Here is a 57,671-nt window from a genome sequence, read left to right on the forward strand (position 1 = left end):
TGACCGGAGCCGATTCTCCCGTAATTGCAGATTCATCCACCGAAGCCAAACCTTCAATGACCTCACCATCGCTTGGAATCATTTCACCCTGGGAGACAATAACTACGTCCCCCTTACGCAACTCGGTTGAGCTAACCACCTGAATGTCATTTCCGACGAGCTTGTTAGCTTGCGTGTCCTGCTTGGATTTTTTTAAAGAGGCAGCTTGTGCCTTACCCCGCCCCTCCGCGAGCGCTTCGGCAAAGTTGGCAAAAAGCAACGTAAACAACAGAATAACAAACACGGCCAGGTTAAAGCCTATTTCCTTGTCAGTTCCAAAATAACCGGGAAACAGTAACATTAGCAGCACGACCAATGTACCGATCTCCACGACGAACATGACAGGATTTTTCATCATCATCATCGGATTTAATTTTATAAAGCTATCCTTGATCGCATGCTTCAAGATGCTTCTGTCCAGCATGTGTTTGCGTTGTTCCTTCATGGTCAAACACCCCGTTCATCCATTCTCATTTTCTTCTTCACATGGTCAAAAATTCAGCAACAGGTCCCAATACGATGACAGGTAAAAAGGTCAACGCACCAATCAGCAGCACGACCCCGATCAGAATGGCTCCAAATAACTTGTTGTCCGTGCGCAGTGTCCCCGTCGTCACCGGAGTCGGCGCTTTGGCATTCAACGAAGCCGCCACAGCCAACAATGCAATCATAGATACATATCGCCCGAAGAACATAACCATCCCCGTTGTTACATTCCAGAATACGTTGTTATCTGAAAGACCTTCAAACCCCGAACCATTATTTGCGGCAGATGACGCATATTCATAGAGCACCTGAGTCAACCCGTGATAGCCAGGGTTAGTGACCGCATCATATCCCCAATGACTCATAAACGCAAGCGCAGTTGGGGCGAGAATGAGAAACGGATGTACCAAAATGGCAATGGCGATCAGCTTCATTTCCTTGCCTTCAATTTTCCTTCCCATAAATTCCGGAGTTCTCCCGACCATCAGTCCGCATATAAACACACCCAGAATCGCATACATCAGCATATTCATCAGCCCGACACCCTTGCCGCCAAAAATGACGTTTAGCATCATTTCTCCCAAAGCAGCCATGCCACCTAGCGGGGTTAGTGTATCATGCATATTATTGACCGAACCTGTCGTTGCCGCTGTTGTGACCGCAGTGAATAAAGCCGATTGTCCAATACCGAAACGAACCTCTTTCCCTTCCATGCTTCCCTGAGAAGCATCCACACCCAGTGTCTGGATTAACGGATTACCTGTCTTCTCAGACACATACGTAATGGATAGAAAAATTAGAAACAATACCATCATGGAGCTAAAAATAATCCAGCCCTGCTTACGATTACGGGCAAACAATCCAAAGGTATACGGCAACGAAGCCGGCATTACCCACATTGCCAAAATTTCCAGCACGTTCGTCCAAGGACTTGGATTTTCAAAAGGATGCGCAGAGTTAGCTCCCGCATAACCGCCCCCGTTCGTCCCCAAATGCTTGATGGACTCCAGAGAAGCAATGGGTCCCATAGAAATTTGCTGTTGTGTTCCGCTCAGCGTCGTAAGATCCGCCGTAGGCTGTAGCGTCTGTGGTATCTTCAATCCCACCAGCACCAGCGTAAGCACAAAGGCCAGTGGCAGGAAAATCCTTATAATAGCTTTAATAAAATCTTGAAAGAAATTGCCCATCCCTTCACCGCGCCGCGTCAATCCTCTCATAAAAGCCGCAGCAACCGAAAAACCGGAAGCAGCCGAAGTGAACATCATCATCGTGACGAACGCCATCTGTGTCAGATACGTAAGCCCGCTTTCTCCGCTATAATGTTGGAGATTCGTATTCGTCATAAAGCTGATTACCGTATTAAAAGCTAGTGATGCTTCCATATTACTGTTTCCAGCCGGATTACCGGGAAGCATTCCCTGTAAACGCAACAGCAAGTAGCTGATTGCCACAAGCACGACGTTCGTAGCAATGAAACTCATAACATACGTAGTCCAACGCATGCTCTCCACTTTCTTCAAGCCTACTACCTTATAAATCAGCTTTTCTGTTCTGCCAAAAATCCGATCCGTTCGATTCGGTTCATTCGAGAATACATGATACATATATGTACCCATTGGCTTTACCAAGAGCAGCAATATAACGATCACAATTCCAATTTGAAGCAGCTCCATCCTCTATTCCTCCTTCAAAATGCTCCTGCGTTTGGAACAACAGACCCGATTAGACCATCTATGAAGTGCACACGTTTGCGAAAACCTGCTACCAATGATGCTTTAATGCTCAGATCTGTTGTTCCCGCCCGCTCTATCCCTACAAGTGACTAGAACTTTTCAGGGTTCAGGAGTGCGTAGATTAAATACATAAACACAATAGCCGTAAGCCCGAGTATAACGATCATCCTCTTCGTCCTCCTTTAGAGGTCTGCGCATCACACCAGCGTACAAACAGCAGTATCACTCCATAACTCACAGCCATGACGAGCAGCATGTATATATCCATCATGTTTATACCCTCCGTATCGATCCTCAGATCGCCATTCTTATTCCATCATAAAATCATAAAACAACTATGTCATAAGTGCTTATCCGTTCAGCAGAAAACCCACCTCTCCGTTCAATGTGTAGATCACATGGTCCGCTCCCAATCCCCGATAAATTCCTTGTGGATTACAGCCGTGTGTAATAACATAGATCGATTCCGATGTTAGTGGTCGACATATTTGCAGGAAACGGCAAGTCAGATTCAAGCTGTTCTCGAACAAATACACACTACCAATTTCTTTTTTTGGAAAATTCCATTTTCCCGCTTGCATGGTATTGATGCGGACAATGTGCTCCACACCCATTTTTTTGAGCTGTCGTTCCTCCTGGGCGCTATTCGTGAGAACTGCAAACGCCAATTTTTTGAAAATAAGCAATTTCACAAAACTTCTGCCCGCTTCATTCGGTGCAGTGACAATAATTAACCGACCTTCCATCAGTAGCTCCTCTCCCGGTATAAAAAGACAACAAAAAGAAGCCGAAGGAAAAAGGCTTTCCTCCGGCTTCTGACATATCCATGATAAAATAAACCATGGCTGCACACGGCGGTTTGTTGCCTCTCCCTGTACGCTTACGAGGTTAGCTGTCGGATTCGGACGTGAGAGTCGCCCTATTTCTGGCACTTGACCGGAAAATTCACCCCATGAGACACACGGCTTCCGAAGCCGTACAGTCTCGATTGGTTCCCCCGCTTTTGCAACTGCAAAATTCAGCGCTATAGACATTTCGTTGTTGCTTCATTCAAGTTAATTTGAAATTACGTCTTGAATCATACACCCGCGCATGGAAGACTGTAAAGCTCAACTGCAGGGTTATAAATCGGGCTTTAGAGCATAGAAGATTAATAATAACGCTTACAATGCAACTATGCTTCTCACATCTCCTTTAATCTCTGTTTTTCATCCCTTTTTGAAAATGACAAGCATGTCAATATTGGCGTAGGGTAAAGCGTTATTGGCCTTTTTTTGTAAAAAGAGAAGAAAATACGCTATATGTACCAGCTAAACACCGATTTAACCCGCTTTTATAAGAAGAAACAACTTAATTCGCTCCATTTGCGGTGCGATTTACTGTTTTGAGCAAAATACGATTTTACAGCGCCTGAAGGCTTTATACAGCTTTTCCAGGCTTGCAACCCTTCTTTAAATTGTCTAAAATTTAATTGCTGAATATTGAATGAGGAGAGATGCTATGACCGTTTATGAATATGATGCGCAAACCCTGCAAGGGAAACAAATTCCGTTATCCACATTTGAAGGGAACGTTCTGCTTATCGTGAACACTGCCAGCAAATGTGGGTTAACCCCCCAATACAAAGCGCTACAAGAGCTATATGACCAGTATCATGAACAGGGGCTCGAAATTTTGGGATTTCCCAGCAACCAGTTTGCCAAACAAGAGCCAGGTTCCAGTGAGGAGATCTCCGAGTTTTGCCAGATCAATTATGGTGTCACCTTTCCGATGTTCGCCAAGACAGATGTCAATGGCGATCAAGCACACCCCTTATTTCGCTACCTGACCCAAACAGCTCCGGGGGTATTAGGGTCCAAAGCGATCAAATGGAATTTTACTAAATTCTTAATTACAAGAGAAGGTAACGTGTTTAAGCGCTATGCACCGCAAACCACTCCAGATAAACTGGCGGGAGATATAGAGAAGCTTTTGCAGCAAAACTGACATTCTTCATTATCACAGTTAATAAACGACCTGTTGCAACCGTGGCTTCCGTGGCTAAAGAATATAACGAAAATGCTTAACAAAAAAAGCACCCTTTCACGTAAACCGTGTCAGGATGCTTTTTTAACTAGGTCTTGCATATAATGCGGTCGAGAGGACTCGAACCTCCACGGGCGTACGCCCACTACCCCCTCAAGATAGCGTGTCTGCCATTCCACCACGACCGCAAATCATAATGTATTGAGGCAACAGATTTATTATACTCTCTCATCAACTATTTGTAAACAAAAATATTATAATTATTTTAACTTACATATATGAGCGATAATAATACCGTCCTGCATAAAGATAACCGCTTGCTGAACTATGCATTAATGTTGCCCCCTTACGGATTATCAGAACCACCTAGCACTTAACTAAGTAATTAATTTGACGAAATAACGTATTTACGATTGTAAAAACACGTATAAAAGTGTATCATAGTTTCAGATGGTTAATTCTAACATGTTTACTGATGATTATTATAACACACCAATTATTCCGTAAGAATCCGTAAGGGGCGATTTCTTTTGAACAACAAAATGCCTGTCACCTCCTTCGGGTGGGCCATCAAACAACGGCTTGTCGAACTTCGACTGGATCAGAAAACATTTTGTGAGACACACAATATTCCGCCTTCACGCTTGTCCAATCTGATTCACGGCACCCGCAAAGCACAAAGGTACAGAAAACAAGTTGCTGCAATTCTGAACATCGACGATAACGATTATAAGGAGGCATCGCCACTCTAAATCCAACAAGCATTCCAGTTACATACAGGTCATTCCATATCACCAAGAAACCAAATAAACCCGTAAAGCGAACCCCTCCAGTTCGTTTACGGGTTTTCAACCCAGACAATCTTTAGCCAAAAAAATCATTCCGGCTTTGTTTTATCCTTCTCACTTTTTTGCTTACGATATTTCGCAAATTCAACATATTCTAAAATAAAATTCTGTTCTTCCGTCTCAAGATCTTCTGCCTGGCAATTCAGTGGCCCCATCACTCCAAAAAAATAAGCAGCCTTCTGCTCCTGAAGTACGCCTTCTCCCGGCTTAATCCCTTTCATTAACCAATCGAGCGATACATTAAAAAAGTCCGAAATCTGAATTAAATGAGTGGTACCCGGCGTTGTTTTCCCCCTTCTCCAATCACCGAGATTCCCTGAACTGATTTTAAGCTTTTCACAAAATGCCTTCTTGGTCATTCCCCGATCTTTAATCAAAGCTTCAATCCGTTGATAAATAGTTTGATCTCCCAAAATGTTTCCCCTCCGAAACAGTAACTTTTTCTGAAATAATTTTCATTTTTCAGCCTTACTCATTAGTAATCCCCATTAAATCCTAAGCAACCATTACCCTATAGTAGAATTGCGCTGGTTTTTCTCTTTACGAAAGCGGGTAAATTCAATATACTCAAGTATAAAATTTCTTTCCGCCTCACTAAGCGGTTCCCCCTGGCAATTCAGTTGCCCTGAAGCGTCAAAAAAATAAGGGTCTTGCGACTCCTTTAGCACCTCACCCTGTATATCTCGACCCAGCATAATCCAGTCCAGACTCGCATCAAAAAAAGAAGCGATTTCAATGAGTTTATTCGTGCCCGGCGTCGTTTTTCCTCTTTTCCAATCCCCGAAGTTCCCTGTACTAATGCCTAACTGCTGGCAGAACGCCTTTTTCGTCATTCCCCGTTCCTTGATGAGTTCCTCGATGCGATGGTAAATAGATTGCATAGAAGTTCCTTCCTCCCTAGCAGGCTCTCAAATAACGATATCATGTTCTCTGTTCCCATTTCAAAGATCACGTATGCTAAAATTACCGAATTATGTATGTTGGTTTCCATTATACCACAACACGCAACAAAAACCGCCTGTTTTCCGAAGAAAGGGCGGTCTTTAAGCCAGTCCACTTACGCCAATCACGTAGCAGAGTTGTCGATTTTAAGTAAAATATGCTTCAATTCATTCAAAGTTTCACTCAGATGCAATAAATCTTCTTCTGGCAGATACACCAGTCTTTCTTGAATTTTATTGGAGAAGGTATGAAATACCTGTTCACAAAAAGCATCGCCTTCCTGTGTAATCGCCACATTCACGACTCTGCGATCCGAATCACACGACTGGCGGTCAGCCAACCCATGCTCCACCAGTTTGTCCAGAAGAGGAGTCATGTTCGGACGTGAGACATTGAGCTGTTTGGATAAATCAGATACCGTAGACGAACGTACTTCACGCAGGAGCATTAGCACCTGAAAGTTATTAGGCGACAAGTGTAATGGGAAATCGAGCGGACCGTAGGTGAAAAATTTCTTCTTCACAATCGGAAACAAGCCCAAAATATTTTCTGATATATTTCCTAACAGTTGAGTGTCCATATTTTTCACCGTCACTTCATAAGTTTATACTTATCATTCTATAACATTATGGCGTTATATTATACTATGGAATCATTATTTCATCATAATCATTACTTTATTACATCATTACACAAATAAAAAAAGCCTCTACCGCGAGAGACTTTTCCGTTCATTCCATTGATGCGGTCGAGAGGACTCGAACCTCCACGAGCGTACGCTCACTACCCCCTCAAGATAGCGTGTCTGCCATTCCACCACGACCGCATAACAAAATATAAATGGTGAGCCATGAAGGACTCGAACCTTCGACACCCTGATTAAAAGTCAGGTGCTCTACCAACTGAGCTAATGGCTCATGCTGTTCATCCAAGCTGTCCGCCATTAGACCAGACCTCAGGAATTTCCCTTAAGCATGCAACATGTAGTCTATAAAGACAACAATGACCCGTAGGGGATTCGAACCCCTGTTACCTCCGTGAAAGGGAGGTGTCTTAACCCCTTGACCAACGGGCCTTATTATTATGCGCCAACTTGGCGACAAGAAAGAGTATATCAAATAGAATAACAAATGGCAATACTTATTTTTGAAATTTTAAAAAAAGCAGTTTTTATCATTACAAAATGCATGTCCACTTACATTAACTTATCTAGAATCATTTAATCCCTGAAAAATCATGATAAATGATTGCAATATCACTTACATTTACTTATAATCACTTACGAGATACCGAAATCATTATATATCAGAGGAGCTTTCTATGTATCAGGAAGAACGAATGTTAAAAATCGTTGATTACTTACAGCTTCACAAGCGTATTTCGGTGGATGATATTTGTGAAATTTTTAATGTTTCACGGGATACGGCCCGTCGAGACCTGGTAAAACTTGAGGAGCATCAAAAAATTATTCGCACCCGCGGCGGCGCCCTTCTCCCTAAACTGCATCACGATCCAATTGGAAATTATAACGAAAGACTGCTTACTGTATCTGAGGAGAAACAAGTGATCGGACAATTGGCTGCCAACATGGTACGAGATAGGGATCGTATTATATTGGATTCCTCTACCACCGTACAGGCGTGTGCAGAAAGACTGAATGTGCAGGAATGTTCGGTTATCACCAATTCAATTAATCAGGCCGACGTACTATCTGGAAAAGACGGTGTCTCCATTCATCTGTTGGGAGGCCGCCTGCAAAAAGAGCACCGGTATGTATATGGCTCGTCCGTAATCGCCACTTTGTCTCACTATTTTGTAGACAAAGCTTTTATCGGGATTGGAGGCATATCATCTCACGGACTAAGCCTGATTCATGAAGAAGACGGTATGCTGAAGCATCAGATGATGAAACAGGCGGATCAGGTGATCATCCTTGCGGACCATTCGAAATTCGGAATTAATTTCCCGTATCGTTTTGCTGATTTATCTGAAGTTAATATCGTGATCACCGATCGCTTGCCAGAACCAGCAATGCTGGAAATTTTGCAACATCATGATATTGAAGTTGTTGTCCCCTCATAAAATATGAGACTGCTTAGCTAGAACTCAAGATTTATCACAGAGATATCGAAAGACAGGAGTTGGAGAGAAATGAAACTGTTTGCGATTGATATGGATGGAACACTGCTGAACGAGGAAGGAAAAATAAGCAAAGTGAACGCGGAGGCTATACGCCAAGCACAAAAGCAAGGCGTTCAGGTGACAATTGCCACTGGTAGAGCCGCTTATGACGCCTGGACAAAGCTAGAGGAAGCAGAACTTATAACTCCCGTCATTGGAGCAAACGGGGCAACCGTACACGATGTGCATCGTCGTCAGTTAACCTCTACTCCTATGGGCCGCAGTGAAACGTTTGAAGTGCTGAGCTGGCTGCACGATAACGACTTTTACTATGAGGTCATGACAGACCGCGCTATTTATTCTCCACAAAACGGACATCAGCTACTTGCTGTTGAAATGGATCGATTGCTGAGCGCCAACCCGGATATTTCGCTAGATACATTATTACACGCAGCCGAAAAACAATATGAACAGACCGGGCATACCCGCATCGCTTCATATGAGGACATTCCACTGGATGTGGAGATTTATAACGTGCTTTGTTTCTCCTTTGATCAAGCCAAATTGGATCGGGGCCGTGAGCGTTACCAAAGTTTTCAGGGCCTAAACATGGTCATCTCTTCAGACCGTAACTTTGAAGTCGAGCATAAGGACGCGTCTAAAGGTAATGCATTGCGTTATCTGGCGAATCATCTGAGCATTCCCATGCAGGAAGCTGTAGCGATTGGGGACAGTTACAACGATATCTCCATGCTGACAATGGCAGGAAGAGGCATTGCCATGGGCAATGCAAAAGACGACATTAAGGCCGTCTGCTCCGAAGTGACTCTGACTAATACGGAAGATGGCGTCGCTCATGCTCTGTTGAACATACTTAAGACAGTTGAGGCTGACACTGTGAAATAGAAGTCATTGGCTGCTTACAAGACAGGTTGACGTCGCTTCATGGCGTACGCAGCACGTTCGTCTCTCCATTTAAACGAATTTCAGTCCACCGTTATTTTCAAAGCAGATCTAGACAAAAAGGACGCTTGCAAGCATCATTACAATGCATACGAGCGTCCTTTTTCTACTTAAAATACCAACGGAGAGAGAGGGATTCGAACCCTCGCACCGCTTTCGCAGCCTAACCCCTTAGCAGAGGGTCCCCTTATAGCCACTTGGGTACCTCTCCATGGCTCCCCGAACAGGACTCGAACCTGTGACAACTCGATTAACAGTCGAGTGCTCTACCAACTGAGCTATCAGGGAACATTACTGTAAATTATCTTACAGTATGGTTAATTTACCATGATTCAGGGGGTGCCGTCAAGTGCCAACAGGCGAAGCTTACCTCCACATTTCCCACAGCGATATCGCTGTGTATTCATCTTACGCTTGCGCATATACTCCTGTTTACAGGAAACGCATACTAGCTTGTAACGATAAGGCTGAGGCTTACGTTCCGTTCTTCCCGGCAGAGTCTGACAATGCCTGCTTCCTCCTACACGGGCCAACCATGCTTTGAAGTCAGCATCTCGATGCTGATAGCCCATCCCGCGCAAATGTAAATGATAATGGCACAGCTCATGCTTAATAATTTTCTCCACCTCAGAACGTCCGTAAGCTGCGAGTTGATGTGGATTAATTTCAATATGATGACTTTTCATAAAATACCTACCGCCTGTGGAAGACAGACGTGCATTAAAGGTGGCTTGATGTCGAAACGGCACACCGAAGCTCTCCAGCGAAATGCGCTCTACCCATTCTTGAAGCTCTTCATTACTCATAGAATGGCTCATTGAATGGTTCATTGAATTGTTCAGGGACTTGGACTCCATCCTTACGGTCTCTCCTCCTTCGCTCCTTACTGACAAGCATATTATAAAATAACGACCGAAGTCTAACCCCCAATTCATAAGCACACTTTAGGTACCCACCCCATATGCTAAGCATACAGATGTAACGCAGAGGAGGAGATCGGCTTGCCTCAATGGCTCAGCAATCAGCTCATGCGGGCCTTTTACAAAAAGGACCGGCGCCAAATTAAACTGTTGAACGATTGTTGGTTTTTTTATCATAAAGCACCTGGCGTGGAGTTCGATGCCAACAACGGGTAAAAGCTAAATGCATCCAAAATGAAAGCCGGAATCTCCGATGCAGTTCGGAGATTCCGGCTTTTGTTAACCCTTCACAAGAAGGTTGCACAGTTTTATTTAAAGTATTATGCCTGCGATTGCGCCTCTGCAGGAGGTTTCATCGTCAGACCAACCCTGCCTTTTTTCAAATCAACATTTAACACCCACACCGTTACGTTATCACCGACAGATACGACATCCATCGGATGCTTTACGAAGCCACTGCGCAGCTGTGAAATATGAACCAACCCGTCACTTTTAATACCGATATCGACAAACGCGCCAAAATCAATGACATTGCGGACGGTTCCCTGAAGCTCCATACCCGGTGCCAGATCCTCGATCTTCAGCACATCCTTGCGGAATACCGGCAACGGCAGCTCGTCACGCGGGTCACGGCCCGGACGCTGGAGACTGTCCAGAATATCCTTCAGTGTCGGCACGCCGACTTCCAGCTTCGCAGCCAATTCGTCAATGTTGGACACGTTCAGTGCTTCCGTTGCAGCCTTGGTGCCCAGATCGTGGGCATTGATGGCCAGTTCCGCCAACAGGCGGTCTACGACAGCATAGGATTCAGGGTGAATCGGTGTGCGATCCAGCGGATTTTCTCCACCCGGTATACGGATAAAGCCAACAGATTGCTCGTAGGTTTTTGCACCAAGACGCGGCACCTTCTGCAACTGACGACGGTTGCTGAATTTACCGTTTTCCTCGCGGTACTTAACGATGTTTTTGGCAATCGTCGCATTGATCCCTGCTACATAGGATAACAGCGCAGAGGAAGCCGTGTTCACATCTACACCGACATGGTTAACGGCTGATTCGACAACGTCCTTTAAGCTTTCATCCAGATGTTTCTGCGACACATCATGCTGGTATTGGCCTACACCAATAGCCTTCGGCTCAATCTTGACCAACTCAGCCAGCGGGTCCTGCACACGACGTGCGATGGAAGCCGCACTGCGCTCGGCCACGTCCAAATCGGGAAATTCCTCCTGTGCCAGCTTGGAGGCAGAGTATACGCTTGCGCCCGCCTCATTGACGATCAGATACGCTAGACTGCTGTCACCAATGTCCGCGATGACTTCCGCTACGAATTGCTCTGTCTCGCGCGAAGCGGTTCCGTTACCAATGACAATCAATTCGATCCCGTATTGGGCAATCAGCTGCTTGAACTTTTCAGCAGCCTCGCGCTTCTTGTTGTTCGGTGGTGTCGGATACGTCACAGCCACTTCGAGCAGCTTGCCGGTGTCATCGACAACCGCCAGCTTGCAGCCTGTCCGATAGGCCGGATCGACACCGAGCACACGTCGGCCCTTGATCGGAGCCTGTAGCAACAGGCTGCGCAAGTTGCCTGCAAAAATGGAGATCGCCTGCTGCTCGCCCTTCTCCGTCATTTCAGCGCGCACTTCACGCTCGATAGACGGCGCGATAAGTCTTTTATACGCATCCTCAATGACACTGCGCAGCAGATCTTGCACGACAGACGATCCTTTAATCACTTGGCCTGCCATGTAATTGTAAATAGAATCTGGCACTACCTCCAGACCAACCTTAAGAATGCCTTCCCGCTCCCCGCGATTAATCGCCAGAATACGGTGAGGTGGCATTTTCTTAGCGAGTTCACGATAGCTGTAGTAGTTCTCATACACGGATTCTTGCTCTGCGTCCTTCGCTTCGGAGGTCAGCATACCATGGTCCAGCGTATATCGGCGTACCCATTGGCGAATAGCCGCATCATCCGCTATATTTTCAGCTAAAATGTCCAAGGCTCCTTGGATGGCCGCCTCAGCGCTGTCCACTCCCAGTTCCGCATTTACATAAGACTCGGCTTCTTTCAGAGCATCGCCCTGCTTCGGCTGGCTCCAGATCCAGATGGACAGCGGCTCCAGTCCCCGTTCCTTTGCTACACTGGCGCGGGTTTTGCGCTTTTGCCGATACGGACGGTACAGATCCTCCACTTCCTGAAGTTTAACCGCAGAGGTGATAGCCGCCTGCAGGTCTTCCGTCAGCTTGCCCTGCTCATCAATAATGCGGATGACCTCTACCTTACGATCCTCCAGATTACGCAAATACACTACACGATCTTCAATTTCACGTAGCTGATTTTCATCCAGCTCTCCTGTCATTTCCTTACGATAACGCGCGATAAAAGGAATTGTATTCCCTTCATCCAACAAACTGATCGTTGTCCGAATTTGCTTGAGTGCCAGCGACAGCTCTCTCGCCACTTGTTTGACAATCCGCTCTTGGCGTTCTGCTTCGTTCGGCTCCTGCCGGATTTCCGTCTTCGTTTCCTCGTTAGACAAACCTATCCCTTCTTCCTCACAACTCTTGTCATACAGCTTGTCTTTCATTATCACAAAAAATGATTCAAAGCGCCAGCAGGTGCCGTTAGAGCAAGCCCTACCTGCATTTTTCATCAGACACGCAAAAGGACAGCGCCCAAGCGCTGCCCTTTTCCCGTTTCACTCGTCGTTCCATCACGCTAAAAATCAATCAAACCGAGACTGATTTGTAGCGAATCGCTCACTTTGCGCATAGTTTCTTCATCTAAGTGGGTGATTTTGTCGGTAAGCCTTTGCTTGTCGATCGTCCGAATTTGCTCCAGAAGAACAACAGAATCACGATCAAAGCCATGCGTCGCCGCGTCGATTTCCACGTGTGTAGGCAGCTTTGCCTTCTGAATCTGAGCGGTGATAGCTGCCACGATCACGGTAGGACTAAACCGGTTGCCGATATCATTTTGAATGATCAGCACAGGTCTGACGCCACCTTGCTCGGAACCGACTACGGGTGAAAGGTCTGCAAAAAAAACGTCGCCGCGCTTTACGATCAATATGGATTACACCCCGCTAACTGTACGGCCCAAGGTGCTGTTTGCATCTTCCTCCGCGTGAAAGGCTTCGGATGCCATGGTCAAGTTAATTTTAGCCATTTCCATGTATCCACGCTGCATAGCTTCACGAATGTAACGTTTTTTACGTTCGCCTACATACAGCTTCATGGCCTGCCTGATAAATTCACTGCGGTTGGAATTTTCCATAGCTACGATCCCGTCCACTTCCTGCAAGAGATGATCTGGCAAACTGATCATTATTCTTTTGGTGTTCTGCAAATTGGCCAACTTCTCTTCCACCCCCAAAACCTTGTCGCCATTGTACCATTATAACGTTATTCCCGGTAATTTATTCAAACGGAATACAAGAATGTATATGATATTCGTATATCATCTATGCTGCATTCCATTATAAACTACGCAGTTCGTTTTCGTACAGGCGTTTGATCCCCGAAATACAAGTGTCAGCGGAGCCTGATGCGTCTTTTGACAGTTATAGCGCTCTTTTCTTTCCTTTGTACATATTTCGGGACGTTCTGCGAAAACTCCTGCTTTTATTCGGTAATTTGCGTTATGAAATTAATTCCAGTGGGTTGGAAGAAGCGAGTTCACTCGAATAACAGGAACATGGCCTCGTGTGTATACACGCGGTACCCTGTCTGCGATCATGCAGATCACCTCATAGTGGATCGTACCAAGCTTGGATGCCAGCTCATCCGCTGCGATAGTTTCGCCGGACTGCTGACCGATGAGAACAACCTCTTCGCCGGTTTGGATTTCTTCCGCATCTTTTGCGAAAGATTGTAAGGATACCATACACTGGTCCATGCAAATCGTGCCTAGTACCGGGACGCGGCGACCGCGTATCAATACTTCGATCTTCCCACTCAGCATGCGGGAGTATCCATCCGCATAGCCGATTGGCAGTGTACCGATCCGTTCTTCACTGGTAGTCACATACCGGGTGCCATAGCTAACTCCCCAGCCAGGAGGAAGCGTCTTGGTATAAACTACCGCCGTCTTCAATGACAATACAGGCAGCAGTTCAATCGCTCGCCGGTTAACCTCATCAGACGGATACAGACCGTATATACTGATACCAATCCGCACCATATTGGGGGAAAGAGAAGGGGTATCAATGGTAGCGGCGCTATTGGCCGTATGTATAATGGGAATGGTGATACCTTGTTCCCTTAGCGCTTCCGCCACGCCCCGAAACCGATCATATTGTAGCAGTGTATAGCTTTTGTCTTCTTCATCCGCGCGGGCAAAATGGGTGTACATGCCTTCCAGCAGCACCTGCTCTAATTCGTGAGCCTGCCGGACAAAAGCCATAGCCTCTTCTCCAGGCAGCAAACCCAGTCTTCCCATGCCGCTGTCTATTTTGATGTGCACCTTCAGCTTGCGTTCATTTCCTTGGCAGTCCAGTCTGCGGATACCCTCCAGCACTTCTTCACTGAACACAGTCAATGAGATATCATGCTCCCAAGCCGTTTGTACAGCTTCCGGTGGGGTATAGCCGAGTACAAGAATCGGTAGCTGAACCCCCGCATGACGAAGCTCCAACGCTTCATCCAGAAAAGCGACGCTCAAATAATCCGCACCAAGGCGTTCCAATTCCTTTGAAATTTCCACGGCACCGTGTCCGTAGGCATTCGCCTTGACACAGACCAGTATCAGCTTATCCGCTGGCAATGCCTTGCGAAAAGCTTCATAGTTGGCGCCAAGGTGATCCAGGTTGATTTCGGCCCGGGTCGATCTGTATTGTGCTTGCAAATCCAGTCACCTTCTTCAATTGTTAGCCTGTAACATAACCTTTTACCATTCGGAGTGTGGCAAAAGTGCTTGCTTCCAAAGGTTAATGGTAATGTTCAAAAACGTGGCTGTCAATGGCAGGGGGGCTTTACCAGCCTCCTCTACCATCTCTACAATAGAGCAGGATATACAAGCGATGCACATCTTAGACTGCGAATGAACAAAAGACGGATACGGGCGGCAGCAGAGCATTTTTACACTCTAGACCGTCTGCATCCGTCTATAAAATTTTATTTACCCGATTGATCCTGTATAGAAGCGGCAATTTGTATCATTTCGCTCACAGGCAGGTCAGCACTGGTGATTCTGAACTCGATTCCGTCATTCATCCAGGTCATCGTCTGCTGTTCGCTTCCGGTCAGCACGGCGAAGCTTCCTCCAATATCAACCAGTTCGCCTGCGGCCAGTGCGACCGCCCGATCTTTTGGACGTGCCTCCACAATGGTATAATTATATGTTCCACTATACCGTAGCATCACGGCATGTGTACCATTATCCTCCAGCTCCGGCGTATCCTTGATCTGTACTCCGGCTGGCGTGTAGGACGGTTCGATCAAGCCGAACTCACCCATCACAGCTTCTGCCGCATCTGTTCCCGCTGACGTTCCGTTTGCAGCATCCGATGTGCCCGGGGTTTGTTGCTGCCTCTCTGCGTTGGCTGCGTTGGCTGCTTTGTCCGGTTTGGACGTATCGTTTGTGGCAGTACCGTCCACCTTGGCTTGCCCTGACGGTTGCTGGACTGCATCCCCTGCGGTCCCCTGCTCTTGTCCGGGTTCGCCAGTCGTCACGCCAGTCGTCCCATCCATCGCACCGGAAGGATCAAGCTGACTGCTGGGATCTACTGCTCCGGAAGATGGCGCCCCTGCGCTACCTGTACTCGTCTTACCTGAAGCCATATTCCGCTCCATATCAAAAGAGTCCTTGTCAAACTTCGTATCAAAAACAAATTGATCGAATTTCAGATCAACAACTACCTTGGCATTCGCATCAGACACCTGTACCTGAGTGGGTGCATAGTCATTTTTGGACAGCCATATCTTTTGTCTCACCAGCGCATGGCTGTTGTAATTCGCTGCCACATCAAACACATAGGATTTATCGTCGGTAGCCAACTGACGGGAGGCATCGCCGATAATGCTGCGAACCAACGTTTCATATAAATATACTTGACCCTGATTGTTTGGCCAGTCGCTTTTGAAACGGAAGCTTTTGTTCAGGCTGGGTGTTAGCACAAATACACCCTCATCATTACGAAGCACAATTTGCGTAACATCCTTTTTCTCGTTCGTCATGGCAATTCGGTAATAGGACGGCTTGCGGTAGGAAATATCCACCTTGTATTCCTGCGGCGTGTCGCCGGTATGCAGCGTCATCAAAGCTGTACCGTGGTAGCTGTTCAGGTCGCTCACCACGTCACTCAAATCTTTAACCACATCGTCCGCGCTCTTCTTGCCGCACCCGGCCAGCAGCAGCGTTACACACATGACCATGGCGAGCATCCATGAAATCCGGCGCATGTCATCAACCCCTTCAGCACATGTTTTAAATGAATTAGTACATGTCTATGAAGGACTTGTTCGATTTATGCAGACTGGCATGACAAGCTTGAACGTATCCTTGCGTAATGCTATAAAATCTTTTGGAGAGTGATCATAAATTCATACAGAAAATAAATCGAAAAACCGATCAAAACCACGCCTGCACCGATCGTAACCCACTTGATAGCGGTTCGATTCATGGCTTTCCGTGTTGTGGCTACGAGGGTCATCAAGCCTAAATCATGGATAAGAATACCAAACAAAATACCTAAGCCAACAATCAAGAATTGACTTGTATTTGACCGATCAAATGAGCTTGCCAGCACAGTTCCAAAAACACTCACCCAGAACACTAAATTTCCTGGTGAAACAGCTACAAGCAGCCCATTTTTATAGGAAGAAAATAATGATTTCGTCTTTTTCTCTCCTTCTAGCGCAATATCATGATCTGCATTTTTAATGCTGTCGTACCCCACGTAGCACAAAAAAAGGGCTCCAACGAACCACATAATCACTTGTACCACAGGTAATGACAAGACTGAGGCCAGACCAAAATACAAGCCAGTAATTAATAACAAATCGATGGTCATCCCCCCAAGGCCCACAATCCAACCATGCATGAATCCATTCTTTAGCCCTTGCTTCGTCATTTCAACCGTAATTGTACCTACAGGTAGTGCTATAGAGAAACCTAGTAAAACATATGTAATAAACAATGCCATTTCAAAACCCCTTTCAAATGTATAAAAATGCTATTCTATACCATAAAAAATGACAAATCAATAAAATTTGAAGAATGAAATGAGCTAAGAACACATGAGACTTATTTTGTACAAAATCGGATTCATTGACCAAGTTTGTCCATTGAGTATTGAGGGTTCAGCGCTTATCATAGCTTTTATGATAATAATTCTCATTTGCAAAATTCTGAATCATTCTATTATACGGAGGTTACTATGACCAACAAGAGCTCGACAATCAACAAAAAATCTACTCGACCATACACTGCTCTCATCTGCCTATTCTTTCTTATGGGGGCATTGCTGCTGGGATGTGGCGCATCTGACAATCAGAGTGCAAACAGCAACACGATAGCATCTACAAAAACATCGGAAGCTGCCACAACTCGTGAATACACAGACTATAAGGGACATACAGTGAATATTCCCACGACTCCTCGGCGCATTGTTTACTTTGGAGAAAACTATGGGGATTTATTGGTTTTAGGCGTACAAGCTGTAGGTACATCAACTTCTATGATTGAAGGCAAGGTTTACGAAAAGCAGGTTCAGAACGTGGCTGATCTGGGGTTCCCGATTAATTTGGAAAAAGCCTTGGAACTACAGCCTGACCTGATCATTACCGCCGATACAGATGAAAAGCAATACGCAGCGTTAACAAAAATTGCACCTACAATTATGTTCGATACCTTTGCTCCGTTAAACGAACGTTTGCTGCATCTCGGAGACATTGTGAACAAGAAAAAGGACGCTGAAGATTGGCTTGCCCAATATAAAATAAAGGAAGCGGAGATGTGGACCAAACTTCACGCAGAAGGTGTTAAGGCGGGGGAAACTGCTTCAGTCTTTACCTACTATCCAGGTGACCGTTTATTCGCAATGGGACGGACAGGACTGTCACAAATACTGTATGAAAAGAATGGTTTCAAACCTACCCCTCCTATCCAGAAAGCACTGGATGAAGACAAAGGATTTGTACAAATATCTCAGGAAGTGATCGGACAATACGCTGGAGATCGGATTTTCATACTAAGAACACCAAGTTCAGAAGCCGAACAATCCACCGAACAGTTAATGAAAAGCAAGCTGTGGCTCCAGCTCCCTGCTGTCAAACAGGGTCGTGTGTACACTCAGGATATTGGCAAAACTGAAAGTGATGCTTCCACTCGAGAATGGCTGCTGAAGGAATTGCCCAAGCTCATCAGATAAAATTGGAGAAGCTTATCGACACTTGTTGATAGGCTTCTTTTTTGTTGAACCTAAAGGAGGTATACTCATATATACATGATAACCATTCTCAATAAAAGGAGCAATACTGTGAACCAGTCTTCGTCGTCCGTATATCCTCCTCCGTTCAGCTCACTGCTTTTTCATTTTAAAGAAATTGCGTTGATTGGTGAGCCTACCGATGAATTATTATCACGTCCCAGTTCATATCACTGTCTTCTTATGTTCATCAGTGGGACAGGGATGGTGGACATTGGCCCAGAGCAGTATCTATTCCATACAGGTCATGGGTATTGGCTAGCTCCAGGTGAATCCTATCAAATCGCTCCCCTGAATGGAACTGTACCTGAATACTACAAAATCACGTTTGAGGTCATCGCTTTGACGTCGGAACCACAAGCGGACATGGCCTTGGCTGAACACGCAGCGCGCATGCCGTCCATATATCATGGAGCTGTCCTGCCGGAACCGCGCGAATACATCGTCTCCTCTTCTTCCTCCAAACTTATTCAGTTGATTGAAGAGTTATTTTATAGTACCCAACAAACGGTACAGCCGCATAACCAAACATCCGTATTACGGCAGCAAATCATGTTTCAAGAGTTGCTCTTGCTGTGGCAGGAAGACCACACCGATATTGATCAAAACAATACCTCTAATCCGGCATTGCCAGCATCGGTAGAAGGCACTCTCTCATATATGGAAAACAACTATGAAAAGCCCATTACCGTCAAGCAGCTTGCCGAGCAGGCGAACGTTTCCATATGGCAATACTCGCAAATGTTTCGTAAAATTACAGGCAAAAAGCCGCTGCATTACCTCACTGAGCTGCGCTTGAATCATGCCAAGCGGCTGCTGCTGGATTGCAAACGGCCTTTACGTGAAATAGCCCGTCAGGTTGGTTTCTCTGACGAATATTATTTTAATCGACGGTTTAGGCAAATGACCGGGATTCCCCCTGGCAAGTACGCACTTTCTGTCTCCGGTTCTGTGCGCGTCAAGGATTGGACGGGCCACCATATTCATATTCCGCGCCGAGCAAGCCGCATCATCTATCATGGAGAAACGATGGGCGATCTATTGGCATTAGGGGCCAAAGCCATCGGCGGAAGTCTGCAACTCAGTGAATACAGCGTCTATAAACATCGTCTTGTGAATGTCGCCGATGTAGGCCTTCCACTGGACACCCGCTTGACCAGTGCTCTTGATCCTGATCTAATTATCATCGCCAATTCGGACGAACAGGAATATAAGCGCATTGCCAGCATCGCCCCCACCGTCACCTTCAACTCCTTCGCCACGCTGGAGGAACGGATGCGTACACTTGGCGCCTGGCTCGGTAAGGAGCGGGAGGCCGAACGCTGGTTGTCTACCTTCAAAGCCCGTAATCTGGCAATGTGGCAGCAGCTCGGTACGCAAATCACAGCCGGAGAAACGGCCTCCGTCTTCATCTTCGATCATGGTGATCGGCTCTTTGTCATGGGTATGTCCGGATTCTCATCGGCCCTCTACCACCCCCAGGGCTTTCAGCCCGTTGAGCCGATCCAAAAGGTGCTCGACGAGGGACACGGCTTCGCGGAAATAGATCCGAACGAATTGCCTGATTACGCCGGGGACCGCATTTTTATGCTTGTCCCGACAGCCCCAGAATCCAAACGTACGCTGGAACGCATGATCAGCAGCCCTCTCTGGCGCAGCCTTCCTGCTGTACGTCAAGGTCGGGTATATTTCGTAGAAGCTGACCGCTGGAACTGGAGCGATGCCATGACCCGGCAAAAACTGCTTACTGCACTGCCCAAACTGCTCGTCACTTCAACCTGATAAGCTGCCATTTTTCTAAAGATACTACATTAGACCATGAATGCTTCCATCTGCCTCCAGCGACATATGCTCAGCTGCTGGGGATTTGGGTAATCCTGGCATCGTCATAGTATTGCCTGTTTCCACGACCACAAAGCCTGCCCCTGCGGACAAAGAAACGCTGGACACGTGAATGGTAAAGCCCTCCGGTGCACCTAGCAGAGAAGGTTGATCTGAGAAAGAATACGGTGTTTTGGCCATGCATACAGGCAGTTGTCCAAAACCAAGCTGCTCCATACCGGCCAACGCCCGTTTGGCCGCAGGAGTGTAAGCTACCTCTGCCGCACCATAAAGCTCCTTCGCAATGACACTAATTTTCGCTTGCAAATCAAGTGTATGCTCATACAATGGTGCAAAATGGGCTTTGTCCTCCTGGAGCAGGTTGAGCAGGCTTTGGGCCAGCTTTTCTCCACCTTGGCTTCCCTGTGCCCACACCTGTGACAGCTCTACGGGTACACCCAGCTTGCGGCATTCCGAGAAAATCAGTTCCAACTCGGCTTCGCTATCTGTTACAAAATGGTTGAGCGCTACCAGTACTGGTACGCCAAATTTTTGCAAATTCCGAACATGCCGGTTCATGTTGACTAATCCAAGTTGCAATTGCTCCAGATTTTCTGCATCCAGCTCATTTTTAGCTACACCGCCGTTATATTTCAGCGCTTTGGCTGTTACGACCAACAGAGCCGCATCTGGCTGCAAACCGGATTGACGGCACTTGATGTCAAAAAACTTTTCCGCGCCCAGCTCGGCCCCGAATCCAGCCTCCGTGACGACCACCTCTCCCAGCTTCAGGGCCAGCTTCGTACCGATCAAACTACTGCATCCATGCGCAATATTCGCAAAAGGTCCACCATGCACAATAACTGGAGTTCCCTCCAACGTTTGCACCAGATTGGGTTTCAATGCTTCCCGCAGCAGCACAGCCATACCTTCCACCGCCTGGAGTTCCTCAGCTGTTACCGTTTCGCCATCTTCGTTATAACCAATCACCATCCGACCCAATCGCACTTTAAGATCGTCCATATCTTCACTTAAACATAATACTGCCATCACTTCTGAAGCCGAGGTAATCAGAAAGCCACTTTCTCTCACTGCTCCATTACCTGACCCCAATCCAGTCACAATATTTCGTAAACTCCGGTCGTTCATATCAACAGCGCGTTTCCACACGATCCGCTCCGGTTTCAATCGCAAAGCATTTCCATGAAATAAATGGTTATCGATCATCGCTGCCAGCAAATTATGCGCTGCCGAAATCGCGTGAATATCACCTGTAAAATGCAGGTTAATGTCTTCTGCCGGAACAATCTGGGCTTGTCCTCCCCCGGTTGCTCCTCCTTTCATACCGAAGCAAGGGCCAAGGGACGGCTCACGCAACGCAGCAACGGTTTTATGCCCCAGCGCATTCAGCGCCTGTGACAGCCCGATGGTTGTCAGCGTTTTTCCTTCTCCCGCCGGCGTGGGATTCATTGCCGTAACCAGCACCAGCTTTCCATTCGGGCGATCCTTTAACTGCTCCCACAGGGACGGATTCAGCTTCGCTTTATATTTTCCATACGTCTCCAGATGTTCTTCTTCAATGCCTGCTTCTTTGGCTATATCAATAATCCTCTTCATCTTTCGTTATGTACCCCCCGTTTTATAAGTCTGACCGATGGTGTCAAACCCTGTATCGTTTTATTTTACCAAAGTGTGCCGCTTATTGCGCTATGATTCATTTCATCGCAAGCGTTGCTATCATGTGAGTTATAAAAAAAAGAGCATTCCCCGCCCGCATGGACTTTGGTGGATGCTCTTTTGATACGTCTCGTTTAACAAACAGCTCTCAATTTAACCTGCAAAGTTAGCAGCGTAATTTTCAGCAATAAATCCCTTAGAAATCAGGATAGCTTGGGATTTCTTAGTAGCAGGACCATAGCCTTGGGACAGCAGATCATTAATATGTAAGCGGTTATAAATGAAGCAAAATACAAAGTTGGACGCCCCACTCGTAAGGATCGATACCAGAAAAATAATAACTGCCCACTTCCAATCCCCTCTAAACAACGCAGGGAAGAAACCGAAAAAGAGCGTAGTCCATGAAAAACCTACTTTGCGTTCCTTAATCATTCCAGTTTTATTTCTTAATTTAATCTTCATTTACCCCTTACCTCTCTTTATATAGTCTTTTAGAACTATATTAGATTATATAGGACAGAGGGAATAAATGGAACTAATTTCGGTAAAATCATAAATTTCTCAAATACTCTCTAGTTTATAATGCTTTTCTAGCATTTCTTTAAAAACATCAACAGGGTACTTGTATTCTACAGTTTTGAAAACAATCCGGTTATTCCACTGGTTTTTTTCCAGCTCGCACCCATGCTCCATATCCAGTTCCTTCATGATAAAAATAATCTCATCTAAGGTTCTCATTACACTATGACTATTCGTCGTAGTAGCCAGCATCTGCTCGCCTTCCTGTATGTAGGCCTTTACGATCTGTTCATCAAAGCCTTCGCTGATCATAAATTCCTTCAAGGCTTGCATAAAAAGAGCTGGCAAGCTTTTGTACTGCGATTTTTTAATCCCAAAAAGCGTGATGCTTAAGCGGGATATATCATGCATAAATACTATATTTTTTCTTCGATTAAGTAAAAACAAGCTGGCATGCCAACTATTCAAAGGCGGATAAATATCAACTTGAAGTGGTTCAGTCTCCCATTCCTTCAGCAGTTTTTGTGTTCCCCGTATGACAAACATCTTTGCTCTCCTTTATTGACGGTCCTGTGCCGTAGCTCGTGATTAGACATACCTGATTTCTAGTATAAAGCATGTCACGTATATCATAACATCGTATTCCAAACACCGGATTATAAACTCTTTCAGTATAATAGAGGAAAGATATATTACCAGACACTGCTGATTACGTAACTCCCTGGGACGATCCAGGGAGTTTTCATTTTTTCTTTGGATATTTTTTATGGAAATCCCCTCCACTGCTCTATATAATTCAGGTACAGTTCGTCACGCGAGCTTAATCTAAAAATTAGGGGTGTTCCACACCTATGTCACAGCATATTTTACTTATTGAAGACGATCTATCCATTGCCGAAATGCTACTCAAAGCACTCACTAAGGAAGGATACAGTCTAACCACTGCCTATGACGGGGAAGAGGGTCTTCTTGCCTTTGAACGTCATACCTATGATCTGGTACTGGTGGACTTGATGATGCCGAAGGTGGACGGTATGGAGGTGATCCGCCGGATCCGTACCCACAGCGCCGTACCTATTCTGATTATGTCAGCCAAGGACAGCGACGTGGATAAAGCGCTTGGACTGGGCTTTGGGGCAGACGATTATGTTGCCAAACCTTTTTCAATGCTGGAAATGACAGCTCGTATTCAGTCCGCGATCCGCAGATCTACTACATATGCCCGTCAGCAACAGCAGGAGGAACAGCCGCAAGCACAAGTTTTGACCTACGGCAGTCTGCGCATTGATTTTGATCATTTTACAGTCATACGCAATGAAAATGAAATTCAGCTAACAGCCAAAGAGTCCGATATTTTGAAGCTATTTGTAGCCAATCCGAACCGGGTATTTACAAAAGCACAATTATACGGATTTATTTGGAAAGACGATTATATGGGCGACGAGAACGTGATTAACGTCCATATTCGCCGCCTACGTGAGAAAATCGAAGAAGATCCCTCTCATCCTGTCCACATTAAAACGCTATGGGGCATTGGCTACAAATGGGAGAATGGTTGATATGAACATCGAAAACATTTCTGAATGGATTGTCGGCCTCATCATGTCAGTCGTTATAGTATGGCTTTGGCGGGAGCGTATGGCCTATAAGCGCAAAATAAAGGATATCCGAACCCTACTAGAGCGGATTGTGACGGTGAATCATGCGGAAAAGCTGCTATATGTCACAGGTGACGTTGAACTGCAACGACTCATGACGGAAATTAACCGACTGCTGGACTTGAATCTCAGAGTGTCAGCAGATTACAACCGTAGCCAAATTGCTATGCGCAAAATGATTTCGAACATTTCACACGATCTCAAGACCCCGCTTACGGTTGTGCTTGGATATGCCGAGATGCTGGATGGCGATCCGACTATTTTGCCGGAAGAACGTATAAAGCTGCTATCCAAAATTCATCAAAAGACAAGCGAAGCGATTGAGTTGATCGGAAGCTTTTTTAATTTGGCGAAGCTGGAGGCTAATGATACGGATATTCCGTTGACTCGACTGGAAGTGGGAGAACTGTGCAGACGCAGCATTTTGGAGTTTTATGACCTGCTGACCGCACAGGGGTTTACTGTGCATATTGAAATCCCGGAGCACTCCATTCATGCCTTGGGGAACGAAGGAGCGATTGGGCGGGTGCTGAACAATCTGATCTCGAATGCCATTCGTTATGGGGCAGATGGACGGACGCTGGGTCTGGCTCTATTGGAACAGCAGGATACAGTGCGTATAGAGGTATGGGATCGTGGCAAAGGCATACAGGAATCTGAGCAAGATAAAGTTTTTGAACGCATGTACACACTGGAGGACTCCCGTAATAAGGCGGTACAAGGCAGCGGACTGGGCCTTACGATTGCCAAACGTCTGGTTGAAACGATGAACGGAGAAATTCAATTGACTAGTAGACCTTATGAGCGGACAGTCTTCTCTTTTACATTGAAGAAAATCAACTATTAATCGAACTCAGCATTTTGCATAATTCGATTTGTGCTCAACTTAATAAATTTGTAAGAATCACGAAAGAAAAATGAACATTTCGCCCTTTATCCTTGAATTATCAGCAGTATACGAAGGGAGAACACCTATGACTTACGTAATACGTACACATCAGTTGACCAAGGCCCTGAAGGGCAATGAAATTGTAGCGGGAGTCAGTATGAATGTGCGCAAGGGAGAAACCTATGGCTTTCTCGGCCCTAACGGGGCAGGCAAGACAACGATGATGAAAATGATTACGAATTTAATCAAGCCAACATCGGGTGAAATTGAATTATTCGGTGAGAAATTAACGCCAAAATCGTATCATCTGCTCGGACGGATGGGTTCGATTATTGAATACCCGATTTTTTATGACAGGCTGACGGCACAGCAAAATCTCGAACTTCATTGTGAATACATGGGCTACTATAATAAGCAGGCTGTTCGGGATGCCCTGGAATTAGTGAATTTAATAAATGCGGATGACAAGCCGGTAAAGGATTTTTCGCTGGGAATGAAACAACGTCTCGGGATTGCCCGCGCTATTGCAACTAAGCCAGAACTACTCATTTTGGATGAACCCATTAATGGTCTGGACCCCGTGGGAATCAAGGAAATCCGCCAACTATTCCACATGCTATGCAAGGAATATGGGATGACTCTGCTCGTGTCCAGTCATATTTTAGCGGAAATAGAGCAGATTGCGGATACAGTAGGCGTGATTAATCACGGACGGCTGATTGAGGAAGTGTCGATGGAACAGGTGCGGGAAACCAATACGGAATATATCGAATTTACGACCAACGATTGTAAAAAAGCGACCTACGTCCTCTCCCATCATCTGAATCTGAATAATATAAGAGTACTCAATGAACAGAGTATACGTATTTACGATTCAAATGTACCGCAGAAACAAATTACGAAGACGCTCATTTTAAATGATATAGAAGTGGATTCCATTCATCAGAAAAGCAGCACACTGGAAGACTACTTTTTGCGCCTGTTAAACGGAGGTGATCTCCATGCTTAAATTGATGCAGTTGGAGCTGAAAAAATTTCATCTGGCGGGTTATATCCGTTCAGCACTGATCGCCAATGCATGCATTCTTGGGCTGCTCTGTATTATCGCGCTGGACAGTCAAAGTGAAGGAATACCCGAATTCACACAGTACACTCAACTCCTGGATCTAATAGACAATTTTGTGAGAGCAACATTTATTGTATTTTCCTCCGTTTTGCTATGCCGCTTTATCGTCGGAGAATTTAAATCCAAATCGATTACGATCTTGTTTATGTATCCGATTCACCGTCAAAAGCTGATGATCGCCAAGCTCTTGGTTGTGCTGCTGTTTACGTTCTTGTCTATTATTATTTCGGAAATAATCATTACGGCTGCTATTCATCTACTCAACCAGTTTGTCTTGATTGTACCGGATAACCTTACTCTATCCATACTGGGCCAACAATCAGCACGGACGCTGATCAATGCCGTTGCTGCCAGCTTTATGGGATTGGTTCCGCTGTATATGGGGATGCGAAGATACTCTGTACCCACCACCATTGTGACCTCAATCCTGATTGTAGCATTGCTTTTCTCCAATAATAACGGCGCTACACTTAGCTCCATAGCCCCCGTGCAAATTGGCTTCTCTCTACTAGGAATGCTTGTGGCTTATGCGGCGATTCGACGTATTGAGTATAAGGATATTACCTCGTAATATGTAATTTCGTAGAGCGCTTTCAAAAAACAGATGAAAATCATTGTTAGATATACACACATTTTTCACTGGACTTCATTCTAAAACAGGTATATCCTATAGGAGAAATTAAAAACGGAATAAGGATCTTCGGGGTAGGGTGAGATTCCCAACCGGCGGTATGGCTCATGGAGCTAAGCCCGCGACTCTGTATCTGGCAACAGGATACGGACTGATTTGGTGAGATGCCAAAGCCGACGGTAAAGTCCGGATGGAAGAAGATCGAAATATCAACATGCCGCGAAGTGGATGAATACTGCGTTATTAGTTTTGCAGCAACTTCATTTAACTTGCATAAAGCGGCAAGTTTATTTGATCAACCCCCGTCTTGCATGGCCTTTCGCCATGGACGGGGGTTTTTGTGCCACCGGTCCTGTATTCGCAAGGAGCTAATTGAGTATGAGTCAATCTTCTACTGTACTAACATCCAAAGGTTTTGATCGTAGCTCCCACATGAAAAGCGGTTTTTGGCTGGTCGCAATTGGAGCAGCCTTGTGGGGCGCAGACCCGCTTTTTCGTATTATTTTGCTAAAGTCATTTACTTCAACACAAATTGTACTTATGGAGCATGTGCTGCTCTTCCTCGCTCTGACACCGATGCTATGGAAGCATCGTGAGGAACTCAAAGCGGTACGGCTTCGTCAAGTTTTCGCTATTTTATTCGTCTCGTGGGGCGGCTCGGCTCTGGCCAGCGTGATTTTCACTATGGCACTCAGCAATGGTGATTTGAATGCTGTACTCTTACTCCAGAAGCTTCAACCCTTGGTCGCTATTGTTCTAGCCCGTATTATTTTGAAGGAAATGTTGCCGCGTCATTTTGGATTATTAATTGTCGTCGCTCTGTTCGGGACGTATCTTCTGACCTTCGGTTGGTCGCTCCCCTTCGGACATGTTCGTGATTTTGTTCAGGTTGGTAGTCTGCTTGCACTCGGTGCAGCAGTTCTGTGGGGCGGTTCGACAGTCATGGGAAGTTACTTGCTTCGTTCAATGAAATATGAAACAGTAACCTCCCTCCGCTTCATGGTGGCGCTCCCTCTGCTGATTGTCCTCACCTCTGTAGAGCATGCGCCATGGAATATGCCTGCCGGTACATGGGCGGGCGCAGCTGTGATTATCAATCTGCTATTGCAGGCATTGCTTCCGGGTCTTCTCAGCTTGCTGCTGTATTACAAAGGCTTAAGTACGACCAAAGCGTCTTATGCTACGATGGCAGAACTGAGCTTTCCCATGGTTGGTGTCGTGATTAACTGGATCGCCTTTCAGCAAATTGTCACTGTAGCGCAATTGACTGGTTTTATGCTCATCTGGATTACGCTCTTTATGATTTCACGTCAGCAAAAAAATTAACAGTTCAACGTCCCTTTCATGACTCACCCAAGCCAAATCGTGAAGATGCTTTTGCATCTCCGATTTGGCTTTTTTATGTATTCGTATTCATATAAAATATAGCACTTTAGACCTATCTTTCAGAAAAAGTGTCTAAAACATGTAATTATTCTTCGTTTCTCAAAGATTACATCTATAAAATTAGTCGGTTTCTGTCGAATAAAAGAATGTAGTGATCATCAGACACAGAGGAGCAAGAGCTATGACTAAAACAAAACAAACAGTTCCGTGGTGGAACAGGTTTCTCAAGCAGTTTTATTTAATGAGGACAAGATTAATAATATCTTTTTTAGCTGTGTTATTGATTCCGAGCGTACTTATCGGGTACTTTTCCTATCAGGGGGCTACAACACAACTCAGTCAGCAAATGGGCGGTTCCGTATACACGAATCTGTATTTGATCCGGAGCAATGTCAATCAGTATGTAGCGCCTATTATGAAAGACCTGGACGTGCTTACCACTGAAATCAATTCTGATTCCATTGGTACCAACCAAGAGGCCCTTCAGAAAAAGTTGGATGTCATCGTCAAGGCTCATCCCGAGCTAGATGCCGCGCTTCTCGGTAATGCGAAAGGGCAATACATACGTTCACCGAAAAAACAGGAGGCCGATTATGACCCCCGAGAGAGAAAATGGTACAAAAATGCGATGCTGGAAAAGGGCAAAGTATTCGTCGGTGTTCCAGTTGCCAGCGTCACGACAGGGAATTTAGTCGTTAATATATCGGGAACGCTGGAGGACGGTGAAGGAGCTGTTGCATTGGCTTTGAATCTGGACAAGATGGGTGAAAGTCTGCAGTCTGTTAAGATTGGTGAACGCGGAGGACTCATTATTGTTGATTCTGAACATAAAGTTGTATCTGGGACTGGAACAGCCTTTAACAAGACAGGCAAAAAACCGGCTGACGCCATAGAGGGACTTCCCGAAGTGGCGACAACCGTCGAAAATGATACTCCTTCCATGTCGCAAATTCAATTTATGAATCGAGATATGCTGGCCTTTACACTTAAGGACCCTCTCACCGGTTGGAGCATTGTCGCACTGTCGGATCTGGAGGATTACAGTGATACAGCCCAACCGATTCTGAAGCAAAGCCTGATTGTGATTGTCATTTCCATACTTGCCGCTGCGATCATCATTGTGCTTATGGTCCGCTCGTTCTTAATTCCGCTGCGCAAGCTGCAAGCAGGAACACGCATCGTCCGTGACGGAAATCTGACCGAACGTGTTAACCTATCCAGCAAGGATGAGTTCGGCGAACTGGCACAGAATTTTGACCAGATGACTCATTCCTTGCATACGATGGTTTCCGAGGTCAATCAAACGTCCTCCCGACTTGCTTCCTCTTCTCTGATGATCAAGGAAAGCACAGAGCAAACGACGGAGTCCGTACAACACGTAGCGGAAACGGTTATGGAATCCGCAGAAAATGCAGCCACCAGCGCCGAGGCATCCGAGCAAACCGCTAATGCCGTTGAAGAAATGGCCAAGGGTGTCAGCACCATTGCCGAATCAGCAAGCTCCATCGTGGATTCAGCAGGACAAACCGAACATGATGTAGCTCAAGGCAGTCAAATGATCAGCCATGTGCGGACACAAATGGACCGTATTCTGGAAGCTGTAAGCCAAACGGCTAGCCTGATGGATGAGCTATCCCAGCTCTCAGACGATGCGAAGCAGATGAATACAGCTATTGCCGCCATTGCCAAGCAAACCAATTTGTTGTCTCTGAACGCGTCTATTGAAGCTTCCAGAGCTGGCGAGGCCGGGCGTGGATTTGCCGTAGTCGCTATAGAGGTACGCAAGCTGTCTGAGCAATCCAAGGAAAGTGCAGATTCCATCAGTCAGATCATTACTCAGATGCTCGATTTGATTCAACGCTCCACCGCTACCATGAACGGTAATGTTCGTAACCAGGTAGGTGAAGGATTACGTATTAGCCAAGATGCAGAAGGTGCATTTACGAATATTGAACGCTCTACATCTCATATTGTGGAACAAATCCAAAGTGTGTCCGCTGCGGCTGAACAAATCTCAGCCAGTACAGAGGAAGTTTCGGCTACTGTCACCCATTTGGCAAGTCTGTCTCGCAATTCGGCGGACAGTTCGCAGACAACCTCTGCTGCCGCTCAGGAGCAAATGGCGGCCATGGAGGAAATCGCGTCTTCGTCTCAGGAGTTGTCCAACATGGCCCAGGATTTGCAACAGCTGGTTAAGCGATTTAAGATTTAAGTTACACATCGTATCGTTGCAATTTCATGCAAGTAAGAATGAGCAGCAGTATATCTAATGACTAACAAAAGCCTTCGTCCGTATACTAATTACGGGCGAAGGCTTTTTCCATGTGAGTACTTGGGGTGATCTCTCTTGTTTACTTATAGGGTCATCTGACCGGTTAACTGACGGCGTCTATCTCCTTCGGGGTCGTGCTCCATTTTAATATCCTGATGGAAAATAGCTGTAGTCCGCTCTTCCCTGTCGTACATCGGCCAAGCCTCCTCGGACAGCACAGGCTTCCCATCACGTGCAAAAGCAACCCATGCCTGCTGCATAGCTTGAGCGAGCTTCTGCATCGACGGTTGAATCTCTAATCCAAGCTTACCTAGCAGCTCCAGATTATCGAAAACAAACGCAATTTCGGCACCGTGAACCGCTTGTCCAAAGGTAGGATGCCCCGGCAATGTCCAATCAAAACGATACATCCATACAGGCGCATGCGCCGACTGCGCAACAGCAAGAGCCAATGCAGGACGCCAAAAAAATAGATCAGTCAACATTTGTGCCTGTCCCTCAATCGTAACAGGAAATGGTTCTATCAGGTCGCCGATGTCTGACATGCCCGTCATCATTTCCAATGCCTGACTCGCTGTTGACTTGTTCATTAGATGGGATTCTTTTCGGATGAAATAGGCCCCCTCATGCAAGTTCGTTCCAATCAAAACGGATACCTGCTTTGCTGAACCTTGCGCGATTGCAGACAGCGGTTCATCTGGCAAGGTCACACCGTCCACGACGGGTTGATAGATCATCGCCATCCCTGGTCCGATGACTTCATGCGTCTTCGCCATAGCTAGCATCAGCGCATCTGTCGGCAGCGTAAACAATCGTTCTGGATGTTGAGTGTCCACACCCAGCTGCTGCAGATACACAGCCGTCACTTGTTCGGCCTGTGAGGTTGGCAATACCTGCGACGCACCGCTCTGCAAAATCGCACGCTGGAACAGTCCCTCAGCGTCTGGCATCGCCAATAAAGCGGCAATACTCATCGCGCCTGCCGATTCACCGAACACCGTTACTTCGTCCGGGTTACCGCCAAAGGCAGAGATGTGATCCCTAACCCATTCCAGCGCAGCGATCTGATCCAGCAGTCCCGCATTAGAGGTCAGGCCATCTCCCTTTGGGGTCAGATGCAAAAATCCTAACGGCCCCAATCGATAATTGATCGTAACAACCACAACATCGCCATTCTTCGCCATGCGTTCCCCGTCATATAAAGGTATAATCCCGGACCCCGTGACAAAGGCACCGCCATGAATCCACACCATCACCGGACGTCCCTTCTCAGGAGCCTTCGAAGCAGGTGTCCAAATGTTCAGGTATAAGCAATCCTCTGACTGCTCAGGCGGTTCCACCAGATTTCCAGTCATACTTTCAGCGGATGGCATAGGTTGCGGACAGATTGGCCCAAAACTCGTCGCAGCCCGTACACCCTCCCAAGACTCCAAAGGCTGGGGCGCGTGAAAACGTAGTTTTCCAACAGGAGGCTGTGCATATGGGATACCTTTCCATACATGATATCCATTCCCCGTTTCCCCACGTAATTGACCTAAACGAGTATGTACTGTAATACTCTCCATCATGAAGCCTCCTTTATTTCGTATCTTCAACACAACGGTATAATATCAATCTTTACATATCTCTATTATACCCTTTGCACACGGCCAAACCAAAAAATACCGGAAGCACTTTTGCGCTCCGGCATTTTTATAAACAAGATAGGGAAATAGCGATTAATCCCGAACTTCTTCTTTGGGAATCAGCTTGTAAATTTCTTCGCTTTCCATAGAGTCAATTAGTCGGTCTAGCCACTTGTAATAAGCGACGGCCTGCTTCATTTTCATACGATCTTGCTGAAGAATCGCCTTAAATTCCTCGTACTCTTCACCCTGATTCATCAATCTGTCCAGCTCATCAATGGCTTTGCGCAACACCAGTAAATTTGTTTCTACCGCTTTTCTCCATTTAATAGCGAAGAAATCAGTGAAGGTTTGATGCCAGTCATATTCGACTTCATACAAGTCTTTGCGTGAGCCCTTGCTCCATACCTTATTTACCATTTTCAGATCCAATAATGTTCGAACTCCTGTACTCATGCTCGTTTTGCTCATTTCCATTTCACGGCCCATCTCGTCCAGCGTCATCGGTTTATCCGCAAAGAAAAGCAAACCGTATAAATGCCCCGCAGACAAAGTGATCCCATACAGGTCCATGTTTTTACCTATAGCTTCTATAACACGTTTGCGAATTTTTTGCAGCGAAGCCTGCTGCTCATCACCTAACTGGTACAAGCTCATGCTTGCAACCTCCTAATTTTAGAGCATTTTGCACAACCTAGTATGAACGATTTACCCGTAAAAGATTAGCTTTGACGCAATGTATGAAATCTTTCAATAATAAATGAAATGTTTCAAAAACAAAGCTTCTGTCTATATTACAACAGCATGGATCGTTCAAAATCATAATTCGCAAAATCGCTAATGATAGTAAACTTTTAAAATTATGGATATACATAAATCTTTTTCTTATGGTTATATTTCATTGTCTATTTTAAAAAAAGCACTATCGGTTGTAAAGTTCCGAATGTTTGAGCATTCTAAAGAACGAAGGAGCATATCAGAGGAAACTTTGTACAGTTTTTTCTGTACGTACTTTATGAACAGTTTTTTTGTTTGAAATGTAAGCAATGCTTCTGTTACAATTAATTTTGTCATTAACCGTTCAGGATGTTCAGAATTATGATTTTTATACTCAATCCTTAATGCAACAAGGGGTTAATACCAAGCAAAGTATAGAAAGAAGAGGTGTATGTATGACGATTTTGGAAGTCAAAAATGTCAGCAAACTCTTTGGTCCTCACGCAGAGCAAGGTGTTCCGCTCCTGGAGCAAGGCTGGGGCAAGGAAAAGTTGGCCAAAGAAAAACAGATTACTGTTGGTGTCAATAAGGCCAACATGGAAATTAAGCAAGGTGAAATTTTCGTAATTATGGGGCTATCGGGCAGTGGCAAGTCCACTTTGGTGCGAATGCTAAATCGCTTGATTGAGCCTACCTCCGGTGAAATTCTGGTCCACGGCAAAGATCTCCGTAAGATGAACAAAGAACAACTTCGCGAAGTTCGTCGTAAAACCATCAGCATGGTTTTTCAAAAATTCGCCCTGTTCCCACATCGGACTGTATTAGAAAATGTAGAATATGGTCTTGAAATTCAAAAGGTAGAAAAAGTACAGCGTCAGGAAAAGGCGCAACAAGCGCTGGAACTGGTTGGTCTTAAAAACTGGGGCGATAAAATGCCCGATGAATTGAGTGGCGGTATGCAGCAGCGTGTCGGCCTGGCACGGGCGCTGGCTAATGACCCTGAAGTGCTCCTGATGGATGAAGCGTTCAGTGCATTGGATCCTCTCATTCGCCGTGACATGCAGGATGAGCTGTTGGAACTTCAAGATAAAATGAAGAAAACAATTGTATTTATCACCCATGATCTGGATGAAGCGTTGCGGATTGGTGACCGGATTGCCTTGATGCGAGACGGTGCGGTCGTACAAATCGGTACACCGGAAGAAATTATGATCCAACCGGCTAACTCTTATGTAGCCCGCTTCGTCGAGGATGTGGATCTGTCTAAGGTATTGACGGCTGCTCATGTCATGCTTCGTCCAGAAACCATCACCATGGATCGTGGTCCACGTGTGGCTCTGGAATTGATGCGGGAGCGTGGGATATCCAATTTGTTCGTCATTGACCGTACTAAAAAGCTACTGGGTGTTATTAACGCCGAGGATGCTGTTCATGCACTGCGCAATAATTTGAAAATTGAAGATATTTTGATTACTGACGGACCGCAGGTTGCTGCCGAGACTGTCATTAATGATTTGTTTGAAATTACAAGCTCGTCCAAGGTGCCGCTGGCTGTGGTCGATGACAAGCAAAAGCTGCTGGGCGTTATCGTCCGTGGAGCATTGCTCGGCGCACTTGGTGGAGATGTTACCACTACAAAGGAGGTGAATGCCCATGATACCGAAACTGCCAATCGCTGAGTGGATTCAATCCATTGTCGACTGGATGGGTATTCATCTGGCTGGATTGTTTAATGTTATTTCTTCTATTATAGAAGCTGTAGTAGGCTTTTTCTCAGGCCTGTTCATGCTTCCGCACCCTCTGGTGTTCATCGTGATCATCGGGATTATCGCCTTTATGATCGGGCGGGTTCAGCTTACGCTGTTTACTGTCATCGGCTTCCTGCTGATTGATAATCTCGGCTATTGGAGTGAAACAATGAATACGCTCGGACTGGTCATCACGTCTGCGCTCGTATCCATTGTTATCGGGATTCCCATCGGGATCTGGTGTGCATACAGTAAATCCGCATCCCGCATTATCACGCCTTTACTTGATTTTATGCAGACGATGCCTGCGTTCGTGTACTTGCTCCCAGCGGTTACCTTTTTCAGCCTGGGTGTTGTACCTGGTGTTATCGCATCTGTTATCTTTGCTATCCCCCCAACCATTCGCATGACTAACTTGGGGATTATGCAAGTATCAGGTGAGCTGATCGAAGCCTCAGATGCTTTCGGTTCAACCTCTGCGCAAAAGCTGTTCAAAGTTCAGCTTCCACTGGCATTGCCTACCTTAATGGCTGGTATTAACCAGACGATTATGCTGTCACTGTCCATGGTTGTTATTGCTTCCATGATCGGTGCAGAAGGCATCGGTGCTGTTGTATACCGTGCTGTGACACAGCTGCAAATCGGTAAAGGTTTTGAAGCCGGCTTAGCTGTTGTCGTTCTGGCTATTGTGCTTGACCGTTTTACGCAAAACCTGTTTAAACCTACGCAAAAAGGCAAAAGCCGCGTATCCAGCAAGCAAAAAGTATGGATTACTTCTGCAGTTACAGCTGTCATTTTGATCGCTGGTGCATCCCAATATTTTGTTGGTACGGATCATTCTGCATCTGGCAAAGGTAACGCTGCTGCCAACCCGGTTGGCGAAGAAGTCGGTTACAAAATTATCGGTATTGATGCCGGAGCAGGCATTATGAAATCGACTGCCAAAGCAATTCAAGACTACAATTTGTCTGATTGGAAGCTGGTTGAAGGTTCCGGTGCAGCTATGACGGCCACACTGGACAAAGCCATTAAAGCGAAAAAACCGATCATTATTACAGGTTGGACTCCACACTGGATGTTCAACAAGTATGATCTCAAATATTTGGAAGACCCTAAGAAGTCTTATGGTGAAGCCGAGGGGATTCATACGATTGCCCGTAAAGGCTTGCAGCAGGATGCTCCTATCGCTTATGAGTTTCTAAAACGTTTCAAATGGACACCGGAAGATATGGGTCAAATGATGGTTGCCATTCAAGCCGGAACCAGTCCTGAACAAGCTGCCCAGGATTGGGCGGAGAAACATGCCGACAAGGTTCAGGAATGGACTCAAGGACTGCAACCTGTCAATGGCGACACGTTCAAGCTGAGTTATGTCGCTTGGGATTCCGAAATTGCCAGTACGAATTTGCTAAGTTATATTTTGGAGAACAAACTGGGCTACAAAGTAACCGCACTTCAAGTGGAAGCAGGTCCTATGTGGACGGGTGTGGCTAGTGGTGATGTAGATGCTTCACCGGCTGCATGGCTGCCGTTAACACATGCGGATTACTGGGCTAAATACAAGGATAAGCTCGACGATCTTGGGGCTAATATGAGCGGTGTTAAAACCGGATTGGTCGTTCCAGCTTACATGGATGTTAAATCGATTACTGATTTGCAGAATAACGGAGCCGAAGCGGCTCCGGCTTCCGCCACAACCGAGGACTTTGGCAAAGAGGTCGGTTACCGCATTGTCGGTACCGACCCTGGCGCCGGACTAATGAAGCTGACCGCTAAAGCTATTAATGACTATGGCTTATCCGACTGGAAGCTGCTTGAAAGCTCTGGAGCTGCTATGACCGCTACACTGGATAAAGCTATCAAAGCCAAGCAGCCTATCGTCGTAACAGGTTGGACTCCTCACTGGATGTTTAACAAATATGATTTGAAATACTTGAAAGATCCTAAAAAAGCGTACGGTGATAAGGAAGAAATTCATACAATCGCCCGCAAAGGTTTGAAGCAGGATGCTCCTGTGGCTTATGAATTTCTAAGCCGCTTTAAGTGGACTGCTGAAGATATGGGTGAAGTGATGATCGCGATTCAGGACGGTATTGCCCCACAGCAGGCTGCCAAGAACTGGGCTGATAAACATCCTGACAAGGTACAGGCATGGATCAAGGGCCTACAGCCCGTCAACGGTGATCCTTTGAAGCTGAGCTACGCTGCTTGGGATTCTGAAATTGCCAGTACGAACGTATTGAAATATGTATTGGAACAAAAATTGGGCTATAAAGTAACAGCCCTGCAAGTGGAAATCGGCCCGATGTGGACTGGCGTGGCCGGCGGAAGTGTAGATGCTACTGCTGCCGCTTGGCTTCCATTGACGCATGCTGATTATTGGGCTCAATACAAGGATAAGGTGGATGACATCGGAACCAGCATGACTGGCGTTATGTCCGGGCTTGTCGTTCCATCCTATGTACCGATTGATTCCATCGAGGATCTTAAAGCGCCGCAATAATATTTTTTCCGCTTTTAAACCATACGAATAAGCAAAAGGCAGATCAGGGGTAAACCCTGATCTGCCTTTTTATGATATCCATATTTAAAGTTGCTCTCAGCCTTTTAGCGTGAATCCTTCTTGAGCGGGCACATCGGCATGCTGCCCTGCCGTCTGGTGCTGTCTAAAGAATAACGGATAGATCACAAAGGACACCAGCAGACTCACACAACCAATGACGCCTAGAGCAATCATATCTTTGAAGATGTAGGTGATATCCAGTCCTTTGAGCGTGATGTTCCGTACAGCATCCAGGTAATACGTCAGTGGCAATATTTCTGCAAGCCCCCGCAAGAAGCCGGGCATTGCTTCCAATGGCCACGTATAGCCTGACAGCATAAAGGAAGGAACAGCAATCAGCATCAGCGTTTGGGTCGCATCCACTCTGGTCTTGGAAAAGAGACTGAACAGGAAGCCTAATCCGCACAAGGCAAAGTTAAAGACCAGCGACACCAAAATTAACGGCAGTACCTGTCCCCTAAACGGAATATCAAAGCATAAAGCACTGATACTGAATACAGTCAGCACATTGAAAGCTCCCGCTGCATAATACGGTGCCAGTTTGGCAATAGCTAAACGCCAAGGGGTATTTCTCCATGCACCAAATCTTCCCCAAGTCCCTGCTTCCTTATCACGCGTGCAGGACAACGCGATACCAAGCAGCAAACACTGCTGGAGAGCCGCAGAGATAACCCCTAGTGGCATGAAAAGCTTATAATCATATACCGGGTTAAATAGCACTCTGGATCGGAACGGGATGGTAGTCAGCGTCGACGCGGCCTGATCGGCGTTCATTCCCTTTTGTTTCATAGAATTGACCGATACTCCAGCGCTCACGCTGCTAATGACCTGATTCGCAATCCGACTGGCACTATTGGAATACATCATATTACTGCCGTCAATTAGCGTGAGCACGGGTGGATTCTCCCCATGCTTAAGCCGAGTCGTAAAGTTGTCGGGAATGACGATTCCGACCTTAGCTTCCCCGGTCTCTACCTGACGGACAGCATCTTCCTGATTGGTCGCTTGCCGTGTAACGGCAAATGAGTCGGTCGAATCGAACGCCTGAATGATCTGGCGACTGAGCTGTGAATTATCTCCATCGTACACTGTGACAGGCATCTCGATAATCCGCTGATGTGAATATAGGAAGCCGAATAGTATCGTATACACAATCGGCGTAATCAGCAGAATAGCCATAAAGCGGCGGTCCCGGAAGATGCTCAGCCATTCCTCGCGAAACACATCGCGGATACGAAGTCTTTCCTGTGAATCCTGCATATTACTGCGCCCCTTTGCCTGTAAACAGGACCGTGGAGCCTGTTGGAACCGAAGCAGCAAGGTCCGGCAATGCTACTTTAACACCGAAGGAACGGACATCCTTGTCACCGGAGCTTTGACTTGGTTTTTGAATGGCAAAGTCCGCAGCCGATTCTAACAGAATGACTTTACCCTTCAGTTCTTTACCGCCAGACAGTAATTTAATTTGGACGGTATCCCCTGCTTGAAGACCGTTCAGAGACGTTTCAGGTACATAGAATTTAGCCCAACGTTGTGTCGAAGTTTCAATGGTATAAACCGGGAATCCTGCGCTAGCCATTTCACCTAAACTAAGCGACTTGGATTTTACGATTCCATCTTCAGACGCATATAGCGTCGTGTAGCTCAAATAGGTCTGAGCCTCTTGAAGCGCGGCTTCCGCTTGGGCTACCTGAGCATTGGCACCTGCAACCGCAGATTGAGCCTGCTCAACTGTAGATTGCGCCGCCTTCACAGCAGATTGCGCTTGTTCTACTGAAGCCTGAGCAGCTTTGACATCTTCCTGTTGCACAGCAACTTTGCCCGCTCCTGCCTGTGCTTCCTTCACCGCAGCCAAGGCTTGACGGTATTGAGCTTCAGCCGCCGTAATTTCCTCCTTGCGGCTTCCCTCCCGTGCCATATCCAATTTTTGCGACTCTGCATTATACTTGGCCACTGCCTGTTGATGTTCCAATGTCGCTTGATCCAAAGATGCCTGGGTTGCTGCTCCGGCTTCTTGAAGCTTTTTGGCACGCTCCAGATTTTTAACGGTCAGGTCCAGCGTTTCCTTGGCTATCTTCACAGATACTTGCAATTGCTCAAGCTCCTGCGGTCTTGCCCCGCTCTTGAGCGCATCCAGTTTTGCCTTGGCGGCGTTTGCAGCCGCTTTGGCCTGTTCGATCTGGCTGGAGGATGCCTCAGCGGTCACACTGACCGATGTCGTACCTTGGCTCTTCTTGGCCTGAGCGGCGCTTACAGTAGCCTGTGCCTGGCCTACGCCTGCTTGAGCCTGCAACACACTGGCTTTTGCTTTGGATACATTACTCTTAGCTGCCAGCAACGCCGCCTGTGCCTGCTTCACCTTATCTTCCAACTCGCGACTTTCCAGATGGGCTAATACCTGCCCCTTTTTAACCTGATCGCCTTCCTTGACGAGCATCTGGTCAATCCGTCCTGCCATTTTAAAGCTGGCATTGAGGGTATCCGACTCCACATAAGCCGTAGGTATGGAAGAAGACTGATCCGCAGACAAGCTGCTCCCACCCCGTGGGAAAGCAGTCAAGGCATAAATTCCTACCGCGATTAAAATAATAAGTACGACGTAAATCGTATATTTTTTAGCTTTCATGTTTTCATCACTCCATCTGTCTATTAATGTTGCATGCCCAATGCATTACACACAAATACTTCAATACTTTCTCGAACCTCTTGCAGATTCATCGTTTCGCCCCAAACCATGGACCGCATCGGAGCGAAAATGTAAATCCCAAATAAGCAATTGGCTGTTGTTTTGGCATCCAGCTTACTTGAAATTTTCCCATATAACTTACCGGAATCGATCTCCGCCTCCATAAAATCAAAATAGTCTGCCAGCACCTGCCTAATATTAAAATGCTGTTCCTGTGAGACCCATCCCTTGCTAACCAGTAAACGGCAAAAATCCGGCTCTCTCCCAATGAACTCAATATGTACTTGGATCAGCTTGCGAACCCTCAATTCTACCTGATCCATAGGAACCTGAGCCATTGCTTCATGGATATCCTGCACAAATCGCTCCATCCCCATCTTCAAAATGTAAATGTACAATTCTTGCTTGTTTTTAAAATTGTAGTACAGGGTTCCTTTGGCTATGCCACAAACCTTAGCAATTTCTTCCATGTTTGTTTCGTTAAATCCTCGTTCGGAAAAAGCTTTAAGTGCGCCGTTAAAAATAATTTCCTTCGTTTGCTGTTTCATGCTTCCTCCTTTTTGAACTGACCGTCCAGTACAAAAATTATGTATTCATTATAAGCCCATCTTTAGTTACCCAGCAATAGGAAAAATGAAAATAATTCATTTTAGACATTTCGTCTAAACGCTTATTCTAAAAAATAAAAATGCAAAAACGGATCGAATAAGTGAGGGGGTCACTCATTCGATCCGCTATGTCATAAAATCGGATGATAAGGGGGCCATTCTACAGATTATCAACCGATTTTAGGGGAAGGCCGACTATTTTTTCACCGTTTGATTGTATTGCGCAATTTTGCCTGTTATTTCTTGTGCAGCTTGATCCAATGCCTGTTTTGGCTGTTGCTGGCCACTCAGAACGGCCTCGATTGCACCTTCGACGATTTGGCGCGCTTCTGGGAATACGCCCATCACTGCGCCCTGTGTAGCGGTGGATTGTGCCGATGCGTGCAATTGGTCAACCGCCGTCTGGAATTGCGGATATTTTACCATATTGTCTTTGAGTACCTTCTCGTCATAGGCTGCTTTCGTGATCGGGAAGTACCCGGTATTTACACTCCATTGTGCCTGTACAGCTGGGGAAGCGACGAATTTAATGAACTCCCACGCTGCCTTCTGTTGGGCTTCAGGCTTGTTGTTCATAATGTACAAACTCGCGCCGCCTACAACCACGCCGCCTTCTTTAGCTTCATTGGCTCTTGGCAGGAATCCTGTGCCTACTTCAAATTTATCGCCAACCTGCTCCACAATATTACGCAGCGAAGCGGTGGAATCCAGCGTCATCGCAATTTGTCCTGCGGAAAAAGCCTTTGCCGTATCGTCCGAGTTACGTCCCAGATTGGATACAACCTTTTCATCGATCATTTTCTTCCACCACGTCAGCGTTTTTACACCAGCATCCGAATTCAGCATGGATTCCGTTGCCGCTTGGTCACGACCATTGCCATTATTCACATAATCCGCGTTCTGATTGGCAAACAGTTGCTCCATAAACCAGCCGTAGATGGCAATGGAGGCACCGGATTTACCATCCTTGCTCAAGGCTTTTGCAGCCTTTTCGAACTCAGCATACGTTTTCGGAGGATTAGCTGGGTCAAGTCCTGCGGCTTTGAATGCATCCTTGTTATAGTATAGTATCGGGTTTGACGTATTGAACGGCATAGCGTTTAATTTACCATCAATCGTGTAGTAACGTGTAATATTTGGCTCTAACTGCGACAGATCGAACTTGTCTGCATCAATAAATTGTTGTACAGGTGTGATCATTTTGGAGTCGATCATGAATTTACTACCGATTTCGTATACTTGAATAATGTCCGGTCCGCTGTTGGAACCAAGCGACGCCTTCAGCTTGTTCAAGCTATCATCATATTTGCCTTGATATACTGGCTCTACCTGAATGTCCTTATGACTGGCGTTAAAGTCAGCTGCGATCTGCTTGATTGCTTTTTCACCGTTACCGGACATCGAATGCCACCAAGTCAGCTTCACTGGAGAAGTCGCTGCTGTCCCATCACTACCATTACTCGGCTTCTCTGCAGCAGTATTATTGCTACAACCTGCTGCAACCACCATGGCAGTCAGAATAAGCAGGGTCAACGCACTTTTCAGACGAAAAAATCTCATAATCTCTCTTCTCTCCCTTTGATTAAATGATCTTGAATTGGCATTCTCTTGCGATATTCTTGTGTGTTGAAGCTCTGTATATAGGCTGCTTGCGCAGGTGTTGCTTTTCATTTGAAATATGTGATCAGCCTTTAAGCGCACCCGCTGCCATTCCACGTACCAACTGCTTTAGTCCAAAGATCAGCAAGAGCAGAGACGGTAAAATGACAAGTGCCGTACCCGCAAACACCAGATTCCATGAAGTCGATTCCTGAAATTCGAGCATGGATATTCCGATCTGTACCGTACGCATATTTTCACTATTGGTGATCAGTAAAGGCCAGAGGTACGAATTGTACATATTCAGGAACGAATACACAGCCAATGTTCCAAGCGCAGGGCGCGATAATGGAAGCACATGGAACACAAAGTAACGGATATGTCCGCACCCATCCATACGAGCCGCCTCAAACAGTTCCTTGGGAAGCTGGAGAAAAAATTGCCTTAACAGGAATGTTCCGAATGCCGTCGCCAGAAAAGGAACCGTCAATCCTTGATATGTATCAAGCCAGTTCCAGCTTCGTACCGTCAGGTAGTTTGGAATAATGGTCACTTCCCAAGGGATCATCATCGTCGCTACAAACATGCTGAAAATGAAGTTTTTTCCCTTGAATTCCATTTTGGCAAAGGCGTAGGCCGCCAAGCTCGCTGTAATCAACTGCCCAATCATCGTTAGACCCGAAATGAGAAATGTATTTCCAATAAAGGCTGCAATCGGAACAATTTCAAACACTTCAGTGAAATTCGCCATATGAAAGGAATGCGGAAGAAAGCTTGGTGGATAAGCGCTTGCTTCCTCCGGCGACATGACTGCCATAAAAAACGTATATATAACCGGATACAAAATGAGAGCAGCTGCAATCGTAAGCAGTACATACAGCAATGTTGAATTCAGGTGTCGTTTCATTGGTAATGCACCTTTCTTTCCACCCATTTGAACTGAATCATCGTGAGCAGCAGAATGACGGCAAACAAGACAATGGCCTGCGCGCTCCCCGTTCCAAACCGGAAATTAACGAAAGCTTCCTGATAGATGGAATACACGAATACATTCGTACTGTTCACCGGACCGCCTTTGGTCAAAATGTTAATTTGAGCAAAAGACTGGAAGGCTCCAATGATGGAGACTACTGTTACAAAAAAGATCGTCGGTGATAACAGTGGCAGGGAGATACGCCAGAACGTGACGAGCGGGCCAGCACCGTCCATTTTGGCACTTTCATACATGTCATCTGGAATCCCTTGAAGTCCGCTCGATAAGATAATGTAATTGAAGCCAAGATTCATCCAGATGGTCATCATGGCTACTGAGAACAGCGCCCAATCCGGGCTGGTCAGCCACGGAACCGGATTAATATGTAGCAGGGAAAGCACATAGTTGAACATCCCCAGTGTCGGATGAAAAAGAAATTTCCAAATGACCGCAGATGAACCGACCGACAACACCATCGGCAGCGAAAAGGCAAACTGGAAGATACGCATTCCCCGCAATTTACTGTGTGTAAGTGCAGCGAGTACCAGCGCCAATAAAATACCTACTGGTACTGTTAACAGTGCAAACAGGAGTGTGACCTTAATTCCTTGTAGAAACAGTCCCGAGCTGAAAAGTGTAGTAAAATTATCTAACCCTACATAAGCTGCAACGTTTCCTGCGGGATCTGTAGAATGCAAGCTGAGATATACGGACTTGATCATCGGGTAAAACATAAATACAGCAAACAAAATAAGCGATGGAGCCAAAAAGGTATACGCCAGCGCGTTTTCGCGCAATCTTTGAATTTTTAGCGAACCCGTGCGTATGCGGGCTTTAGACGAAGTCTGTTGCTGACTCCTCGTCCCCAGTCCCATAGATTTGTTAAGCTCACCCAAAACGGAGCGCCCCTTTCTTTTCAAACCAACCTCAGTAAGTGTATCGTTTTGATGTAAAGGGAACATCAAGTGGACTGGAGTAAAATGTTAATGTTTTTTCTTTTTGTAAAAGCAACTCTCTATAGGTATAAGCACAAGGACGGTTATAACCCTGTTGAGCTAGCGTTCGATCCAAATACAATCTGTCTAGTTAAAAAGACAAAAAAACCTCCAATTCCGTAAGGAGCCTGCCATTGGCCCATTACGAAGTTGGAGGTTTTAGTTATCTCTATACAATCTCCACTCGGCAGGTGGGTGAACACCTCGTTCACACCCTGATTAATCAGCGTGATGTTCCCTCAAGAATCCGACAAATAGATCTAATCTTGAGTGATTTGAAATGATGAATCTTAGAAACGGGGAATGGTATGCGCTCTTTCTTGGCAAGCTAATGTGAGAATACGTAAGAACGGAGAAGAAGCCTGATGAAATATAACCGATTACTATCTGCAAGTATCGCTGTTTCCTTGTTTTGTGCCAGCTTGTGCCCCACAACCTATATAAATACTGCACAAGCCGCATCTTACACCTCCCCTACTCCTACAAAGGGAAGAGCCTATTATGAAGAACGCGGCGACATTGTATGGGAAGTTCCTACCCATCGCAAGTTGATTGCCCTCACATTCGACGACGGACCGGATGGAAGCAATACGCCTGCCATTTTGGATTTGCTTAAAGAATTCGATGCTAAAGCGACCTTTTTTGTCGTCGGCAGTCGTGTAGAAAAGCTGCCTCACCTTGTCAAGCGGGAACGAGAAGAAGGGCATGAAGTTGGCAACCATACCTTCCTTCACTCATCCTTTCAATATATTTCTCGCAACAAAGCTCTGTCCGAGTTGGATCAGGCTCAGGCGAGCATCGTACAGGCAACTGGTGCGGGGACCCATCTTTTTAGGCCGCCCGGTGGCTCCTATACCGATTCGCTGGTCAAGCTCTCCAAGGAGAAAGGGCTGAAAATTATTTTATGGTCCTGGCATCAGGATACCTTAGATTGGCGAAAACCCGGTGTACATCGTATCGCTAATAAGGTCCTTCGCAACGTCCGTAACGGCGACATTGTCCTCATGCACGATTATGTACATCAAAGTACGCAAACCGTTGAAGCCTTGAAAATTATTCTACCCGAGCTCAAGAAGAGAGGTTATACCTTCGTTACGGTATCTGAATTACTCTCTAATCGGGAAAAACCGGATGGGCTGATTGAAGTGAATAAGTGAAGGGAAGAATTAAACTCCGTCAATTATTTGTTGACGGAGTTTTATATAGCGTTGCAGTATGAGACTCTTGGCATTTGGTTTTGAAAAGGATCTCATCCCCCAAAATATAAAAAGCCGCGATTTACGCGGCAATTAATAAGATCATTGCTATACTTTAGTCCAATGTTTTGGAGGCAAGCCATTGCATCATCGTTGTTTTCTTTCCGTTAATCACCTTCGATACTTCGTTGTTATATACGTAAATCCAAGACCAATGGCCGTTGTATTCATACGGTGTTTGGTCGCTCTTCTTGTACAAACCAGAGGTATCCACTACGTTATCAAATAACGACATATGAACATCCTTTGCTCCAGCATTCACTAAACGGTTGTAAGTCGGAACCGTATAATCGTTGGGCGGAACCACGGTGTCGGTTTTGGCAGCCACAAACCAGATCGGCAGGTCCTTCATTTCGTTAATCTGTTCATCGGTTATAAGACTATCCTTCAAGGCTTCACATGCAACCACAGCTGCTGCAAAATAATCTTTATAGTCACGGATCATCAGCATAGTCATGTAACCACCGTTGGAGTCTCCACCAATGTAGATTCGATCTGTATCAATGTCTTTGTTTTGGGCCACGTAATCCTTAATTAAGGACATCAATGCTTGCTCATACTTGGAGGTTCCGTCCCCAAAGCTTGTAAAGCCATCCATCCAGTAGGTTGGGGTCTGAGGTGCCAACACATAAGCCCCGCCAAAATAGGATTGGATATCCTTAGAGGCAAAATTTGCTGCTTTATTTCCGGCAATCGGAATCGTTGGATCGGTACCTCCCTCACCCATACCATGCAGCCAGATCACCAAAGGGTTTTTCACTTTGTCTTTTGCCGGTGCATAGTCTGCGTAGGTTAAAGTAACTCCATCAAAAGTAGATTTACCGGTCGCAAATTGATCAACCAACTTCCGTATCTGTCCTGCGGAAGTATCAATCTTCAAATCGGAAATCGTTCCGGATTTGGTTTTAATAGTTTTTTGCTGCGTGATCGTGTATTTGTTATCATTCCATGCATTAAACCCGGAGCCTGCCGCATCATAATGAATAGCGGAGCTTAGTGTTAATGTCGGACCGATTTCCATTTCCAATACAACATAGCTTCCGGTTTTATTTACAGGATTGCCACTTTTGTCCGATACATAGGCCTTGGTGACTTTCCGGTTGCCATTTTCAATAAAGGGATTTAACAACCGATTGTCGCTTCTTCCCACATGCACCTTAAATGTATCCATAGTTATCGCATCTTTAGGGACTGGCTTACCCAGGTTAACAATGATCTTCGTAATGGCTGCTCCCCAATCCTTAACTTCCGCAACCGTCCGGTATGAGGTGGGCTGTATCTTTACATCCTTGGCCCATGCACCGGAGCTGAAAACAAGAGTCGTACCGATAGCTAAAGTGAGTAACATAGTTGTCTTAGCAGCCTTTTGAAACCGTTTAAACATGATGTCTTACCTCCCAGATCCATTAATAGAACGCTTACATTGCTTATTTTAATAATCTTTTTAATTTGCATCCTGTCTTTTATTAGCCTAATTCAGGTCAATTACTGACTCCTTGCTCCAGAATACCTCTTGTTCTCTTTTCGATATTGATGCGGTGTTGCCTGGAAAACCTTCTTAAATACCCTGGCAAAAGACTTCTCGTTCGGAAAACCGTGCTCCAACGCAATTTGTATGATGGAATGATCCGTATTCATAAGAACACGATAAGATCTCTCCAGACGGATGGCATTGATATATTGAAATAGAGTCATCCCTACATGCTTCACAAAAAAACGGGACAAATATTCGGGAGATAGTCCAAAAACCTGGGCTATGGAATCCAGGGATAAGCTTTGATCGTAATTCTCTTTGATATAATTGGTTATCAGCGTCAGCCGCTCCAAATATTTATCAGAGTTAAAGCCGGGGATAGATTCATTGTCCATTTTAAAATGCATTAATAACAGATACACCAGTTTATAAGATAGCGATGTTAAATGGATATGTGCTAAAGAGTCATTATGCTGATTGAGATAAGCCACAAATAAGGTGTTTAGCAAATCACGCAGCTCCGCAAAATGCTGTAATCTCTGCTCGTTAGTTTCGAAAATGGATATACAGTCAAATGAAATGGGGTTACTGCCGTTGACATTTGCTCTAATAAATTCAGAAGGAATCAGAACGGTTATGGCCTCTCTTCCTTTTCCCTTAGCCACAGAAAAGGAATGAATAGCATTCGAATTAATGAGCACAATATCTCCTTCTTTGGAGCTATAGCTCGCACCATCAATATAGATATGGTCAATTCTTCCTGAAAGTACATAGGATATTTCGATGCTATCGTGCCAATGCCCAGGTATGTATGCTGGTTCATTGGAGGAATGAACTATAATTTTTAACGGAAAATGATTGTCTGCCTGGACCAGCTCATATTTGTATTCCAAGTTTATCGCTCCTCTCAGATGTGACCTCATAAATAGAAGAAAATGGCTTCAGCAGAGTGCCGAAACCACTTGTATTTAACCTCCCTCTCTCTATAAACAAAAAAACCTAAGTATAACAAAATACATAAGATCCTTGGATCTTAACATTTTGTTCCTTAGGTTTTGCCTGCGTAACAGTAACAATCCTAGTGCTATTCATTTAATTAAGCTAAGTATATAGTGGGTTGAAATACATGTCAACGCTTTCACTTTAGAGCGTAATGAAGTGAAAAAACTTGATTGATTCTCGCCGATAAACGTTCCTGAACTTAACTCTTATTTTATAACATGGTTTGTTCCCTGTTCAGAAAATTTCATTTGCCTATATTCATTCATATTCCCGAGATTGTGATTTTTTATGTGATTTTTTGTGATTCAAATAACGAAATATTCATCACATATCGGCCTCATCAACAATTTCCTTCTATTGTATATTGAGGCATAGGAAGTAGCAATGATATTTCTGAAATTTAATATTCTCTAAAATACCTCTTCCTAAACAGCTGGCATTTTAACGATCACATATCATAATTGTGGCTTGGTAACTTGGAAAAATGTACTGAAATTAATTTATTGACATGAAACCAGTTACATATTTTAATCTTGTTTTGTAGCGAGAGATCATAGATAAGCATGTGACCAACTCGTTTTGAATTTTTTTAAAGACATTTTAAATGTCCATTATAAAGTATTTAAAAAAAGAGTTTTATGAATTTCACAGGAGGCGAATTTGATGGGAATATTAGGTGGATATATTGACCACGTGCGTTTTGATGGGTTCGTATTTTATCATTAGCGCAATTGTATATTCGCAAAAGTTCAAATTCTGATGGAAAACATGCAAGTGAAATACGTCGATCATTGCAATCAGAAGGATAAACAAGACCAACAAAAAACAGGAGGGTAATAAGTATGATTAAACTTGTAGTCACTGATCTAGACGGAACATTTCTGAACAATAAAAGTTTGTACGATGTCGAACTTTTCAAAAAAGTTTATGCAGAGATGCCGCAAAAAGAAGTCACATTTGTCGCATGTACAGGTAAACAATGTGAACGTGTTGAAAAATTGTTTGACGAACATGGCAAGGGAGTTTGGATATTGGGTGACAGTGCTGCTCGAATTAAAAAAGATGGCCAAGTGGTTAAAGAGTTTAGTATTGATCGAGATCTAGCTCTACAGGCGATTGATCAAATTCAAGACTTCGACAACAATATGACACTTATTGTATGTGCAAGTGATGCTGCGTATGTTCATTCTTCCATTTCAGAAGATATGTATAACGTTGTTAAAGGCTCCTATGAACGTGTATTAAAAACAGACTCCTTTGCAAACATAGATAGCTGTTTTATCAAAATTACGGTCTTCGACACGGAGGGACGAAGTACAGCATTAAGAGCGCATGTTGAGAATACGTTAGGTGGACAAATTTATATTGTTGATTCAGAAGCTAGATGGCTGGATATCACGGCATTGCATACGCATAAAGGTGAGACAGTAAAGAAACTGCAAGAAATGTTGGGCGTCACATACGAGGAAACAATGTCATTTGGTGACGGCGAGAATGATGTGGAACTCATGGCAATCGCGAAATACAGTTTTGCAGTGAGTAATGCTTGTGAAAATACTAAAAAGGCAGCAAACTTCATTACTAAGTCAAACGAAGAAAATGGTGTTCTTCTCACGATTCAAAAAATACTGGATTTGCAGTGATCCTTTCCTTGTCTGTCAACTGGTATTGCATTATGTAAAAGAGGGGGCAATGGTGTGATTGCCCCGCTCATGAAAATGATCAGCATATCGTATCAAATTAATAGCAATGCATTATTAGCGAAGCAAAACGTCAATTTACAGTTAATAAGTATTTAGAAATATTCGTTGAATATAGCATCCTTCATCTTGAACAAGCTGATGACATTGAAATCTTTCACTTGCTTGCCTTTTCAGGGATACGATCTGGGGAACTCTGTGCTTTAAAAGATACGGACTTTAACTTTGAATTAAATGAGTTACGAATAACCAAGACACTTTACAATCCTGATAATAATATGCGTAAATACATTCTAACTCCACCCAAATCTACAGGATCTATTCGTAAATTTAATATAATTGATAACGTTATGAATTTGCTCCAAAGACACATTGTTAAACAACAAGCTTTCAGACTTGAATGCAAGAAATTATTTGATGATTATCATGAAAACAACTTTGTTTTTGCCCACAAGAACGGCTACCCACTCATTCAAAAAAATATATTAATCCGTATGGAACGTATTCTCAAGAAAACCTCAATTAAAAAGAAAGCTACTCCTCACATTTTTCGGCACACTCACATATCGATGCTGACTGAAGCTGAAGTTGATATCAAAACAATCATGAAGCGAGTTGGTCATGATGACGCAAAAACGACATTGAAAGTCTATACACACGTTACGGAGAAAATGAAGAAAAATGCCAATGCGAAGATTAAAAATCACTTCTCAGACATCCTTCAAATCTGACTCGTTGCAGAGAATGTGATTTTTATGTGATTTTATAGAAAAGGGCTCCCTCTCGGGAGCCCTTTAAATAGCGGTATTACAGGGTTTTGAGGCCCTAATTACATCATGCCGCCCATTCCACCCATGCCGCCCATGTCAGGCATTGCAGCCTTTTCTGGTTCTGGCTTGTCAGCGATAACCGCTTCAGTAGTCAGGAACATTGCCGCTACGGAAGCAGCGTTTTGCAATGCATAACGAGTTACTTTCGCAGGGTCAACGATACCAGCGTCGATCATGTTTACCCAGTCGCCAGTAGCTGCGTTAAAGCCTACGCCAACTTCTTCGCGTTTCAGACGCTCAACGATTACAGAGCCTTCTTCACCTGCGTTAGCAGCAATGGTGCGGATTGGAGCTTCCAGAGCGCGCAACACGATGTTCACGCCTGTTTGCTCGTCGCCTTGCAGTTCAACAGCTGCAACTGCTTTGTATACGTTCAGGAGCGCTACACCACCACCGGATACGATACCTTCTTCAACCGCAGCACGGGTTGCGTTCAGAGCATCTTCGATGCGCAGTTTGCGTTCTTTCAATTCTGTTTCAGTAGCCGCACCGACTTTGATGACTGCTACGCCGCCGGACAATTTAGCCAGACGCTCTTGCAGTTTCTCTTTGTCGAACTCGGAAGTGGTTTCTTCCAGTTGCGTACGGATTTGGCTAACACGAGCGTCGATGTCGGCTTTGTTTCCAGCACCGTCAACCACAATCGTATTTTCTTTTGTGATACGCACTTGACGTGCTGTACCCAGTTGGTCTACGGAAGCTGTTTTCAGGTCCAGACCCAGTTCTTCCGTGATCACTTGACCGCCTGTCAGGGCAGCGATATCTTGCAACATTGCTTTACGACGGTCACCAAAGCCTGGAGCTTTAACAGCTACAGCGTTGAATGTACCACGCAGTTTGTTAACAACGAGCATAGCCAGCGCTTCGCCTTCGATGTCTTCAGCGATCAGAACGAGTGGCTTGCCTTGTTGTACGATTTTTTCAAGCAATGGCAGGATTTCTTGTGTGTTTGTGATTTTTTTGTCTGTGATCAGGATATACGGATTGTCCAGTACAGCTTCCATTTTGTCCGTATCTGTAATCATGTACGGGGAAATGTAGCCACGGTCAAATTGCATACCTTCAACCACTTCCAGCTCTGTTGCAAACCCGCGGGATTCTTCAACCGTGATTACACCGTCTTTGCCCACTTTTTCCATAGCTTCAGCGATCAGTTCGCCTACTTCGTCATCAGCAGCGGAAATACCAGCTACTTGAGCAATGGATTGTTTGCTTTCGATTGGTTTGGAGATGGCTTGCAGTTCAGCAACAGCCGCTTTAACCGCTTTGTCGATCCCTTTACGGATACCGATTGGGCTTGCGCCAGCAGTTACGTTTTTCAGGCCTTCTGTGATGAGGGCTTGAGCCAAAACAGTAGCAGTAGTCGTACCATCACCAGCTACATCGTTCGTTTTGGTCGCTACTTCTTTAACCAGTTGAGCGCCCATGTTTTCGAACGCGTCTTCCAGCTCGATTTCTTTTGCAATCGTTACACCGTCATTAGTGATGAGCGGGCTACCGAATTTTTTCTCCAGTACAACGTTACGGCCTTTCGGTCCGAGTGTTACTTTAACAGCGTTAGCCAATGCGTCAACCCCGCGCAGCATAGAGCGACGAGCGTCTTCACTGAATTTAATATCTTTAGCCATTTGTGATAAACCTCCCTATGGATTATGAATGATTTGTTTCAATTCCTATATTCAGGTCTTGTCCGGGTTCCGGTTAACCGATGATCGCGTGAATATCGCTTTCTTTCATAATCAAATATTCTTTACCTTCATATTTGATTTCCGTTCCAGCGTATTTAGAGAAAATGACACGGTCGCCTTCTTTTACTTCCAGAGGAATACGGGCACCGTCTTTCAATGCGCCTGCGCCAACCGCGATAATTTTGCCTTCTTGCGGCTTTTCCTTGGCAGAGTCAGGAAGTACGATCCCGAAGGAAGTCGTTGTCTCTTGCTCAATTGCTTCCACCAATACGCGTTCACCCAAAGGTTTGATCATGAAAAAATAGCCTCCTTATTAAGTGTTTTATCCTGTAATTTGGTTGTTATGTTGTATGTATTAGCACTCGACAGTCGTCAGTGCTAACAACCAACTTTATGATACTCAACTTGGGATTGAATTTCAAGTCCCTAATGTATTTTTTATGGGAATTTTTATGGACAGCCCTTCCCGATTATATCCATCTATCTGAAAAATAACCGTTAACTCAAGGCTAATGGTTATTTTTCAGGGGACTAAGCCGCTACTGTTCATGCTCTGTACATAGTCATGATATACAAATGCTATTCATCATCTGCAAGTTGCCATGAAGCGCGACCCGAATAAATTATTTACTGAGCCATTCAAGTCCTGCCTTATTATTCTGAAGCTACACGCAATTGAGCCTCACGTTCCTCCTGTGCACGCAGTTGCTTGCGGTACACGACCGAAGACAAGTACACACTCACTTCATATAACACCAGCAACGGAATCGCCACCAAAAAATCGGAAATAAAATCCGGCGGGGTAATGACAACCGCGACAAACACCAGCAGAAAATAAGAAATCTTCCGCCATTTGCGAAGCCGCATTGGTGTTAAAACATGAATCCCCGTCAGAAACATGATAAGCAGGGGGAGCTCAAACAGTAGCGCTACAGGCAGTACAATATTAAACATAAAGGTGAAATATTGTGCGATCCCGTACGTTTCCTGTAATCCCATACTTTTGGTGACAGACGATGTAAACTGAATCGCCATCGGGAAAATAATGAAATAAGCAAAAGCTGTCCCAATGATGAATAAAAGCAGCACATAAGGCACATACCGCAAAGTCGCACTTCGTTCTTGCGGCCTTAATCCCGGGCTGACAAATTTCCACAGTTGGTAGCATGCAAACGGTAGCGCCACCGCAATCCCGATGATCATGGCAATCTTCATGTAGATACCAATCCCGTCCCAAAAGGAAAACGCGTTTAACTGAAAAGCTTGCGCCGAACCGGAGCGAATAAGCCAGTCATAGACAGAACCCGCCGCGAACAGACCACCAGCCAGTGCCAATACAAATACAATTAGCACATAAATTATTCTGCGGCGAAGCTCACCCAGATGTTCCATTAACGGCATTTCATGCTCTGATGGGGTCAAATCCACTCCTCCTTTCTGAACGGAACGCAGCAGCGCCTCCTAAAAAATAAAGCCCTTCACTGAAGAAGAGGCTTTTGTTTAGTACAAGATCAAGAATCGATCACTAAATCTATGGCAAGCGTTTATCCTCAGACTGAGGCTGAGGTTGAACTTCTGAAGACGTCGTTTGTGATGCTTTGACCACACTATCTTTGCTGTCTTTACGCTCAGTCCGTTCATCTTCTGATAAAATATCGCGTGCCCCGTTTTTAAACTCACGGAATGTACGCCCTACAGCTCGACCCAGCTCAGGCAGCTTGTTCGGACCAAATAGCAGCAGCGCCAGAATAATTAACAAAATATAACCCGGTGCTCCAATATTGGGCATGTGTAGTAATCCTCCTTATGTTGACGAACAAAATAAGAATCTTTGTCCGTATACGGCCTTATAAATTCTTATAGGTATCATACCACACACGATGTGCTGCCTTCTACCGGAACTGACCTGTCACCATAAGCAACGCTTCTGGAAGCTGGTCCATTATCGCTGCCAAATTTTCATGCACGCCTTTGGGCGTTCCTGGCAAATTGACGATCAGTGTACGTCCGCGTATTCCCACGATTCCACGGAATAGCATAGCCGCTGGATTTTTCTGCATCACGATCATTCTCATGGCCTCTGCCATACCCGGCACTTCCCGTTCCACAACCCGCCGAGTCGCCTCGGGTGTCACATCACGAATGGCCAGCTCAGTCCCGCCCGTAGTTAGTACCAGGTCTGCATGAAAATAATCGGTCATTTCGATTAAAGCTGCAATAATTTCATCCGGTTCATCGGGAACGATCCGGTATTCCACAATCTCTCCGCCCAGTTCTTCTTCGATGAGTTCCCGGATGACCTGTGCGCTTGTATCCTCACGCTCTCCCCTTGCCCCTTTATCACTGGCTGTTAGGATCGCCGTTTTCCACACCATAAGATCACCCTTCTCCTATCATGAAAGAATACTTTCTCTTCTGAAAATCAGAAACAGCCACGCTGCATCCTGCATCACATCACAGTACCCTCTCGGCGACAATGTTTATCTATGTCAAGGTTCCCGGTGGTCCTCCCGTTGAAAATCCCCATGCTTGCCACCTGTTTTGGATTGCAGCATGGTAGGGCCGATGATCATATCTTTTTGCAGCGCCTTGCACATATCATACACGGTTAACGCTGCGGCTGAAGCCGCTGTCAAAGCTTCCATTTCTACACCTGTCTTACCTTCGGTCTTCACTTCAACTTCAATATGAAGCACATCATGTCCATTATCGGAAAAAGTAATGTTCACGCCTGTCAGAGCCAGTGGATGACACATCGGTATCCAGTCTGACGTTTTTTTCGCGCCTTGAATCCCTGCGACCTGGGCCACAGCAAGAACATCACCCTTGCCGATTCTTCCTTCTTTTACAGCCGTCAATGTAGCCGGATTCATCGTAATCTGAGTCACGGCAACTGCTGTACGAACCGTAGACGTTTTACCCGAAATATCTACCATACGAGCACGTCCCTGTTCGTTAAAATGAGTAAAGGAATCCACGACTCCCTCACAGCTCCTTTCACATACCCAACTTTACTTCATTCATCATTTGTCAATTTTGCATAATCACAATCTAAGCGTCCATCCAGAGTAAACAGCACGTCCACTCGCAAATCCCTTGGCTCCATAGGCACCTGTGTCAGCAATTGTCCCGGCAGTAGCAGCGAGACATACAGCGGACCTACGTGGCTGTTGTTACGCTTCTCTGCCTCTACCTGTACGGTAAAGCGGTCATAATAGCCTCCGCCGTAGCCAATCCTGCCCCCTCGACGATCAAAGGCCAAGCCAGGCACAACAACCCAGTCAATTCCCGTCCACATTTCAGGCGACCATTCCTTGCATGTCAAAGCAGGCTCAGGGATGTTCCAGACGCCGGGTACAATATCTCCGTTCTGATCCATCTCCCTCAGCTCCATCGTCCGAGTTACCGAATCCACTCTTGGAGCCAGGACACGATCTCCCTGTGACCAGCAATGCTCAATGAGGGGAGTCGTCGAAATCTCGCTGCCAAAAGAGAGATAACTAAATAAGGTTAGCTTATCTCCGTTTCTGTCTATTCTAAGCTGCTCCCATGCCTCGATTGCATGCCGACAGGCCACAGCCGATGCCTTCTGCCTTGTCAGCGGGTCCATGGAGTCACGCGCCTCCCGTTGCTGCAAACGCAGCGCGTTCTTCACATTACAGACATCCATCACATCCGCCCTCCCGCACAATCGTCGATAATCTTTAATACGTTGCTATTGTCCCATTTGTCAGTAAGTGCTGTACGTTGCAAGTTTTTTTCATTCTTTTTCACTTCTCGCTTAAGTTTATCATTGTTTATACAAATTGACTACACGCGGCTCAAGGGTTTACAGGGTGAAAGCAGTGCAATAGTGGGTAATTTCATGTAAACTGGAAGGAAGGTACCTGCGAAAAAAGCAGGTAGAACTGTGCAAAATGTAATGGAGGAACGATACGCTATGCTATTGCAAGTAACCGGAATTACTAAATCTTATGGAATTGAGCCCGTTCTGGACGGGATTAACCTTCAAATATTGGAACGTGAACGTATTGGACTCGTAGGTGTGAACGGTGCAGGCAAATCGACCCTGCTCAAAATCATTGCTGGTGAAATATCCTATGACAGTGGACAAATTTTCAAGGCAAAGGAGACCAGCATCGGTTATCTGGCGCAAAACAGCGGCTTGAATTCTGACCGTTCTATCTGGGGGGAAATGATGCTGGTGTTCACTCCCCTGATTGAAGCGGAACGGGAACTGCGGCAAATGGAACAGGACATCGCTGACCTGGCCAATGCTCAAAACGAAAAACGCTACGCAGATCTGCTGGAACGCTATGCACGTCGTTCAGACTGGTTCAAGGATCACGGTGGTTATGAAATGGAGACCCGTATTCGCAGCGTGCTGCACGGCATGGGCTTTGGCTCATTTGCACCTGAAACGCCTGTAGCTACCTTGAGCGGAGGACAGAAAACTCGGCTTGCGCTAGCGCGCATCCTACTGCTCGCCCCAGATGTCCTCATGCTTGATGAGCCTACCAACTATCTGGATATTCAAACACTAACCTGGTTGGAGGACTATTTGCGCGGCTACTCCGGTTCTCTGCTGGTTGTATCACATGACCGTTATTTTCTGGACCGACTGGTAACGACGATTATTGAAATCGAACGCCATCGTTCTACCCGATATACAGGCAACTACAGCCGCTACATGGAGTTGAAAGCTGCCGAGTACGAAACGAATCTGAAGCATTACGAAAAGCAGCAAGGAGAAATTGCCCGTTTAGAAGCATTCGTACAACGTAATATTGTGCGGGCTTCTACGACCAAACGCGCTCAAAGTCGGCGCAAGCAGTTAGATAAAATGGAGCGTATGGATCGACCGATGGGAGACTTGAAAAAGGCTCATTTTTCCTTTGAAACAGCCCATATGTCAGGTAAGGAAGTACTGGAGGTCCGTGACCTCTCTGTGGGATATGAAGGGAAAAAGCCTTTATTCCAGCACGCATCGTTCGACTTAAAACGTGGAGATACCGTGGCACTGATTGGTCCGAACGGGATCGGAAAATCGACGTTGCTCAAATGTCTGACCGGATCACTTAAACCTGCTGCGGGCTCCATCCACTGGGGCACGAAAATCAAAATCGGTCTGTATGACCAGGAGCAGACGAACCTGAACCCTGCCAATACCGTACTGGAGGAGTTGTGGAGCGAGTATCCTCATATGGAAGAAGCACGTATTCGTACAGTGCTGGGTAATTTCCTGTTTAGCGGTGACGATGTACTAAAAAAAGTAGCTGCATTAAGCGGAGGGGAAAAAGCCCGCGTTTCTCTGGCCAAGCTCATGCTGCGCGAAGCCAACGTGTTAATTCTAGATGAGCCTACCAACCATCTGGATCTGTTTAGCAAGGAAGTGCTGGAAGCGGCTTTGATGGACTATGACGGTACACTGTTGTTCATTTCCCATGACCGTTATTTCCTGAACAAAATGGCGGAACGTGTCATCGAGCTTCATCCTGGAGGGATAGAACATTTCCTGGGGAATTATGATGACTATGTAGCCAAAAAGCAGGAATTGGAGGAAATTGCGCAGGAAGCTTTGGAGGCAAATCAGGCCGCACGCGGCAAAACATCGGCTACCTCTGCATCCGTGACAGACGAGACCACATCCAAATCACGCGCAGCCACCTATGCTGCAGACAAACAAGCCAAAAGCGAGGAACGTAGCCGTCAACGCAAG

The 57,671-nt window shown here is 45.6% G+C and carries 52 protein-coding genes, 6 tRNA genes, 1 pseudogene and 2 riboswitches (2 of these 61 cut by a window edge); of the genes and pseudogenes, 19 read left to right on the forward strand and 40 right to left on the reverse strand.

Annotation, left to right across the window (positions count from 1 at the left end; all coding sequences use genetic code 11):
- From kdpB to JOD82_RS15590, 4 genes are all read right to left on the reverse strand, one after another.
- Window positions 1-484 carry the 5' portion of a potassium-transporting ATPase subunit KdpB gene (gene kdpB, locus JOD82_RS15575; protein WP_029516352.1) on the reverse strand. It extends 1,547 nt beyond the left edge of the window, so the window shows 484 of its 2,031 coding nt (coding positions 1-484); its start codon is at window positions 482-484; its stop codon lies beyond the left edge, outside the window.
- A gap of 37 nt (window positions 485-521) precedes the next feature.
- Window positions 522-2,198, reverse strand: coding sequence for a potassium-transporting ATPase subunit KdpA (kdpA, locus tag JOD82_RS15580; protein ID WP_029516351.1), 1,677 nt, complete (start codon window positions 2,196-2,198; stop codon window positions 522-524).
- A gap of 149 nt (window positions 2,199-2,347) precedes the next feature.
- A complete protein-coding gene (locus JOD82_RS29780; RefSeq protein ID WP_071559652.1) occupies window positions 2,348-2,425 on the reverse strand; it encodes a potassium-transporting ATPase subunit F in 78 nt (25 codons plus the stop codon).
- A 183-nt stretch (window positions 2,426-2,608) separates the two neighbouring features.
- A complete protein-coding gene (locus JOD82_RS15590) occupies window positions 2,609-3,004 on the reverse strand; it encodes a hypothetical protein (RefSeq protein ID WP_023987603.1) in 396 nt (131 codons plus the stop codon).
- A 115-nt stretch (window positions 3,005-3,119) separates the two neighbouring features.
- Window positions 3,120-3,292, reverse strand: a riboswitch (cyclic di-AMP (ydaO/yuaA leader).
- 466 nt (window positions 3,293-3,758) lie between these two features.
- Here JOD82_RS15590 and JOD82_RS15595 point away from each other — a divergent pair.
- Entirely contained in the window at window positions 3,759-4,244 is a 486-nt protein-coding gene (locus JOD82_RS15595) for a glutathione peroxidase (protein WP_069012206.1), read from the forward strand.
- A gap of 144 nt (window positions 4,245-4,388) precedes the next feature.
- On the opposite strand, the gene JOD82_RS15600 is transcribed toward JOD82_RS15595, so the two are convergent.
- Window positions 4,389-4,471, reverse strand: a tRNA-Leu gene (locus tag JOD82_RS15600).
- Between the two features lie 342 nt (window positions 4,472-4,813).
- On the opposite strand from JOD82_RS15600, the gene JOD82_RS15605 reads away from it, so the two are divergent.
- Window positions 4,814-5,035: a hypothetical protein gene (locus tag JOD82_RS15605; protein ID WP_029516349.1), complete on the forward strand. Its 222-nt coding sequence runs from the start codon at window positions 4,814-4,816 to the stop codon at window positions 5,033-5,035.
- A 125-nt stretch (window positions 5,036-5,160) separates the two neighbouring features.
- On the opposite strand, the gene JOD82_RS15610 is transcribed toward JOD82_RS15605, so the two are convergent.
- From JOD82_RS15610 to JOD82_RS15635, 6 genes are all read right to left on the reverse strand, one after another.
- A complete protein-coding gene (locus tag JOD82_RS15610) occupies window positions 5,161-5,544 on the reverse strand; it encodes a helix-turn-helix domain-containing protein (RefSeq protein ID WP_013309253.1) in 384 nt (127 codons plus the stop codon).
- Window positions 5,545-5,637: 93 nt separating this feature from the next.
- Window positions 5,638-6,012: a helix-turn-helix domain-containing protein gene (locus JOD82_RS15615; protein WP_069012207.1), complete on the reverse strand. Its 375-nt coding sequence runs from the start codon at window positions 6,010-6,012 to the stop codon at window positions 5,638-5,640.
- Window positions 6,013-6,197: 185 nt separating this feature from the next.
- Window positions 6,198-6,653: a MarR family winged helix-turn-helix transcriptional regulator gene (locus tag JOD82_RS15620; protein ID WP_023987598.1), complete on the reverse strand. Its 456-nt coding sequence runs from the start codon at window positions 6,651-6,653 to the stop codon at window positions 6,198-6,200.
- Between the two features lie 163 nt (window positions 6,654-6,816).
- Window positions 6,817-6,899, reverse strand: a tRNA-Leu gene (locus JOD82_RS15625).
- A 15-nt stretch (window positions 6,900-6,914) separates the two neighbouring features.
- Window positions 6,915-6,990: transfer RNA gene (locus JOD82_RS15630), tRNA-Lys, on the reverse strand.
- A gap of 86 nt (window positions 6,991-7,076) precedes the next feature.
- Window positions 7,077-7,148 (reverse strand) — tRNA-Glu (locus JOD82_RS15635).
- Window positions 7,149-7,393: 245 nt separating this feature from the next.
- Here JOD82_RS15635 and JOD82_RS15640 point away from each other — a divergent pair.
- Together JOD82_RS15640 and JOD82_RS15645 are read left to right on the forward strand one after the other, a co-directional pair.
- A complete protein-coding gene (locus JOD82_RS15640; protein ID WP_029516347.1) occupies window positions 7,394-8,155 on the forward strand; it encodes a DeoR/GlpR family DNA-binding transcription regulator in 762 nt (253 codons plus the stop codon).
- Window positions 8,156-8,224: 69 nt separating this feature from the next.
- The gene (locus JOD82_RS15645; protein ID WP_029516346.1) at window positions 8,225-9,100 is read left to right on the forward strand and encodes a Cof-type HAD-IIB family hydrolase; all 876 of its coding nucleotides are present in this window, start codon (window positions 8,225-8,227) and stop codon (window positions 9,098-9,100) included.
- Window positions 9,101-9,279: 179 nt separating this feature from the next.
- Here JOD82_RS15645 and JOD82_RS15650 read toward each other — a convergent pair.
- The 3 genes from JOD82_RS15650 to JOD82_RS15660 form a co-directional block, all read right to left on the reverse strand.
- Window positions 9,280-9,368, reverse strand: a tRNA-Ser gene (locus tag JOD82_RS15650).
- A 1-nt stretch (window position 9,369) separates the two neighbouring features.
- Window positions 9,370-9,445: transfer RNA gene (locus JOD82_RS15655), tRNA-Asn, on the reverse strand.
- 44 nt (window positions 9,446-9,489) lie between these two features.
- Entirely contained in the window at window positions 9,490-10,014 is a 525-nt protein-coding gene (locus tag JOD82_RS15660; protein ID WP_069011132.1) for a SprT family protein, read from the reverse strand.
- Between the two features lie 144 nt (window positions 10,015-10,158).
- Here JOD82_RS15660 and cmpA point away from each other — a divergent pair, with 144 nt between their 5' ends.
- The gene (gene cmpA, locus JOD82_RS15665) at window positions 10,159-10,293 is read left to right on the forward strand and encodes a cortex morphogenetic protein CmpA (RefSeq protein WP_007429337.1); all 135 of its coding nucleotides are present in this window, start codon (window positions 10,159-10,161) and stop codon (window positions 10,291-10,293) included.
- Window positions 10,294-10,397: 104 nt separating this feature from the next.
- On the opposite strand, the gene JOD82_RS15670 is transcribed toward cmpA, so the two are convergent.
- The 6 genes from JOD82_RS15670 to JOD82_RS15695 all read right to left on the reverse strand — a co-directional run bounded on the left by JOD82_RS15670 (window position 10,398) and on the right by JOD82_RS15695 (window position 17,225).
- Window positions 10,398-12,620: a Tex family protein gene (locus tag JOD82_RS15670; protein WP_029516344.1), complete on the reverse strand. Its 2,223-nt coding sequence runs from the start codon at window positions 12,618-12,620 to the stop codon at window positions 10,398-10,400.
- A 179-nt stretch (window positions 12,621-12,799) separates the two neighbouring features.
- Window positions 12,800-13,150, reverse strand: coding sequence for a type II toxin-antitoxin system PemK/MazF family toxin (locus JOD82_RS15675; protein ID WP_007429335.1), 351 nt, complete (start codon window positions 13,148-13,150; stop codon window positions 12,800-12,802).
- A gap of 6 nt (window positions 13,151-13,156) precedes the next feature.
- Window positions 13,157-13,438 (reverse strand): CopG family ribbon-helix-helix protein, encoded by a 282-nt coding sequence (locus JOD82_RS15680; protein WP_007429334.1) that lies wholly within the window; start codon window positions 13,436-13,438, stop codon window positions 13,157-13,159.
- Between the two features lie 291 nt (window positions 13,439-13,729).
- Window positions 13,730-14,926 (reverse strand): alanine racemase, encoded by a 1,197-nt coding sequence (gene alr, locus JOD82_RS15685; RefSeq protein WP_069011131.1) that lies wholly within the window; start codon window positions 14,924-14,926, stop codon window positions 13,730-13,732.
- Between the two features lie 269 nt (window positions 14,927-15,195).
- Window positions 15,196-16,482: an outer membrane lipoprotein-sorting protein gene (locus JOD82_RS15690; protein WP_209949622.1), complete on the reverse strand. Its 1,287-nt coding sequence runs from the start codon at window positions 16,480-16,482 to the stop codon at window positions 15,196-15,198.
- Window positions 16,483-16,592: 110 nt separating this feature from the next.
- Window positions 16,593-17,225, reverse strand: coding sequence for a LysE family translocator (locus JOD82_RS15695; protein WP_039269618.1), 633 nt, complete (start codon window positions 17,223-17,225; stop codon window positions 16,593-16,595).
- Between the two features lie 234 nt (window positions 17,226-17,459).
- Between JOD82_RS15695 and JOD82_RS15700 the strand changes: the two genes are divergently transcribed.
- Window positions 17,460-18,452 carry an ABC transporter substrate-binding protein gene (locus JOD82_RS15700; RefSeq protein ID WP_209949623.1) on the forward strand — a complete coding sequence of 331 codons (993 nt, stop codon included), beginning with the start codon at window positions 17,460-17,462 and terminating at the stop codon, window positions 18,450-18,452.
- 108 nt (window positions 18,453-18,560) lie between these two features.
- Window positions 18,561-20,291 carry an ABC transporter substrate-binding protein gene (locus tag JOD82_RS15705; RefSeq protein WP_209949624.1) on the forward strand — a complete coding sequence of 577 codons (1,731 nt, stop codon included), beginning with the start codon at window positions 18,561-18,563 and terminating at the stop codon, window positions 20,289-20,291.
- Window positions 20,292-20,315: 24 nt separating this feature from the next.
- Here the strand turns inward: JOD82_RS15705 and JOD82_RS15710 are convergent, their stop codons facing one another.
- From JOD82_RS15710 to JOD82_RS15720, 3 genes are all read right to left on the reverse strand, one after another.
- A complete protein-coding gene (locus tag JOD82_RS15710; RefSeq protein WP_209949626.1) occupies window positions 20,316-21,947 on the reverse strand; it encodes a formate--tetrahydrofolate ligase in 1,632 nt (543 codons plus the stop codon).
- 213 nt (window positions 21,948-22,160) lie between these two features.
- Window positions 22,161-22,469 (reverse strand): hypothetical protein, encoded by a 309-nt coding sequence (locus JOD82_RS15715; RefSeq protein WP_013309242.1) that lies wholly within the window; start codon window positions 22,467-22,469, stop codon window positions 22,161-22,163.
- Between the two features lie 99 nt (window positions 22,470-22,568).
- A complete protein-coding gene (locus tag JOD82_RS15720) occupies window positions 22,569-23,072 on the reverse strand; it encodes a DUF6933 domain-containing protein (protein WP_209949628.1) in 504 nt (167 codons plus the stop codon).
- 305 nt (window positions 23,073-23,377) lie between these two features.
- Here JOD82_RS15720 and JOD82_RS15725 point away from each other — a divergent pair, with 305 nt between their 5' ends.
- The 6 genes from JOD82_RS15725 (at window position 23,378) to JOD82_RS15750 (ending at window position 30,428) form a co-directional block, all read left to right on the forward strand.
- Window positions 23,378-24,085 carry a response regulator transcription factor gene (locus JOD82_RS15725; RefSeq protein WP_023987588.1) on the forward strand — a complete coding sequence of 236 codons (708 nt, stop codon included), beginning with the start codon at window positions 23,378-23,380 and terminating at the stop codon, window positions 24,083-24,085.
- Window position 24,086: 1 nt separating this feature from the next.
- On the forward strand, window positions 24,087-25,031 hold the full coding sequence (locus tag JOD82_RS15730) for a sensor histidine kinase (protein WP_209949630.1): 945 nt from the start codon (window positions 24,087-24,089) through the stop codon (window positions 25,029-25,031).
- A 127-nt stretch (window positions 25,032-25,158) separates the two neighbouring features.
- Window positions 25,159-26,082, forward strand: a complete 924-nt coding sequence (locus JOD82_RS15735; protein WP_209949631.1) for an ABC transporter ATP-binding protein — start codon at window positions 25,159-25,161, stop codon at window positions 26,080-26,082.
- Entirely contained in the window at window positions 26,075-26,770 is a 696-nt protein-coding gene (locus JOD82_RS15740; protein ID WP_061829586.1) for a hypothetical protein, read from the forward strand. The genes JOD82_RS15735 and JOD82_RS15740 overlap by 8 nt, the downstream gene beginning before the upstream one ends.
- A 121-nt stretch (window positions 26,771-26,891) precedes the next feature.
- Window positions 26,892-27,036, forward strand: a riboswitch (FMN riboswitch).
- 172 nt (window positions 27,037-27,208) lie between these two features.
- Window positions 27,209-28,156 (forward strand): DMT family transporter, encoded by a 948-nt coding sequence (locus tag JOD82_RS15745; protein WP_076292438.1) that lies wholly within the window; start codon window positions 27,209-27,211, stop codon window positions 28,154-28,156.
- A gap of 241 nt (window positions 28,157-28,397) precedes the next feature.
- The gene (locus tag JOD82_RS15750; protein ID WP_209949633.1) at window positions 28,398-30,428 is read left to right on the forward strand and encodes a methyl-accepting chemotaxis protein; all 2,031 of its coding nucleotides are present in this window, start codon (window positions 28,398-28,400) and stop codon (window positions 30,426-30,428) included.
- 143 nt (window positions 30,429-30,571) lie between these two features.
- Here the strand turns inward: JOD82_RS15750 and JOD82_RS15755 are convergent, their stop codons facing one another.
- On the reverse strand, window positions 30,572-32,053 hold the full coding sequence (locus JOD82_RS15755) for a carboxylesterase/lipase family protein (RefSeq protein WP_209949635.1): 1,482 nt from the start codon (window positions 32,051-32,053) through the stop codon (window positions 30,572-30,574).
- A 153-nt stretch (window positions 32,054-32,206) separates the two neighbouring features.
- Window positions 32,207-32,770, reverse strand: coding sequence for a GbsR/MarR family transcriptional regulator (locus JOD82_RS15760; RefSeq protein WP_028543060.1), 564 nt, complete (start codon window positions 32,768-32,770; stop codon window positions 32,207-32,209).
- A gap of 515 nt (window positions 32,771-33,285) precedes the next feature.
- Between JOD82_RS15760 and JOD82_RS15765 the strand changes: the two genes are divergently transcribed.
- On the forward strand, window positions 33,286-34,509 hold the full coding sequence (locus JOD82_RS15765; protein WP_025722068.1) for a quaternary amine ABC transporter ATP-binding protein: 1,224 nt from the start codon (window positions 33,286-33,288) through the stop codon (window positions 34,507-34,509).
- Window positions 34,484-37,081: a glycine betaine ABC transporter substrate-binding protein gene (locus JOD82_RS15770; RefSeq protein ID WP_245249061.1), complete on the forward strand. Its 2,598-nt coding sequence runs from the start codon at window positions 34,484-34,486 to the stop codon at window positions 37,079-37,081. The genes JOD82_RS15765 and JOD82_RS15770 overlap by 26 nt, the downstream gene beginning before the upstream one ends.
- 96 nt (window positions 37,082-37,177) lie before the next feature.
- Here JOD82_RS15770 and JOD82_RS15775 read toward each other — a convergent pair whose 3' ends face one another.
- The 6 genes from JOD82_RS15775 to JOD82_RS15800 all read right to left on the reverse strand — a co-directional run bounded on the left by JOD82_RS15775 (window position 37,178) and on the right by JOD82_RS15800 (window position 43,903).
- A complete protein-coding gene (locus JOD82_RS15775) occupies window positions 37,178-38,401 on the reverse strand; it encodes an ABC transporter permease (protein ID WP_209949638.1) in 1,224 nt (407 codons plus the stop codon).
- Between the two features lies 1 nt (window position 38,402).
- A complete protein-coding gene (locus tag JOD82_RS15780; protein WP_209949640.1) occupies window positions 38,403-39,767 on the reverse strand; it encodes an HlyD family secretion protein in 1,365 nt (454 codons plus the stop codon).
- A 23-nt stretch (window positions 39,768-39,790) separates the two neighbouring features.
- Window positions 39,791-40,375: a TetR/AcrR family transcriptional regulator gene (locus JOD82_RS15785; RefSeq protein WP_025721531.1), complete on the reverse strand. Its 585-nt coding sequence runs from the start codon at window positions 40,373-40,375 to the stop codon at window positions 39,791-39,793.
- 255 nt (window positions 40,376-40,630) lie between these two features.
- Entirely contained in the window at window positions 40,631-41,995 is a 1,365-nt protein-coding gene (locus JOD82_RS15790; RefSeq protein WP_209949642.1) for an ABC transporter substrate-binding protein, read from the reverse strand.
- A 124-nt stretch (window positions 41,996-42,119) separates the two neighbouring features.
- On the reverse strand, window positions 42,120-42,941 hold the full coding sequence (locus JOD82_RS15795) for a carbohydrate ABC transporter permease (protein WP_209949644.1): 822 nt from the start codon (window positions 42,939-42,941) through the stop codon (window positions 42,120-42,122).
- Entirely contained in the window at window positions 42,938-43,903 is a 966-nt protein-coding gene (locus JOD82_RS15800) for a carbohydrate ABC transporter permease (RefSeq protein WP_043882098.1), read from the reverse strand. The genes JOD82_RS15795 and JOD82_RS15800 overlap by 4 nt, the downstream gene beginning before the upstream one ends.
- A gap of 464 nt (window positions 43,904-44,367) precedes the next feature.
- Between JOD82_RS15800 and JOD82_RS15805 the strand changes: the two genes are divergently transcribed.
- Window positions 44,368-45,159, forward strand: a complete 792-nt coding sequence (locus tag JOD82_RS15805) for a polysaccharide deacetylase family protein (RefSeq protein WP_209949645.1) — start codon at window positions 44,368-44,370, stop codon at window positions 45,157-45,159.
- 154 nt (window positions 45,160-45,313) lie between these two features.
- Here JOD82_RS15805 and JOD82_RS15810 read toward each other — a convergent pair whose 3' ends face one another.
- Together JOD82_RS15810 and JOD82_RS15815 are read right to left on the reverse strand one after the other, a co-directional pair.
- On the reverse strand, window positions 45,314-46,642 hold the full coding sequence (locus JOD82_RS15810; protein WP_209949646.1) for a prolyl oligopeptidase family serine peptidase: 1,329 nt from the start codon (window positions 46,640-46,642) through the stop codon (window positions 45,314-45,316).
- Between the two features lie 101 nt (window positions 46,643-46,743).
- A complete protein-coding gene (locus tag JOD82_RS15815; RefSeq protein WP_029516309.1) occupies window positions 46,744-47,625 on the reverse strand; it encodes an AraC family transcriptional regulator in 882 nt (293 codons plus the stop codon).
- 951 nt (window positions 47,626-48,576) lie between these two features.
- Here JOD82_RS15815 and JOD82_RS15820 point away from each other — a divergent pair.
- The gene (locus JOD82_RS15820) at window positions 48,577-49,377 is read left to right on the forward strand and encodes a Cof-type HAD-IIB family hydrolase (protein ID WP_209949647.1); all 801 of its coding nucleotides are present in this window, start codon (window positions 48,577-48,579) and stop codon (window positions 49,375-49,377) included.
- A gap of 200 nt (window positions 49,378-49,577) precedes the next feature.
- Window positions 49,578-50,165 (forward strand): annotated as a pseudogene (locus JOD82_RS15825) (site-specific integrase); the annotation flags it as partial.
- A gap of 98 nt (window positions 50,166-50,263) precedes the next feature.
- Here the strand turns inward: JOD82_RS15825 and groL are convergent.
- The 7 genes from groL to JOD82_RS15860 form a co-directional block, all read right to left on the reverse strand.
- Window positions 50,264-51,892, reverse strand: a complete 1,629-nt coding sequence (groL, locus tag JOD82_RS15830; protein WP_013309215.1) for a chaperonin GroEL — start codon at window positions 51,890-51,892, stop codon at window positions 50,264-50,266.
- A gap of 73 nt (window positions 51,893-51,965) precedes the next feature.
- Window positions 51,966-52,247 (reverse strand): co-chaperone GroES, encoded by a 282-nt coding sequence (groES, locus tag JOD82_RS15835; RefSeq protein WP_007429271.1) that lies wholly within the window; start codon window positions 52,245-52,247, stop codon window positions 51,966-51,968.
- A 359-nt stretch (window positions 52,248-52,606) separates the two neighbouring features.
- The gene (tatC, locus tag JOD82_RS15840; RefSeq protein WP_069011109.1) at window positions 52,607-53,374 is read right to left on the reverse strand and encodes a twin-arginine translocase subunit TatC; all 768 of its coding nucleotides are present in this window, start codon (window positions 53,372-53,374) and stop codon (window positions 52,607-52,609) included.
- Between the two features lie 109 nt (window positions 53,375-53,483).
- Complete coding sequence (locus JOD82_RS15845; RefSeq protein ID WP_209949648.1) at window positions 53,484-53,741, reverse strand: twin-arginine translocase TatA/TatE family subunit; 258 nt, start codon at window positions 53,739-53,741, stop codon at window positions 53,484-53,486.
- Between the two features lie 103 nt (window positions 53,742-53,844).
- Window positions 53,845-54,327: a MogA/MoaB family molybdenum cofactor biosynthesis protein gene (locus tag JOD82_RS15850; protein WP_013309212.1), complete on the reverse strand. Its 483-nt coding sequence runs from the start codon at window positions 54,325-54,327 to the stop codon at window positions 53,845-53,847.
- Window positions 54,328-54,441: 114 nt separating this feature from the next.
- Window positions 54,442-54,930, reverse strand: a complete 489-nt coding sequence (gene moaC / locus JOD82_RS15855; RefSeq protein WP_029516247.1) for a cyclic pyranopterin monophosphate synthase MoaC — start codon at window positions 54,928-54,930, stop codon at window positions 54,442-54,444.
- Between the two features lie 38 nt (window positions 54,931-54,968).
- Window positions 54,969-55,622, reverse strand: coding sequence for a 5-formyltetrahydrofolate cyclo-ligase (locus tag JOD82_RS15860; RefSeq protein ID WP_029516246.1), 654 nt, complete (start codon window positions 55,620-55,622; stop codon window positions 54,969-54,971).
- A 270-nt stretch (window positions 55,623-55,892) separates the two neighbouring features.
- Between JOD82_RS15860 and JOD82_RS15865 the strand changes: the two genes are divergently transcribed.
- Window positions 55,893-57,671, forward strand: the 5' portion of a protein-coding gene (locus JOD82_RS15865) for an ABC-F family ATP-binding cassette domain-containing protein (protein WP_209949684.1). Its footprint extends 186 nt past the window's final position; only the first 1,779 of its 1,965 coding nucleotides appear in the window; it begins with the start codon at window positions 55,893-55,895; the stop codon falls past the right edge of the window.

The organism is Paenibacillus sp. 1182 (genome assembly GCF_017833915.1).
GTDB classification, from domain to species: domain Bacteria; phylum Bacillota; class Bacilli; order Paenibacillales; family Paenibacillaceae; genus Paenibacillus; species Paenibacillus polymyxa_D.

What these genes read in the sequence shown, in the direction of transcription:
- JOD82_RS15595 (WP_069012206.1), top strand. Translation starts at nt 3,759, where the DNA reads ATGACCGTTTATGAATATGATGCGCAAACCCTGCAAGGGAAACAAATT.
- JOD82_RS15795 (WP_209949644.1), bottom strand. Translation starts at nt 42,941, where the DNA reads ATGAAACGACACCTGAATTCAACATTGCTGTATGTACTGCTTACGATT.
- JOD82_RS15850 (WP_013309212.1), bottom strand. Translation starts at nt 54,327, where the DNA reads ATGGTGTGGAAAACGGCGATCCTAACAGCCAGTGATAAAGGGGCAAGG.
- JOD82_RS15590 (WP_023987603.1), bottom strand. Translation starts at nt 3,004, where the DNA reads ATGGAAGGTCGGTTAATTATTGTCACTGCACCGAATGAAGCGGGCAGA.
- JOD82_RS15740 (WP_061829586.1), top strand. Translation starts at nt 26,075, where the DNA reads ATGCTTAAATTGATGCAGTTGGAGCTGAAAAAATTTCATCTGGCGGGT.
- JOD82_RS29780 (WP_071559652.1), bottom strand. Translation starts at nt 2,425, where the DNA reads ATGATCGTTATACTCGGGCTTACGGCTATTGTGTTTATGTATTTAATC.
- JOD82_RS15805 (WP_209949645.1), top strand. Translation starts at nt 44,368, where the DNA reads ATGAAATATAACCGATTACTATCTGCAAGTATCGCTGTTTCCTTGTTT.
- JOD82_RS15700 (WP_209949623.1), top strand. Translation starts at nt 17,460, where the DNA reads ATGACCAACAAGAGCTCGACAATCAACAAAAAATCTACTCGACCATAC.
- JOD82_RS15690 (WP_209949622.1), bottom strand. Translation starts at nt 16,482, where the DNA reads ATGCGCCGGATTTCATGGATGCTCGCCATGGTCATGTGTGTAACGCTG.
- JOD82_RS15860 (WP_029516246.1), bottom strand. Translation starts at nt 55,622, where the DNA reads ATGGATGTCTGTAATGTGAAGAACGCGCTGCGTTTGCAGCAACGGGAG.
- JOD82_RS15715 (WP_013309242.1), bottom strand. Translation starts at nt 22,469, where the DNA reads ATGAAGATTAAATTAAGAAATAAAACTGGAATGATTAAGGAACGCAAA.
- JOD82_RS15775 (WP_209949638.1), bottom strand. Translation starts at nt 38,401, where the DNA reads ATGCAGGATTCACAGGAAAGACTTCGTATCCGCGATGTGTTTCGCGAG.
- JOD82_RS15640 (WP_029516347.1), top strand. Translation starts at nt 7,394, where the DNA reads ATGTATCAGGAAGAACGAATGTTAAAAATCGTTGATTACTTACAGCTT.
- JOD82_RS15725 (WP_023987588.1), top strand. Translation starts at nt 23,378, where the DNA reads ATGTCACAGCATATTTTACTTATTGAAGACGATCTATCCATTGCCGAA.
- JOD82_RS15695 (WP_039269618.1), bottom strand. Translation starts at nt 17,225, where the DNA reads ATGGCATTGTTTATTACATATGTTTTACTAGGTTTCTCTATAGCACTA.
- JOD82_RS15730 (WP_209949630.1), top strand. Translation starts at nt 24,087, where the DNA reads ATGAACATCGAAAACATTTCTGAATGGATTGTCGGCCTCATCATGTCA.
- JOD82_RS15810 (WP_209949646.1), bottom strand. Translation starts at nt 46,642, where the DNA reads ATGTTTAAACGGTTTCAAAAGGCTGCTAAGACAACTATGTTACTCACT.
- groL (WP_013309215.1), bottom strand. Translation starts at nt 51,892, where the DNA reads ATGGCTAAAGATATTAAATTCAGTGAAGACGCTCGTCGCTCTATGCTG.
- JOD82_RS15790 (WP_209949642.1), bottom strand. Translation starts at nt 41,995, where the DNA reads ATGAGATTTTTTCGTCTGAAAAGTGCGTTGACCCTGCTTATTCTGACT.
- JOD82_RS15745 (WP_076292438.1), top strand. Translation starts at nt 27,209, where the DNA reads ATGAGTCAATCTTCTACTGTACTAACATCCAAAGGTTTTGATCGTAGC.
- JOD82_RS15785 (WP_025721531.1), bottom strand. Translation starts at nt 40,375, where the DNA reads ATGAAACAGCAAACGAAGGAAATTATTTTTAACGGCGCACTTAAAGCT.
- JOD82_RS15615 (WP_069012207.1), bottom strand. Translation starts at nt 6,012, where the DNA reads ATGCAATCTATTTACCATCGCATCGAGGAACTCATCAAGGAACGGGGA.
- JOD82_RS15780 (WP_209949640.1), bottom strand. Translation starts at nt 39,767, where the DNA reads ATGAAAGCTAAAAAATATACGATTTACGTCGTACTTATTATTTTAATC.
- groES (WP_007429271.1), bottom strand. Translation starts at nt 52,247, where the DNA reads ATGATCAAACCTTTGGGTGAACGCGTATTGGTGGAAGCAATTGAGCAA.
- JOD82_RS15820 (WP_209949647.1), top strand. Translation starts at nt 48,577, where the DNA reads ATGATTAAACTTGTAGTCACTGATCTAGACGGAACATTTCTGAACAAT.
- JOD82_RS15750 (WP_209949633.1), top strand. Translation starts at nt 28,398, where the DNA reads ATGACTAAAACAAAACAAACAGTTCCGTGGTGGAACAGGTTTCTCAAG.
- JOD82_RS15620 (WP_023987598.1), bottom strand. Translation starts at nt 6,653, where the DNA reads ATGGACACTCAACTGTTAGGAAATATATCAGAAAATATTTTGGGCTTG.
- JOD82_RS15845 (WP_209949648.1), bottom strand. Translation starts at nt 53,741, where the DNA reads ATGCCCAATATTGGAGCACCGGGTTATATTTTGTTAATTATTCTGGCG.
- JOD82_RS15710 (WP_209949626.1), bottom strand. Translation starts at nt 21,947, where the DNA reads ATGAAGAGGATTATTGATATAGCCAAAGAAGCAGGCATTGAAGAAGAA.
- JOD82_RS15760 (WP_028543060.1), bottom strand. Translation starts at nt 32,770, where the DNA reads ATGAGCTTGTACCAGTTAGGTGATGAGCAGCAGGCTTCGCTGCAAAAA.
- JOD82_RS15765 (WP_025722068.1), top strand. Translation starts at nt 33,286, where the DNA reads ATGACGATTTTGGAAGTCAAAAATGTCAGCAAACTCTTTGGTCCTCAC.
- JOD82_RS15755 (WP_209949635.1), bottom strand. Translation starts at nt 32,053, where the DNA reads ATGGAGAGTATTACAGTACATACTCGTTTAGGTCAATTACGTGGGGAA.
- JOD82_RS15645 (WP_029516346.1), top strand. Translation starts at nt 8,225, where the DNA reads ATGAAACTGTTTGCGATTGATATGGATGGAACACTGCTGAACGAGGAA.
- JOD82_RS15720 (WP_209949628.1), bottom strand. Translation starts at nt 23,072, where the DNA reads ATGTTTGTCATACGGGGAACACAAAAACTGCTGAAGGAATGGGAGACT.
- JOD82_RS15770 (WP_245249061.1), top strand. Translation starts at nt 34,484, where the DNA reads ATGATACCGAAACTGCCAATCGCTGAGTGGATTCAATCCATTGTCGAC.
- JOD82_RS15660 (WP_069011132.1), bottom strand. Translation starts at nt 10,014, where the DNA reads ATGGAGTCCAAGTCCCTGAACAATTCAATGAACCATTCAATGAGCCAT.
- kdpA (WP_029516351.1), bottom strand. Translation starts at nt 2,198, where the DNA reads ATGGAGCTGCTTCAAATTGGAATTGTGATCGTTATATTGCTGCTCTTG.
- JOD82_RS15735 (WP_209949631.1), top strand. Translation starts at nt 25,159, where the DNA reads ATGACTTACGTAATACGTACACATCAGTTGACCAAGGCCCTGAAGGGC.